Raw genomic sequence first — 57,671 nt, 5'->3', positions numbered from 1 at the left:
TGATGCTGCTAGTTGCCGCCTTCAAACAGCTGAATCTCCTTGACTTTGCTGCCATATCGATAATAAAAAAGTGCAGCAGCAGCCGGAGCCTCTATTTTGCAATGACCGCGATAACATTCATGAGCTCCATGCTAGTCACCAATGACGTCGCGCTCATCACATTCGTACCGCTTACGCTGATAATCGCTCAGAAGGTGCGAATAAACGCGCTTAACCTCATAGTCATCCAGACCCTTGCCGCAAATCTTGGGAGCAGCCTTACGCCTGTGGGAAACCCGCAAAATCTTTTCATATATTCATTCTATGACATGGACATCGTGAACTTCTTTGAGATAACCCTGCCTCTCGTGCTTGTATCTACGCTCCTTCTGCTGATCCTCATCCTTAGAGAAAAAAATCATCCTCTCGAGCTTGAGATAAAGCAGGTAAAGATAGAAAGCATTCCGAAATCAGCGGTTTATGCGGCGCTTTTCGTGACAGTGCTTATGTCTGTATTTCATGTGATACCTTATATGACAGCGGCCGCAGCGGTATGGGTATGCGTTCTCTTTCTTGACAGGGAGCTGTTTGCAAAGGTGGATTACAGCCTGCTGCTTACATTCGTGGCCTTTTTCATATTCATAGGAAACATCTCAAACATGCAAGGAATAAGCGGCCTAATGAAATCATTCCTTGATACAGGAAAAAACACCTTCTGGGCCGGGCTCATATCGAGCCAGTTCATAAGCAATGTCCCCGCAGCCATCCTTATTTCAAACTTCACGCCATACTACAGAGAGCTGATCATGGGAGTGAACATAGGAGGCATGGGAACCCTCATAGCCTCGCTTGCAAGCGTCATATCCTACAAGCTCTACGTACAGCAGTATCCGGCAAAGCATTATATGAGGATATTCTCCCTCTACAACACTGCAGGCCTTCTCCTGATGGTGCCTTTTGCCATGTGGCTGATCGGCTCCTGATGAATATGTCAGCAAAAATCATCAAATATTTCCTTTATATCCATTTTACTATATATTCTTAATTTTTCAAATGATATAATGAACATATATAACTGACAAAGGAGAGCAGCAATGAACAGAATACAGAAAAGAAAGCAGGCAATCAAATGCCTTTATGCAAGCATGGCACTCATAACCATCTCAATAGCTACCTTCATGATGAAACTCGTTATGATAGTATCCGCAGTTACAGGAATAATGTTTTTCCTAATCTATCTCCACCTTAGCTTCAAATACTGGAGATGTCCTTCATGCGGCGAGCAGTTTCCCGTAGTATATTCAAGGATGGACCAGAGAACCGAGTGCTGGTACTGCCTCGAATCAATTATAGAAGACTAATGCGTTAAATCTGTGATATAATGGGTAAGAATATGCTGAGGTGAACATGTCATGATTTGTGAAATCAGGAGGCATAGCCATGGATAAAAACAGTAATGGTTTAGTTTCAAACAGCATAGTCGCTCTCATAGTAGCGCTGGGCCTTATAGCCTCAAGCGCCATAGTTTCAAACAGCCTCATAGAAATAAAAGGGGCAAAGAACAGCATAATAGTGACAGGATCGGCAAAGCAGCAGATAACCTCTGACATGATAGTCTGGAGCGGATATTTCTCAGTGAAATCTCCGGTACTTGTAGATGCCTATAAACATCTCGAATCAGACAGAAGCGTCGTAAAGAGCTATCTGCTTGAAAAAGGCGTGCCTGAGGATCAGATAGTTTTCTCAGCCATCAGTACCTTCACGACCAACAAGACCCTTCCAAATGGTCAGTGGACAAATGAGATAGACTATTACAATCTCAGCCAGACCGTCACAATAAGCTCAAAGGACATAGAAAAGGTGACCGACATCTCAAGGCAGATTACAGAGCTGATAAACGAAGGAATAGAATTCCAGTCAAATCCACCTCAGTATCTCTATACTCAGATAGCCGACCTCAAGGTCACAATGCTGGCTGAGGCTACAAAGGATGCTGCAAAAAGAGCTGAAATGATTGCAGAAAATGCAAACAGCAGGATTGGAAGCCTTCGCTATGCAGATATGGGAGTTATCCAGATAACACCGCTTTACTCTACTGAAATCTCCGACATGGGAATGAATGATACTTCCTCAATCGAAAAAGAGATAACCGCGGTCGTGCACTGCGAATTTGAAGTAAAGCAGTCCTGATACAGGGACTACTGTTTTAATTTTTTGAAAGGAAGAAAAACATGAAATCAAAATCGCTGATAATACTTCAGCTCATTGTAGTGCTTCTGCTGTTTCCTCTAAGCAGTGCATTTGCCGATGAAGCTGCCAGAGGCTTCACCGTATCAATGGGCGAAACCGAAATCTCCATAGGTGACAGTGCAAGTGAGGTAACCGACCAGCTCGGAAGCCCCAAAAGGATTGACCCAAGCCCGTTCGGCTTTGACTGGCACGTATACAGCTCCGACTACACCCGCTTCATAATGGTCGGAATAAGCGACGGCAAAGTAAAGGGAATCTACACAAACTCCAGATACTTCAAGACAGACATAGCATCTTATGGAGACGTAAACAGAAAATCCACAAACCCATATATCAGGATTTACACAGATGTAAATAACGGCAACCGCGTACATGCAATCCTTGTGACCATCTCAGAAGAAAAAAAGCCGTCCACTTACACCGAAGCCTTTATCAGGGCTCAGGAGCTGGAGGCGTATGACCTTACCAATGCCTTCAGGGCAAACAACGGACTCACAGCGCTCAAGTACAACTACATCGCTGCATCAGCGGCAAAAGCACACAGCTCAGACATGGCAAAGAAAAGCTATTTCTCTCACATCGGCCTCAATGGCTCCACGCCAGCTGACAGATATCTCAAGGCTTCCGGCAAGTCCAAGAACTACGGTAGCTTCTCAGGAGAAAACCTTTCAGGAGGAAGAATGATCGCAATAGAATCATTCAATGACTGGGTGAATTCCAAAAGGCACAGGGACAATATGCTCGGCAAGCACACAACTGTTGGAAGCGGCTATGTTCAGAATTCATCATCACAATACAAATTCTACATAACGCAGGTGTTTACGCGATAAAATTGTAGATAAAAAGGATTATAACTCAAAAGCCTCAATTAATACAAAAACTGTATTAGTTGAGACTTTTTTTGTTTATTAATCCACATCAGAAAAATGAATTTTTCGATTTACCCTTCTTGCCATATTAATGACATGAAGTGCATCATTTTTTGTAAATATCAATCTCTTGCTCATGCTTCCTCTTAAAAAATGCAATGCAACATGATCAGATATTTTTGATGTTTCTCTGTGAAGCTCTGAGATTTCATCAAATTTCCACACTTCACGGTATTTATAAAAAATGGCATCGTATATTACTGTTATACCATGCTCGTCTATCAATGTATTTTTCTGAAGTATCAATGCCCCTATTATGAGGATTCCAGATACAATTCCATACATTGACAAGCTGTATATTGAAGTTGCCAGTATGATTGTTCCTAAAAAGAATCCAATCAACTTGACAGTACGATTAATTTGCCTCTGATTCAGTACTTTTATGTCATCCATATTATTCTTCACTCTCCGCTGTTCGTTCTTCATCTGTTTCCTACACTCTATCTGCATCATCTACATACTTAATACCTATCCCCATGTATGATATTACTATTGCATAAACAGGATTTATTAGATTCATAAACGCATATGGCAGGAAATCAAAATTAGCTACTCCAAGGGTTGCTGCTTGATACGCACCACATCCATTCCACGGAACCAGAGGAGACCAAAGAGTTCCTCCATCTTCAAGCGTCCTGGAAAGGAAGCTTCTCTTAAGGCCTTTTTCATCATAAGCTTTTGCGAATAATCTACCTGGTACAAGAATAGCAAGATACTGATCAGTAAGAACAAAGTCACAGATTATACCTGTAGCTATAGTTGCTGCCACCAGGCTTCCTACTGATTTACATCTTCTTACCAGTCCACCAAGAAGAACCTCAATAAATCCGCACTTTTCAAGTATTCCTCCAAAAGCAAGCGCGAACATTATTAGCGATATGGTCCATAGCATTGAATCAAGTCCGCCTCTGTTTAAGAGCTTGTCCGCTATCTCGTTTCCAGTTTCAGCTTCGAATCCATAATGAAGCGCACTTAAAAAATCAGGAAACGTAGCTCCCTGAGCCGTCATCGCAATAATTCCTGCAACTCCAGAAGCCAGCAGAAGTGATGGTATAGCAGGTATCCTCAATATTGCGCTTCCGATTACAAATAATACTGGAAGCATTATCCAAGGTGATATGTAGAAAATGTCGGAAATTGCTGTCTGTATTTCAACTATTGCAGTGGAATCAAACTCCCCATTTATTGTTGTGAATCCCATGATCCCGTATAATACAAGTGCTATACAGAAGCTTGGAAGGGTTGTAGTCACCATAGATCTGACATGCTCGTATAAAGGTGTTTCCGCTGCTGCAGCTGCAATATTTGTCGAATCTGAAAGTGGAGACCACTTGTCTCCCATATACGCTCCAGATATTACCATTCCGGCAGCAAGTGCAGGATTAATACCCAGCCCCATTGCAATTCCCATCAGAGCCACTCCTACGGTACCAGAAGCAGTCCATGAGCTTCCTGTAGCTATTCCAACTATTGCACACAAAATAGCTCCAACAACAAGGAATACTGAAGGTGCAATCAATTCCAGCCCATAATAGACCATAGCAGGCATCGTACCTGCAAGTACCCATGAGCCAATAAGCATCCCCACAACCATTACAATAATCAAAGCTTCTGTAGCTCTTCCAATGCTGTCGAGAATTCCAGATATTATAGCTTCCCAGCTGTACCCACACCTTGCTGCCATAGCTGCAGCAACAATACATGACAGAACAATTGGAATATGAGGTTCAATTCCCCATGCTACTGTGCAGATTATGATTGTCACCATCATAAAAACTGCTGGTACAAGTGCTTCCCAGAATTTTGGTAGTCTTTCTTCTCTTCTCATCATTACCTCCCATGATCAATAATAGAATTTTAGGATTTTTTAATGATTAAATAAATTATGCGAATTAGTACTCATATACCACAGTTTCATATATCTTAATCAATTAAAAGACATTCTTACTAAAATAGCTTTTGTAAATAAAAAAACTGACCTCCCTATCTAAAAATAGAATTCTGAAGGTCAAGCATTTCTGCAAGCTTTATTCTGCTGCTTTCTGTTATCTCATATACAAGATACTCCGGATCTATCATTTTTATAAAATCCAAAGTCCCCGGGAATGTCATAGGAGAGTGCGTATCGATCTGAAGCACATGATCATAGAGCTTTTCAAATTTATCATAATAGTTCATCTGGTGTATTTCATCAGGGAATGAGTTAAGCGAATCAAGCACATAGCTTCCCGTCAGTGACTGATGAAGATGTATTCCCTTTATATGACGTCTTATATCAAATACCCCCTCATATCTGTCAATAACTTCATGAAGATATTCTATGGCCTCATGTTCATCAGTAATATACGGATTTGAATTGAGAAGATGCCCTGCGTCGAGCATGAACCCTTTCTTCTCATAATTTATCAGCTCAAAAAGATAAGCTGTATCCTCAGGATTAAGAAAATTCAGTCCACTCCACCAAAGATTCTCAAGCAGGAATTCAAAGCTGTAGGAGCTTCCCTCTACTATCCTGTTTATAATCTCAGCTGCCGCCTCGATTACGGTGCGGTCTTCATTCTCCATTTTGTAGCTGAAGGTCTCTGCCGTGTTTACATTGGATACATGAAACACAACATATGAAGCTCCTAGCTGCTCTGCATGATCGCAGTCATTGCTGAACTTTCTCACCATTTCATTTCTTATATATGCCTGCCTGTCGCCGGAATGCTCAAACTCTCTGTAATCAATACCATAAAATTCCATGCAGGTCTCAAGATTTCCATATTCTGCTTTGAGCCTGTCAGGATTGTAGTTCCACATATCAATCCAGTATGAATAAAAGCTCATGTGATATCCAATTATTCTGTTTTCTGGAATCTTGTTGCTGTTTTCCTCTCCACAGCAGATTATCTCAAAGCCATCCATGTCGTATCTATTAAGCATAGAAATCAAATCTTCTTCTGAGTCATACTGATTCAGTGTATGTTCATGTTTTAATATATGCATCAGTTTTTTCATTTTATGTCCTTTTATATTCTGTCATCAGCAGCTGCATTTTGCATAGGCAATGCTCTGCGAAGTTTTGAGAAAATGATGGCCTGTAAAGCCTTTTTCTATCATCTTCTGCTGTCCAGTAATATCAAGTATAGGCATCATAGTGAAATCAGGCCAGCACTCTGCGCATGAGACGCTCAGGTCCCTGAAAAGCACATATCTGAGATAGCCCGGATGCTCGTCATTTCCATATTTCATCTTGAGAGCCTTTATCTTCAGACCCCCTGACATTATATTGTACAAACTGACAGGATTGTATGGCGAAACCGTGCAGAACAGATACCTGTATCCATTTGCTATGGTCCATTTTATGGCATAGTCAAGCGTAAGCCTCTGAAGCCCCATCCCCCTGAAATCAGGATGGACTACAGTAGTTTCCAGATGGACTACCTTGTGAAATTCCGAGTGAGGAAGATACAGGTCGTTTCCCATGTTTTTGGAGCTTTCTCCGGGAACTGTTATGAATCTATAGGCGATGAGCCTTCCTTCGTTTGTATATATCCCGAATATCCTTCCGTTGTTCTCAAAAGCCTCAAGAAAATCCTCCACAGTATCCTTGACGAAAATCTCTTTGTTTGGAATCCTCTCATAGATATATTCCTGAAGTGCCAGTACGATTTCAAGCTCTGACGCCTCAACATACTTTGCATAAAAATCCATGCTTTTCTTTGTATTCGAATGTCGGTTTACCAAAGATATGTTTTCTGCAATCATAAAACTTTTACCTCTCTTTCAAAAATCCCAAGCAAAATCCGGTTGCATAATTACCCCTATCATATGAGTGTACTACATTTTTTCATTTTTTGGAAGATTTTGTGAAAAATCTGAATATTTTATCACTGCTGCAGGACATTTTTCTGCAGATTTTTTAACCGCCGCTCTCTGGTCCGATTGTATTTCTCCGTCAGTCACATGTGCCTTCCTGTCAGCTATTGCAAAATTTTCCGGAGCTGTCCTGGCGCACAGTCCACATCCTATGCAGTAATCGGTGTCAATCGACAGTTCCACATGCATATTGTCACTAATTAGTTCCAAATAAGGAAGATCTTTATCTTTTACTATAAGTGAGGTTATATATCCGATTGCAAAAATCGAAATAGTAGTCAGTATCCATCTGAGCACCATGAATCTGGGACTAAGGAATTTCGCCTCATTGATGAGCATGGGAATCTTTACTACTGCCCAGGTACTCAGTATGATTACTATGTTCGAAATGCTGGCACCCTTTCCAAGCAGCATCTTGCATACTGGAAACGCCGCATATACCGGTCCTGCCGAAAAGCTTCCAAGCAGGAATGAGAAGACCGCTCCCCGGGCTCCCGAGTTCTTTCCAAAGCTGTTCTCTATGGTCTTTCTTGGTACCCAGGCATTTATAAGAGAAGTCAGCAGCAGTATTACAGGCATTATCATCAGCATTTCCCTTACGTAGTAAATGCTGTTTCCAAAAGATTCAGCTGCTTTTTCCGGCATTAGCATGAACAGCAGCGCATACGACGCAAAAACTAATGCAAGCATCTTATTTTCTACAATCTTACGTTTTATTTCCATCATATCAGAACCCCCATGACAAGTGAAATAGCTATCGCAAAAACGAAGCTGAGAATATTCCTCGTGATAGTGAACTTTAATCCAAACTCTTTTTTCTCAAGAGGAAAAGTAACTATGCCTACCATCGTAAGAGTCGTGATGAAAGCCACCACCGGCACTATGCTTGCCCCCGCGTCCATCAGAGAGCCTGCAAGAGGAAATGCCACAAATGCTGGAATCAGCGTTATGCAGCCAACAAGAGCAAATACCACTGTCGACAGAAATACATTGCTGCCTCCCATGAATTCTCTGATGGTTTCGGGCGGTATGAATGTAAGTATAAGCCCTATTAAGAAAAGTATCGCGATTATGTCGCTGCCCATTCCCCTCATCATTCCTGTAGACATCTTTACAGAATCCAGCGTCTTTTTCCTGTCCTTTATTATCGACCCCAAAAACCATATCAGGGTGATGGCCCAGAATACAAGCGTGAAAATATCCATTTTGAAACTCCTTTCATTTACCATTTTCTTATAGTATACTTGAAGAACAAAAATAAAATAAAAGAGTTACCGGGGTAACTAATAAGGAGTGAATTTAAATCGAAATAGAAAAATATGTACCTCAGCTGCTTCGCCTTGGTCTGTTCAGGGACATAAAAAAAGAACAGATGCTGGACCTGTTCAAATATCCGAAATACCGTATAAAGAGCTACTCAAAAGGCCAGGTCATAAATCTTAACGGAGATCAGTGCTCGACCATGGACATAATACTTGAAGGAAAGGCTTCGGTCCAAAAAATAGACTCAGAAGGCAATGCTTTCAAGATAGCCCTATTTTCCAGCGGCAACATATTTGGCGTAAACCTGATGTTTTCGAGCAGGAACACATATCCGATGACGGTCCTCGCAGAGACTGATGCCATAGTTCTTCACATAAAGAAAGAGCTCGTGCTTGAGCTGAGCAAGCTGGACACCCACTTCATAAATGAGCTCCTGACAGTTATATCGGACAAGACTTTAGTCCTGACAGACAAGCTGGACACAATTTCCATGAAGACTGTAAGAGAAATGATAACCGACTACCTCACTCATCAGGCAGAGCTGCAGAAGAGCCGAAGGATAGTCCTTGGAATATCCAAAAAAGAGCTCGCTGAAAACTTTGGGATACAGCGTACATCCCTGAGCCGCGAGCTTAACAAGATGAGAAAAGAAAACCTCATAGAATTTGATTCAACAAGCATAACCATACTTGATGACTCTCTTATCTGAAGCTACACCAGATGGTATGATCATTAATTATTCCAACGGCCTGAAGATATGAATATATTATTGTAGAGCCAGTGAACTTGAAGCCCCGTTTTTTGAGGTCCCGGCTTACAGCATCTGAAATCTCTGATGTAACGGGCACCTGTGATATGTCCTGCCAGCTGTTTATTATCTGCTTGCCGTCCGTAAAGCTCCATATGTATCTGTCAAAGCTTCCGAATTCCTTCTGGATTTCAATGAAGAGCCTTGCGTTGTTCACCGAAGATCTTACCTTGAGCTTGTTTCTTACTATATCTGGATTTAAAAGAAGCTCTTCGATCTTTGACTCATCATATGATGCTACCTTCTGGACATCGAAGTCATCATATGCCTTTCTGTATCCTTCTCTTTTTCTGAGTATGGTTATCCAACTGAGGCCTGCCTGAGCGCCTTCTAACACCAGGAATTCAAACAGAGTCCTGTCATCATGAACAGGTACTCCCCATTCTTCATCATGATATTTAACATAAAGCGGGTCTTCCCCGCACCATTCACATCGTTTCATTTTTTCACCTCTGAAAACTAATATACAATATCATACCAAATTGCTTTAAACAAACTGAAAGAGTCAATATGACTCTTTCAGTTTATCAGGCAAAATACTAATCATTTAATTCAACTCCCATGAAGGGATCAGCAGAACAGATACATCCGAATGTCTCGCAATGTTATGACTTAAGCTTCCAAGGAAAATTTCTTGAACCCGGCCCCTTCCCTGGCTTCCCATGATTACTAATGACACATCTTCTGTATTAATTGTATTTATTAGCGCCTTTGTAGGATTTCCTTCTAATAACCTGTAAGTTACTTCTTTTACACCTGCATCCTCCAATTTCAATCTTAAAGAAATCAGATTATTATCTGCCTCCTGTATCTGATCTTCACTTTCAAAGACATGAGCAAGAGTTATTTTTTTAATATCAAAACTTGCCATCTTTAGTAGTATTTCATATGCCATATCAGCATTTTCTGAAAAATCCGTTGGGAAAAGAACATGTCTGAAAAGATTTTCTTCTGGTGCAGCCTCACCTTCCGCACCCTTATTATGGATTCTTATTTGAAGGACCGGCTTGCTTGGACGATGAATTACTTCATGCGCAGCGCCTCCCCAGATTGGGTCACCAAATTTATTGGTTTTTCGAGATCCTACAACTATAAGGCCACAGTTCTCTTCAGTTGCCAGCCTGTTGATTACATATTTCAGTTCACCTTCAATAAGCTGTCCTGATGCTTCAAATCCCATCTCTTTGAGTATTTCTATTTCGCGGTCAAGGTTTCCCTGATAAGCTTCTTTCAGTATCTGTGTTAGCTGACCGAGCATATCGTCAGGTTCAATACACTGCAAAACAATGCATTCTTTTGTACCAATTTTTTTGAGGTCACCTAAAGATCTGATAAAAACCTCCATATCCTTTGGCAGTTCAGATGCAATTATAATTTTTTCAAACATTTGCAAACCTCCTCCTTTCAAATATATATTTATTCTATACCCATAATCCTTTCGTGAAATTGGGTATAAATAAAATAATATCGATTATTTAAGAAAAGAGGAGATAAGGATGAAAAAGATAATTATAACGATTTCAATAGCCTTGCTGTCCCTGTTCATGCTGTCAGGATGCGGCTCTACTGAAAGCAAACCTGAAACGCCAGAATCGCAGGAGCAGACTCCGGAGGAAACTGAAGCTGCAGAGTATATAAAGCTCACGCCTGAAGAAGCCAAGGAGATAATGGACAGCGAGGAAGACATCATCATACTCGACGTAAGGACCCAGGATGAATATGACACCGGGCACATAGAAGGCGCCGTGCTCCTTCCCAACACTGAAATAAGAGACAGAGCAGAGGACGTCCTCAAAGACAAGGACCAGAAGATCCTCGTATACTGCCGAAGCGGAAACCGCAGCCAGATGGCTGCAGCCGAGCTTATAAGCATGGGGTACACTCAGGTCTATGACTTTGGCGGAATCATTGACTGGCCGTATTAAACATATATCCATTTTTTCAAAAACACCTTAGGCTGTTCTATTTTACGTATTTGTAAAAATCCCTGTCCTCATTCACGAGGTGACCAAATACGACATCATTTACCACATATGCCACGAGCTCCCCTTCGTTTATGGTTTTTGACCTTACCTTATTTCTGAGCTCATCAGTACGTTCGATGAGCTCAGAATGCATTCTGCTGTGCTCTGCAAGCATAGGGTATCCAATATCCCCGAGCAGGTTTTCCTCATCACTGAAATGCTGCTCTATAAAGTCCATAGACTCGTTGAACAGTTTTTCAAACCCCATATCCATGCCATGCTCAAAATAATATATAAGGAGATCGTTCATCAGAAAATGCATCTTCTCGTGCTGCATGTCAATGAGTTCATTTCCGCATTCAAGCTCGTCACTCCACGCGAGCGCAATAGGAATCCTCTTTTCAGATACTCCCCTTGAGCTTATAACAGTGTTTCTTCCATGCTCCTTGGCTGAATAGAGCGCGGTGTCCGCCCTCTTGTAAAGCGACTCAAAGCTCTCGCCCTTCTGCTTCTGAGCCACTCCAATGCTCACTGTCAGCCTGTTTACGGTGCTGAAGGTATTGGCCTGGACCTTCCTGTTTATCTTATTGGCTATGGTTATGGCATCAAAAAGCCTTACCTCCGGAAGAAGTATCGCAAATTCCTCTCCTCCCCATCTCATTACCACATCCGTGCTCCTCACAGATGATGCGAGGATTTCAGACACCTCAGACAGAATTTTGTCTCCAATATCATGTCCGTATGTGTCGTTTACATTCTTGAAATGATCTATGTCGATGATGAGCATAGAGATAATGCGGTCAGTCGCTTCACTTCCGAAGAATTCATTCTTTACATGCACGTCACAGTAATATCTGTTCTTCAGCCCGGTCAGGACATCCGTCACAACCCGATCCTCAAGCTCTTCATGAACCTGCTTCTGCGTTTTTACCGTCTCTATGATACCCATCGTGAAAAGCAGACCCTCAAGTCCAATTGAAAGATAGAAGAAAACCCTGATGATTATGGTCCTGTCAATCCATCCAATGCTCGATGCACTGTTTATTATAGATCCGAATTCGAGCAGAAGCGTTCCTGCGAGATAATATATTGATACGTGATCATACTTGTAATAAAATACTACCGCACTAATTATTATAAGAAGATAAGCAAGCATAAGATACATTTCAAATGTCGCTGATACCTCCCTGTCCATTGATACGAACGTCACTATCGAAAATATCACGAAAAAAAACGCAATAAAGGTATACACCTTTTCCATTATGATCGATTTTTGTCCAAAAGTCAGGTATCTGTATGTGAAATTAAGCGACAAAAGCGCCGTAAGCAGCATCATGAACTGCATCAGCATGCTGTTTATATTTACCCCGGTTAGGAAGAACCTCATCCCCGAATAGCAGTAAAGCGTAGTCATCATGACCGATACATATATCGCATGCCACACATATATACTGTCTCCTGTGGATGCGTAGAGCACAAGATTTATAAGAGCAAATGCGAGCACAAAACCCAGCACTACCGCAATGAATATTATCTCCAGATTCTGTATCCTGAAAAAATCATCATAGTCCGAAAAATTGATCTCCAGCCCATCCTCTGGGTCTTCGATATATATGAATATACTTCTCGATGAATCAAAATCATGCGAAAGCTGATAATAGGTCTTCAGTATATTTCTTGACGGCAGAATCTCTCTATGGAGATCCTCTCCCTCTACCGGCTGATACACCCTTATCCCATCAACATGTGGAAAATCAAGATAGATAACGCTATGCTCCCATTCTTCCTTGTTAAGATAATCCAGATCAAAGCTTCGCCATCCCCGGCCAACCTTTTTACCGGAAATCTCCATCATATTGATGTGACTGCTTCCTAGCAGGTATGTCTCAATTCTCTCAACAAAATCAGGCGGAAAAGCCACCAGGGCACTTATCAGTATTATAAGAATAATTGATGCTGTTCCGGTTGTCTTTCTAATTTTATTCTTGCCTTCTTTATTATCTATCATCTATCTGGACTCCGGATTGTTAAACCATTCAATAGTTGCTTTTGCATGTTCTTCCGGTATTTTGCCATTTAATTCATCACGCAGCCATCTAAGTGTTTTGTTTCTTAAATAATTCTTCATCTGCTCCTCTGCTTCTATCATTACAACTTTTATAAGGCAGGGACATTTTGTATGTGTTTCTGGTAAATTTTTTTTGTCCAAAAGTATTTCATTTTGCCTGATTTCAGCACACTGGAATAGAGGCGCAGTGCCTTCAATTGCTTCAACTATATCCCAGAAACTTATATCCTCTGCCGGACGAGCTAATTCATATCCACCCTTGACACCGGGCGTGGACTTTGTTATGCCGGATTTTCTTAATTTTGTAAATATCTTCGACAAATAGGTTTCCGAAACTCCCTGATATTTCGCCAGTTCCTTAACTCCTACAGACTTACCTGATGGAATATCAACCATATATAGCAAGCAATGCATTGCATATTCAACCCCTATGGAAAACTGCACAATAGCCTCCTTATAACAAAAATCTGACAATTAAAGATATACATTATCTATAATATGATTATTATAGCTTGACTTTTGCAAAAAGTCCATATACAATACAATTACAGATATATGTTATCTATAATATCTATTTTCAAATAAATACATTTATATTTTAGGAGGAAAATTATGCTAAGCGAGAAATTTTATGACGTATTAAAAGAAGAAGGTGTTGTTTCAATAGTATCTTGGGCTACTGATGAGCCCCATATTGTTAACACCTGGAACTCATATTTAGTTGTAACATCTGACGAAAGAATATTAATTCCGGCATATGCAATGAGGAAAACAGAGAAGAATATAAATCAGAACAACAAAGTAAAAATAGCTTTAGGCAGCAGAGAAGTCCTCGGTTATAACGATTATCAGGGAACTGGTTTTATTGTAGAAGGAACTGCTAAATATATTGAATCCGGCTCAGAATTCGACATGATGAAAGAAAAATTCTCATTTTTGACCAGAGTGCTTGAGATAACCGTAAGCTCAGCTAAGCAAATGCTTTAATTCAAATTCAATAAAATTACAAAAAAATGAACCGATCTCTATAAATCAGACTAATAATCTAACTTATGGAAACCGGTTCATTATATTATTATAACGCATTTAATCTTTACACCTACTTATTTATAAAAATCTCCATTCTCCTGTCCACCCTGTAAGAAAAACTCACAGCCTCTTCAAATCCTGCAGGAATTTTTATGGCAAACTGAATCTGTGATGCAGATATCTTCGTGAATTTGTGCGATGATGCAATCATCTCCCACATCCCATAAAGGAAGGGCTCAAACCGTATCTCGGCTTCTTCATTTTTGTGATTTCTGATGATGCATTCACAGACATAGTGCTCAAACCCGCCCACCTTTTGCCTGTCAATTACGTTATATTCAAATACTATGTCAAAAGCCTTGCCCAGAGAAAGAACTACTGTTTCATCCTTTGCCGTATGATTGATCTCGTCCTCGCCAATAAATTCAAGACTGTAGTCTTCTTCATTGTGCTTGTAGAATTTCACCTTTCCCGCAGGCACAGGATATCCAAAATTGGCTTCCTCTGAATTTTCAAATTCTATTATTATGTCAGTGTACCCATTTTCAAGATTCAGATGATAGTACCTGATGTATGGAATCTCAGCTCTTTCTATTATTTTTATCTGCTTTGACTGTTTATCCTTTAATGTGATATTTTCCCCGGCAGTATACATATGATAGTCAAAAAAAGACTTCTCCTTTATTGGCTCTGGAGCAGAAGAATGAACTGTCATATATCTGACATCATCATCAAAATCTTCCTCTTTGTCCACACGCTTGACATCTCCTGCGATAAGCTTTATCTTTGCATTCTCATATGTCATCCCGCTTGTGTTTTCAATCTCTGCCCAGCCAGTAATATTCAGTTCAAGTGGCATAAGCTCTATTACATAGTTGGCCTTCCAGCTGAACCCCCTGCTCAGATACGAAACATTTACGAAATCATTCCATTCCCCATCAGTTTTCCATACAAGCGCCGGCTTTACTATAAGTCCTGAAGGCAGCGACGGAAGTATTATCTCCGATTTTGTATCCAGATATATCTCACCTGTATCATTATCTTCAAGTACACACCCTGCTCCTTCTTCTACAGAAAGCAGCCTGCAGAACTTTTCTTTTCCAGTTTCGCGATCCTTCAGTATGACGTCTCTGTCTATGTACTTCATGAGCAGTCTGTCTCTTCCCACAAGATCAAAGTCATAGTTGAACTCACACACATTAAGCCCTGTCACAAGAAGCGAGTCTATCTCTATCTTCTTTGCAACATCAGCATAAATTATCTCCGTCTGGCCCTGCTTGATATCAATAGTGCGGTGTTCATTTACAGACCCAAATCCTCCGTTATAGATAGTCAGTGATATATGTCTCGTGTCCCTTGCTGTTATTGAATTTCTCATTTTTTAACACCTCCATGATTACATATTAACACATAAGGTGTCCATTAAAACGGACAGTGCGCGTTTAATTAAACTTTTTTCTACATAATTCCTCTATATATTCCCTTTTCGCAATCTGGCGCAACCACTCTTCAGGAATATTCTCATATCCGTAATAGAGTCCGGCAAGACCTCCTGCAACAGCGGCAACCGTATCCGTGTCTTCGCCCAGGTTGACCGACTTTAGTACACAGTCTCTGTAGCTGTCAGTGTTCAGAAAGCACCATAGCGCGGCTTCAAGCGTGTGGACTACATAGCCGCTGCTTCTTATCTTGTTCTCCGGAGTTTTTTCAAATCCAGCTTCCAGAATCCTTCTGTATGAAAAAAGCTCTTCTTCGTATCCCTGCCTGCATATATAATGCTCTGCTGCGCGCCTTATACCCGCTGATACAGCCTGATTTCTGTCCATTCCTGCAGCAATCTTATTTGCAACGCAAAGGTACAATCCGCAGGCAATCTTGCTTCGCTTGTGTGCATGAGTAAGCGAAGACACATCATGGATTACGTCAAAGGCCTTATCTTTCTCATAAAAATCCAGTCCATATTCAGACTGAATATAAAACAGCAGAGGAAGTATCCTCATAAGGGAGCCGTTGCCGTTGTCGTGCTCTCCTTCTCCGCCGCATCTGAGTGGCTCTGTTCCTTCAATGAATCGGCATATTGCCTGCCTCGTTGAAACTCCTACATCAAAGACTTCTCCGTGAGGCGTATAATCTGCCCTTGTCATCCACTTTTGGAATTTTGACATTATGTCGTGATAGTCAAGACCTTCTGAGAGACTGTCAAGCATGCAGAGCGTCATGCTTGTGTCATCTGACCATGTCCCCGGGGGCATATTGTACGTTCCGTATCCACGCATTTCCGTAACCGGATTTATCATTATATCTTCTCTTGTCATAAACTCTACCGGAACGCCGAGCGCGTCAGCAACGCAAAGTCCCATCACTGCATCAAGGATTCTGTTTTTCTTTTCCATAAAGATCTCCTCCTGATAAGTTATTTGCAAGAATTCAAAAATCTATGTTCTTACACTACATCTTCAAGTTCTTCATAATCTTCATCATTATCATAATATGTTTCCTGATCCAATTCATATGAAACAGGAATAATACCATTTTCAATTATATCCAAGCTCTGCCTGAATTCTTCCGCTAACATAGTCTTTTTGAATTCTGCGCTTATGTCTATTTCATTCACTAATTCTTCAAGCTCATCAATAGAAGCCTTAAAGAATTCTTTTCTTAGATTGACCATATTTACACGTTTACTGTTTAATCTCTGATGTAATTCCTGTTCAAGTTTGACTGCATCATTTGAAAAAATCATGCTGTGAATATCAAATGAAAACGGCACGCTTGCGCTGCTAAGCTCTTTTATTCTATCCGTAGGTTCTAATCTTCTTGTCATACCTATCTTAAATACGTCCTCACCAAATGAACCCAGATTTGAAATAATATACACACTTCCTGCTTTTCCATTTTGCAGATTAACTATTTCAGATTTTTTATTTTCAATATCCTGGATTTGCTTCTCCAGTTCATTTATTCTTTCACTTAGCTGTTTCCTTCTTTCTTCATCTGCAGATTCTAATTGTTCTTTTATCTTGTCTATTTCACTGATAAATTTTGATTCCTCTTTATCCAGCTGTTCCTGCTGTCTCTTTAGTTCTTTTCTTTCTTCGGCCTCCTGTCTAAGCTGTTCTCTTATAGCCTGCTGTTCCAGACGTGCCTGTTCTTTCTTAATGTAATATTCATATTCAATCTTTACCGCATTGCTGAAAAGATGCTCTATCTCTCCAATGAATTTGACCATAGTAGGTGCTATACTCTGATTCCCGTCTGTAGCGAGCTTAAGATATTTTCTTGATATTTCAGAAACGTGATTAAGAGCAATCGATAATTTATCGTACTTCAAATTATAAAGTACATTCTGTAATTCCGCTCTAAGGGCAATTACCATTAGCTTAAATATTGTAGCATTGGATTTTGTAGTATACCTGTCTGAATATTTCTTTAAAACTTCATCTATGAGCTTGTTGTTTTCATTAAAGGCTTTTCTCAGAGACTTTAAGTCCATACAGTTTAATTTTAGTATGACAGTAGGAGAAAGTTCCTCCGCCTCATCAGATATATGATCAGGTAAAATAAGGCTTTCAAATTGAAATTCTTTGACCGTATAATTATTTATAGTGTTTTCCATGCCTCTATATATCTCTTTTATCTTCCTTAATTTATTTTCCTGAGTGGCACATGATTTATTATACTTCTCGTATGCATCTTTTAACCGGATAACTTCATCGGAATAATAACCTCTGTTCTTAGAAATCTCCTGTATTTCTCTGTCAGCATGAGCCTTCGCATCATCAACAATTTTCTGCCATTCAGATTGCCTGTTTAATATAAGTTTGTCCAAGTTTGATATTTCATCTTTTTTCTTTTTGTCGAGACTTTCCCATTCTTCAATTTTCTTTTTTTCATAAGCTTCAATTTCAGCTTTTTTTGTGGTTATAAGTTTTACAAGACCATTTTCTTTTTTCATGTATCCATATAAGTTGTATGATAAAATAGCAATTATTATAATCCATATTATATCCATTGAGTTTCTCCTTTAATAAAAACATTCAATAAAGCAGTTAACAGTTTAATTATTCTCATTTGAAGTTATTTGAAAATCTTCTTCAAAAGCGAAAAAATATCAAACGACGTCCTGGTGTAAACCTTGTTATATGCATACTTTTTAGGATCACGTACCCATCCGTATCCCCTGGGCATTTTTATTCCGGCTCTGTGAACTATCTGCCTTTTAATACTCGTTCTCGCTTTTACCCTGCCTCTAAGGCTCGGTTTTCTCATTCCAAACTTCATGTTCTTCCCCTCTCTCAAACTTTCATAACTGCAATCAAATCCATCTCATGATATAATGATAACATATCTTGTGTACAATAAAACGGACAGTGACAGAGACAGGAGAAGAGAATGGAGCTTATTATCGCAGATTCCAAAAAACTGAAAAAAGAGCTACTTGGATTTTACAGATCTCAGTACCATGGAAACGAGCTTAGAAGAGACTCTCTGTCAGGGCTTCTTGAGGGAATACTCTATGATAAATCGGTCATGTGCCGCTCAGTGGATACTCTTCCTCTCATGGTCAAAGACGAGGGAAATATAATAATGTGCTGCGTGCTTGCAAGAGCCTCAAGAATGAAGGAATATCTGCAGATAAGCTTTTTTGAATCCAACACATACAGCAATGAGGCATTCGAGCTGATATACGCACAGGCTCTTAATACAGCTCAAAAGTGGAGCACGAAGAAAATCTGTGCCTCGCTCAACATACACGTAAACTACGGCCTCGGGTTTCTCTCTGATTCATACGACAGGCCTCAGAGCTTTGGGATGGCGCATAACGATGAATTCATACACAGGTATTTCAGGGAGCATGGCTTTGATGAGATTCCCATGGTCACGTTCTTCAAGGATATGAAGAATGATTTTTCACTGCTCGATGACAGCATGAGAAAAAGGCTCTCCGGAAGGTACACGGTAAGGACTGCCGATCTCAAAAATATTGAGCGCGAAGCCCTGATATATACCCGGCTAAACAACGATGCATTCAGCGACCATCTCTTTTACTACAGCAGGGACGAAAAGGAAGACCTCGAGCTTTTCAGGGACCTGAGCTTTCTGATCAGAAACGAGAATCTACTTTTCGTTCTGAAGGACGGGATCGAAGTCGGCTTCATGCTCTGGTATCCTGATTTTCACGAGCTCATGGGCCAGCGAGAAACAGTCGGCCTCAGGACGGTAATAAAGACCGCAATGAAAAGAAACAGCCTGAGAAAATTCAAGATCGTGGAGATGGGCGTCATAAAGGAAGAACAGAAAAAAGGCGCGATCCTTGCACTTTTTGACTTCTGCCTTAGCCTTACAAAAGGAAGATACGATTCCTTTGAATCCGGATGGGTGCTGAAGGAAAACTACCTCTCAGGCAATTTTGGATACAGATGGGCGGACGGAGTTTCAAAAACCTACTCGGCATATGTAAAGGAGCTTTAGGGTGAAATCATACAAAAGCATTGCAGATATAAAGTATTCAGACACAGAAAATTTCAACATGGAGCGTTTCGGCTTGGAAGACGACGTCAGGGACCTCCTGCTTCTTCTGGAAGAAGTCAATCCCTGCAGCCAGAGATACTACATAAAAAATAACACACTTCTCGTCACCTACATGCACAGGCTGAATCTATTAAACTTTACAAAAAAATTCAGGCTGACCCTGCCTGTAAGGATTGCCGCCATGCCGGTCTCTATCGAACTGCCAGGCGTATTCGGGAGCATGGATGATGCCCTTGGGGTTATAAGGGAACTCAAAGGCCTTACCCTCATACTAAACAGCGATACAGAGCTGCCCGGCGGAGGATGCACTCTCTCTAGCTTCGTTTTCCAAAATGAGTTCACGGATTTTGAAGACTACATGAATTCTCTGAGAAGCAGCTACAGAAGGAGAATAAGGACTGCGCTTGAAAAAGGAAGTGACCTGCATATATCGAGGATTGAAGTCTCTGATTTCAGTGAGACTCACTATGACCTCTACCGCAGTGTTTATGAGCGCTCAGGAAACAAGCTGGAGCTTTTGCCAATCGAGTTCTTCAGAAAGTGCGGCGCTGAGATTTATGAATTCAGAGATCCCCGCAATGACCTTCTGGCCTTCGTGCATCTCCTCGAGAGTAAAAATGAGCTCATGTTCCTGTTCTGCGGCTTCAGGGAAGAGGACGTGAAAAGCTGCGACATCTACATGAACATGCTCCTCTTCATACTGAGAGAAGGCATCAGGAGAAGCTCAAATGCCATAAATTTCGGGCAGACATCTGAGGAAACCAAATCAAAGCTCGGCTGCGAGGAGGTTAAAAAATACCTCCATATTCATCACAGCAATCCGATCATAAACTGGATACTCCAGAAGATGACCCCGAATTTTTCATATAAAGGATATCCCTGCAGACACAGGGTATACAAGGAGAAGTCATGACCGTATTTCTTGAAAAAGTAAGGCAGAAGACCCTGTTTTCAGCCTTCGAGCCCATAATAACGGAGCCGCTTGAGCTCATATACCTGCAGACCGTGCTTTCACAGGAAGAGGTACCTTCATACATAATAGATCCGCTCTTTGATGTGAAGGCCCCTGAAGCAGTAATCCCTGATCTCATAATACTGACCGGATACAACGTCGCAGAGGATCTCATAATAAAGATGGCACGGCGGTGGAGAAAGACATTTCCATCTGCAAGCATAATGGTCTCAGGAATCCACGCCCAGCTCAACCGCGAAGCATTTCAGGATGAAGCGGTCGACTACATTTTCTTTTCTCAGAGCCTGGAGACCTTCAGAGGGTTCATCAGGAGCTTCATGAGAGGAGAGGCTTTTCACAAGGGAGTTGATGTTTTTTATATTGAGTCCGATGTATCAGGCAGAGAAAAAGGCATCTGGATAAATGGAGAGCAGGACATCCTCGAAAAGGCAGAAGGCATAGTTCCTGACAGGGAGTTTTTCGAATCCGTAAAAAACAGGACCAGGTACATAGACAAAAAATCACTGGCCCTCGTGAAGGGAGGCTCGGGATGTCCATACAGCTGCAGCTTCTGCTACTGCAGGCTTCTAAACAGTGGAAGGTATCTGCGGCCGGATTATGAAAAGCTGATGGAAGAAATAAATGCTATCGATGCAGAGCACATATGGATAATAGATGACAGCTTTCTCATAACGAGAGAAGATGCCCTTGATTTCATCCGCGCCTCAAGAAAATACAGCCATAATTACGGCGCCGGCAATGCTTGCACGACCGGCAGCGTAAGTACTTCCGGCAGTGCTAAAAGCCTGATTGCATATCTGCGGGCAGATTTTGTCGTAGAAAACGAGGACCTAATTCCAGAGCTGAAGAAGTGCGGCCTGAGCGAGATAATAACAGGATTCGAGTCTCCATCTGAAGATACCCTGAAGAGCTACAACAAGGGTCAGAGCTCCGGCATCTACCAGAAGCTCACAGAAATACTGAAAAGAGAGGATATAGAGCTCACAGCCCTCTTCATAGTCGACCCTCAGTACAGCGTAAGCGACTTCATCAGGCTCTTCAGATACATAAAAAAACTCGGCATAAGCCTCTATACCCTGTCCATCATGACTCCGCTGAGGGGCACACCTGACTACGAGCACAAAAAGCATATGCTGACTGATTCAGATCCGAAGAAATTCGACTTCCTTCATCTGGTGCTGCCGTCAAGGCTTCCGAAGTGGCTCTTCTATGCCCTTTTCTACGCAGGGCACCTGAGGCTGCTCAAATCAAAGAGAATAAGAAAGATGATAAGAGGATTGTTATGGAAAGGCAAGAGAGGATTGATATGAAAAAGAAAATATGGGATTTCTGGTCCAGAAGATACAGCTCGCTCTGGGTACAGAAATACTCGCTAGGACCTACGAGAGAAAAAGTAAAATATATTGTAACGGATTTTGCAAGCCTGCCGGAATCGCTGGGCCATGAGGACTCCGAGCCCGCTCAAGCTGGATTCAGCCTTCTGGATATCGGCTGCGGCACCGGAGAGCTCCTCTATGACCTGAGAGATGTACCCGGAATCAAAAGATCCGGCCTCGACTTTTCAGAAGGCATGATAAGAGAATCTGAAAAAAAGAATCCGGATGTAACGCACTACATAATGGACGTGAGAGAGCTGGAGGCAATTGAAGAGAGATTTGACATCATAACCTGCACCCACTCTCTTCCGTACTATCCTTCAAAAAGAGAGACTCTTGCCAAAATATCCAATCTGCTGGAAAAAGACGGACGCGCCGTATTTGCCTTTGCCAGCGGAAACAGCCTTCTGGACAGAATCATCCTGATGTTCGTAAAGCTGACAACAGGCCCCGCATCATACCCCGGCGACAGAGAGTTCAGGGAGCTTACTCAGGGAATATTTCACATAGAAAAAAGAGAGGTAATAAAGCTACGGCCATATATGCCGACAATAGCTGTTTACTCTCTAAGAAAGGCAGGATTATGAAGGTACTACTGATAAGGCCAAAGCCGGACAGCGAAACTATCGGGCTTCAGCATGTAATGATATGCGAGCCTCTCGAGCTCGAATACCTGGTCTCAAATGTCCCCGAGGACCTGAGGAACCGAACCGATGTAAAGATATATGACTTCATTCTTGAAAAAAAGAGCTTTGAGCAGGTGCTAGAGCTTGAAAAGCCTGACCTCGTGGCGTTCACAGCCTACATAACCCATGTCGGCACCGTAAAGAATCTGGCAGCAATGGCAAAGCGATTTGACCCCAATATATTCACGGCAGTAGGAGGAGTACATGCGGAGGTCGTCGGAGATGATTTTGAAGATGAACACATAGATTTCGTGTACAGGAAAAACGGCATAGACGGATTTAATGAGACCCTGTCCGGAATCCTGAGTGGCCATGACAGAGACCAGATAAAAAGCGCTATTGAGATGATAGAACAAAAGCCCTTCAGATGCGACTACAGATACCCTGACAGGCAGGCTGTAAACCGTTACCGGAGCAGCTACTACTACATGTTCCACAACCCCTGCTCCCTCATCAAGACATCGTACGGATGCCCCTATGACTGCAGCTTCTGCTTCTGCAGGGAGATCACTGAGGGGAAATACTTCGCAAGAGACATGGAGGATGTAGTCTCAGAGATTTCGGGAATAAAGGAGAAGGAGATATACATAGTGGACGACGACTTCCTGTTAGGGGAAGAAAGGCTCAGAAAATTCATCTCCCTGATAAAGGAAAAGAGGATAGATAAAAACTACCTCGTGTACGGCAGGGCTGATTTTATAGCAGCAAACAAAGAGCTGATGAGAGAGCTGAGACATGCCGGCCTGAGATCGGTAATCGTAGGCATTGAATCCATCAGGAAAAAGGACCTTCAGAGCTACAACAAGAGGACCACGGTCGAGATGAACGAGCGCTGCATAGAGATCCTCAGAGAGCTTGACATAGAGCTCTATGCCACGATGATCCTTCCGCTGGATTTCACGAAAAGCGACTTCAGGGACCTTGCAAACTGGCTCACAAAAATGAAGGTGGCCTTTGTCAATCTTCAGCCGCTCACCCCGCTTCCCGGCACGGATATATTCAGCGAATATGAGGACAGGCTTCTCGTTTCAAGGACCGAGTACGAAAAATTTGATATGGCCCATGTGATCCTTGAGCCAGAACACATGAGCGTCAGACAGTTCTATATACAGATACTGCTGAGCTACTACAGAGTCGTCATGAGACCGGCGAGCACCTTAAAGATGCTCAGGAAATATGGCCTTAAAGAAAACATAAAGATGCTGATCGGCAGCCAGAGAGTGAGCCTTCAGTATATGAAGAAGATAATAAGAGGTTGATATGAAAAAAATGCTGCTTATACAGCCAAGCCCCTACGAAAAAGAAGGAAAGGTCATAAAAAAGAAGAAGCTCTACTTCACAGGACTTGCCCTGCCGCTCCTCGCCGCCCTGACTCCGGATGACTGGGAAACAGAGCTCATTTACGAGGTCATCGAGGACGTTCCCTTTGACACGGACGCAGACCTCATAGGAGTAAGCACCATGGGCCATGGCGTGATAAGGTCCATAGACATCGCAAAGGAATTCATGAAAAAAGGAAAGACCGTCATACTCGGAGGCTACATGGCAAGCATAATGCCGGAGGAGGCCGTGAAATACTGCGATTCTCTCATCATAGGAGATGCAGAGCTCGTATGGCAGCAGATGCTGTCTGACTTTGAAAACGGTGAGCTGAAGAAGACCTACGAAAAACCACTCGAAGGCAGCTGGTACTCCACCCCTTCCCCACGGTTCGACCTGCTTGAGGGCAAAAATCTCGGAGACTTTCTTCCCGTCCAGGCAGGAAGAGGCTGCCCCAACTCCTGCAGCTTCTGCTCCGTATCATGCCTCTACAGCGGAAGATACGTAAAGAGGCCGCTCCCCGAGGTCATAAGAGACATAGAGCAGATCAAGTCCCTCGGATACAAAAAGATACTCCTTCTTGATGACAATATATTCTCAGACAGAAAGTACCTGGACAGCCTGCTCGATACCCTGATAAAGCTCGACATAAGCTGGATGAGCCAGTGTGAGATAACGATCGGAAAAGATGACGAGCTTCTCGAAAAACTGCAAAGGAGCGGCTGCACGACGCTGAGCTTCGGCCTTGAGAGCATTTCAAGAGAAAGCCTCATATCCATGGACAAGGGCTGGGCAGTGCCGGCAGAATATGACTTTCTGATCCAGAACATAAGAAATCACGGGATTGACGTATCCACAGAGATGGTGGTAGGAGGAGAGGGCGATACATTTGAGTCGATAAGGATGACAAAGGACTTCATCGAGAGAAACAAGATCTCGGTGCCCCGTTTCTATATCCTCACTCCATTTCCCGGGACCAGGTTTTTTGACCAGATAAAGGAAGAAGGCCGCCTGGTGAATCATGATATATATTCATACGACGGCACATCCGCAGTCTACAGGCCAAGGAACATGACTCCTGATGAGCTCACTCAGGCATACTGGGAGCTCTACAGCGAGCTGTTCACTATAAAGTCTATAATAAAGAGAAATATCTTAAGAAAAGAGATGCTGAAGACTCCAGCGAGATGCATCTTCAACATGGGCGTTAACCTCTATTACAGAGATCAGATAAAAAGAAGTATAACGCCGAACATATTCTAGATGCGCGCAAGGCATTTTTTGCGTGACTTATATATTTTGATTCTAAGGGAGGTATCCATGAGAATACTTTTAGTAAGGCCGCCAAGGATAAAGCAGGCCATCACCGTGAGCAACTTCATGTTCTCAGAGCCTCTCGGACTAGAGATGATTTACGGCGTTTTCAGTAGAGAGCATACCGTCGAGATATTTGACATGATGGTCGAGGAAATTTCAATTGAAGAGAAAATAGACAGCTTCAGGCCGGACATGATAGGCCTCACGAGCCTCTGCATAGACGTGCTCAAGGTGAAGGATCTCTGCAGGAGAATCAAAGAACATGACAGCAAAATCCTGACATTCGTCGGAGGAACCCAGGCACTTCTCTGCCCGGAAAGTTTTTTCGACCCAGACATAGATTATGTATTCAATTATACGACAGAAGAAAACCTGCTCAAATTCGTGAATGGAAATCATATGAACGACTGCGGGGATTACGCAGCTGGCTGTGCTTGCATAGAGGGTGTTTACCAGAAGAGGAACTCCTTTAAGGATAAATTTCCAGAATGCCGGAATCAGTACCTGCTACCGGATCGTACCAGCACTGAGAAATACAGGATGCACTACTCGTATTTCGGATACCGCCCCGCCGCCATAATGGAGTACGGAGTCGGGTGCGAAAGCAGATGCAGCTTCTGCCTGAGATGGAGGATTGAAGGCTATAAGGAAACTGAAATAGACAAAGATATCACTATAGAAGATCTGAAAAGCATAAAGGAAGACACTATAATGTTCATAGACAACGACTTCCTCGCAAACAGGAAGAAGCTCGAAGGTTTTTTAAATCTCGTTAAGGAACTGGACCTCAGAAAGAACTACATAGTCTACGGATCCGTAAAAGGCGTGCTCAAAAACAGAGACCTGCTGAGTGAATTCAGGGACCTCGGGCTAAAGGCAGTGCTGATCGGCTATGAGACCTTCAGAGATGACGAGCTGCAAAGCTACAACAAGGACATAAGCGCAAATGCAAATCTTGAGGCCGCCGAGCTTCTTCGAGAGCTGAAGATTGACGTCTGGGCATCCTTCATGGCGCATCCTGACTGGACTTCAGATGACTTCAGGAAATTCAGGAAATATATAAAAAAGCTCAGACCTCAGATAACCACCATAAACCCGCTGACCCCCTTCCCCGGGCTTCCTATGTATGAACAGTACCGAGACAGGCTTCTCTTCAAAAAGGAAGATTACGAAAAGTGGAGCTTCGGGCAGCTCATAATAAGGCCGTCAAACATGAGCATAAGGAGATATTACTACGAGCTCATGATAACGTATCTGTACGTAAACCTGTTCATAAACGGCAACACCGACATGCTGAGAAAATACGGAGCCTCAAATATGCTGAGGATCGCAGTCGGAGCCGTAAAGGCTTCGAGAAACTATATACGACTTATGTTTAAGGGATAAGAAGATAATCTTCTTGTTTTCTATCACTCGTTGTGTTAGAAAGTGTTAGAAAAATCCACCATTTCGCAAAAATACGCTCTTTGGGCGTAAGCCTTTTCAGGCCTGCAAATATGGTGGATTCTTTATTATATTTCCTGTGTCCGAAGAAGAGCATTCACTACCTGAGGATCAAATCTTGTCCCCGAGGCGGCTCTAATAATTTCAAGTGCCTCAGCTTTTCTTTCTTTAATCGATAAATGCATAACCTCATCTCTGTTAACAATCCTGTCATAGGCCTCTGCGACTGACAGTATGCGTGAAAGAAGCGGAATCTGCTCTCCTGTCAGGCCTCTCGGATATCCAGTTCCATCCCATCTCTCATGATGGCTGTAGACATACTCTGCAATATCCATAGTATCTTCGAACAGATTGAGTATCCTGTATCCGACCACGGCGTGCTGCCTTACGGCCTCAAGCTCATCCTCATTGAGCGATTCTGTCGCAAGCAGTTCATCATCAAGCACTATCTTTCCGATGTCATGAAGATATCCGGCTCTTTTCAGCTTGATTGTCTCATTTTGCGAAAGCCCAAGAGCTTCTCCCATTTTAACGCTAAGCATCGCAGTATCAGCCGAATGCTTCTTCTCTTCCGGATTTTTTGAGTGAATGGTATCTATTATTGTATCAATAGTTTCCCTGCTTATAGATTTCCGGTTGGCCATCTTGTCCTTGTACATCTTATTTTCCGCATTGGCCATTATCTCATCAAGCGACTGGTCAGGAGCCCGCTTTATATCAAGCCCGAGAGCTATACTGCATTTTATAGCCTTTACTCTGGCATCCATAAAATCATCTCTTATCCTGTCAATGACCTTCTGCGCATTATCCTGAGTTGTCGAAGGCAGAAGTATAATGAATTCATCTCCGCCCACTCTCGCAACCACGTCATTATGCCTGCAGGCCATCTGGAGGATCTCAGCTGACTTCATTATAAGCTCGTCACCGGCGGCATGGCCGAATATGTCGTTTGTCATCTTAAGACCGTTGATGTCCGCAAATATAACGGCCAGCGGTAGATTGTCCTCATTGTCGACAAGCACTTTGTTGTCTTCAAAGCACCTTCTGTTGTGAAGTCCTGTAAGCGTATCATGACAGCTCAGGTATTTCACTTCAGCTTCACTTCGCTTTCTCTCCGTGATATCCATAAAGGTTACCACGGCTCCTATGATCTCTCCGTCTCGAATCTGAGGATATGAAAAATATTCCGCATCGAAGCACGTTCCATCTGCGCGCCAGAATACCTCGTCATTAATATGTGCGCCTTCGCCCTGTATATATGCTTTGAAAATCCTGCACTCATCAGAAGGTATGGCAGTTCCGTCCTTCTTTGAATGGTGGATTAGCTCGTGCATGTCTTTTCCAAGAAGATCAGACTGATCGCTGTAGCCAAGCATCTTTATGCAGCTCGCATTGCAGAAAGTGCAGTTGCCCTCTGTATCGATTCCATATATAGCCTCAGCAGCAGAGTCAAGCACAAGTCGAAGCTGATTCTTGTTTTCTTCAAGACTCTGATTTGCCGACTCAAGCTCCTGCGTACGATTTCTTACCGTAGATTCCAGATGGTTAATTAAAAACTGAGTTTTGTCAGCCATATTGTTAAATGACTCAGAAATCCTTCCTATCTCGTCATTTCTCAAAATCTCCACACGCCTGTCCATATCGCCTGAAGAAAACTCTTCAGAGGCTGAAAGCAGCTCCTGTACCGGTCTCATGACCTTTGCCATTAGAGAGTTGTAGAAAATAAATGAAACAATGAGCGAGATGACTGCAAGCATTATCGTAAGACGTATGCTGTTTTCAACAGGCGCAATCAGATAGTCCTCCGGCATTGCGGATACAACCACCCAGTCAAGGCCCGGAAGATTTATCTCATCTACATTTATATACAGCCCATCTTCTGTCCCTTTGTAAAAGAACTCGGGTTCAGGCTTTTCTTTGTACTGCAGCCAGGCGCGCTGCATGTCACTGCCTTCAAAACTGATATCTGCCAGCGAATTGCCAACAAGCTCACCAGAGCTTTTTTCAATAATAACGGCATATCCTTTATACTGGCTTACTATGTCCTCCAGATAGGAATCGATATTTCCAAGCAGGACATGAGTGCCAAGAATGCCCTCAAGCTTTCCTTGTTCGTCATATACCGGGCAGGCATAGGATACTGTCATGTCATCCATGATAAAATGCTTGTAGATCGGTGAAAATGTCGGATTTCCAGACTCAGCGGCCGCTTTATACCAGTTTCGGGTCCTCGGGTCAAAAAGTCCGGCCTTAAGAATCAGCTCCCCTGCGGTAAGGTCTTCTTTTGCCGTATAATACCACGAGTTTCCACCTGTAGATGCATCGTTTCTCATTATCTCTATTTCCCAGTCTTCATTTCTCCTGGCTCCGTAGTATTCACCGTCTGACGTTCCATAACTGAAGCTGTATATTTCATCCTCATATGAGCTCAGAACCCCGGCAAAAAACCTGTCTCTGATTCTTCCATCTCTAATGTCGATTATATCATTTGCAATTAGCTTGTGATTAGATTCGTTTATCTGTTCAGGTAAATGAAGCAGTGAATATATCTGATTATATATATGCACATTCATTTCTGAGGCCATGCTCTCAGTGGTATTTTTTGCAGAAGAATACCATCCCGAAAAAACAAGATATCCGATTCCGCCAACAGTCATTAGCATCGCCGCCATAAAAACCGTTATCAGAAGCCTTCTTATCGATATACTTTTTCTGTGTTCTTTCATAGAATCTTACCTCTCAGAATATCAATAGCTGCATCTTCATCAAGTGGCCTGCTGACAAGATATCCCTGTATCTTATCGCAGCCGTGTTCCTTAAGGTACTGCTTCTGCTCTTCATATTCGACTCCCTCAGCTATGGCGCAGTGCCCCAGCTTGTGAGCCATAGATATTATATCCCCTGTTATAGCTCTCTCGTTTCCAACCTCAAGCAGCCTGTCTATGAAATACTTGTCTATCTTGAGGCAGTTCACTTCAAGCTCCTTTTCTCGGGCCAGAGAAGAATAGCCTGTCCCAAAGTCATCTATCGCAACATGCACCCCTCTGGACTGAAGCCTTCTTATTATAGCGTTTATGTCATCATAATCTGCAGAAAATACAGACTCCGTGATTTCTATGCCCACCTTGTCAGAATCTACGCCCATCTCATCGATGAGTCCAAACAGTCTGTCTGCAAATTCCGGTCTGAGAAGCTGTATGGCCGATACATTTATCGAGACGCTGAGCGAATCAAAACCTTCAGCCTTAAGTCTGTTAAGGAAATTAAAGGCATCGATCATGACTCTCTCGCCAATCGGAATTATAAGCTTTGTCTTTTCTGCAACAGGAATGAATTTCAAAGGCGAAACAAACCCAAGCTTTTCCGTTTTCATTCTTGCAAGAGCTTCAAACCCGCATATCGAATCCGTCTTTACATCCAGAATAGGCTGGTACTGAAGATACAGCTCCTTCGAACTTTCATCAGCTGCAATCCTTGACAGTTCCTGCCTTATATCACCCTCTCGATTTATCGCGGCCTCGAGCTCATCATCATAAAAACAGAAGCTAAAGTCCCTTCCATATCTATCCACAGGCTTTTCTGAAGCGATGAGAAGCCTTTTCAGAATGACATCTATATCCTGTTCATTCTGGTCTGCCATCTCGAGTATTCCTATGCCGCCGCCCACTCTGTCAGTCACGAAAAGAGCCTCAAGCTCGTCTGCTATAGCCTCGCTCAGATCGATAAGCTCCTTCTTATCCTTATATTTCTTGATATATAATACAAATCTGTTTTCAAAGGTATTGAACAGCATACAGTCATCAGAACTGAATTTATAAAGGGTTTCAGCGGCTTTTTTTATCAGAATCTGCGTATAATGAAATCCATAGTTTGCTGTAAGCAGCTGGACTGTACTCAGATTTATGCTTATCAGCGCCCTGTTTTTCATATCCTGCTCAGCCACGTCTTTTTCAAGCAGCTTTTCCAGATAACCACGGTTGAAGAGACCCGTCCACCTGTCGTGCTCGTTAAGATATATCAGGTTTTCCTCTATATCTTTCTTGTCTGAAATATCAAGTATGATCCCTTCAATCGCCTCAACTTCTCCATTGTCACTGTATATTCCCTGCCCCATCTCGAGAACCCACTTGCGCTCCCCTGAGGCAGTCGTTATTTCATATTCATATCTGAAAGGCTCATTGTTTTTCAGAAGGCGGTTCCATTCATTCCATAAAAGCTCTCTGTACTGAGGTGAGATAATGTCGTTAAACGAAATTTCACTGTTATGAATCAGGCTATCGCTGCTATATCCTGTAAGATTGTAGCAACCGTCAGAAACAAACTGCATCGTCCAGTCCCGGTCAAAATTGCATCTGTAAGCCAAACCAGGCAGATGAGACAGCAGTACCGATTGCCTTCGCTCGACCTCGCTGAGCATTGCCTCAGCTTCTTTGCGCGATGTAATATCATCGATAAGGCAAAGATGCATGGAATTTCTGTCAGATATGCCATAAAGAGGAGATATTTTCATGTTGACCCATGCGGTAGAACCGTCCGGTCTTATGTAGCGCTTTTCCATTGTGTAGCCGTTTATATCTCCATTTACAAACTGCTTGAATTTTTTCAGATCTTCCTCAAGATCGTCAGGATGCGTGATGTCGGTCCAGCTGAGCTGTTCAATCTCGCTGCTGGTCCTTCCTACGATCTTCTCAAACATTGGATTTATATTGAAGTGAGCAAAATCCGACTGATCAGCAAAGCTCTTGTCCTTCATGATTGCCACTCCTACGGGAGCCTGATCAAACACGCTGCTGTAGAGCATCTCTCCGTATGCCAGTTTTTTGCTCAGTTCATTATTTCTCAAATGCTGAAACCTGACATAAAAAAGCGCCGAAGAAAGAATGAATATGAAAGCCACTATAAGAAAATCAGAAGCCATCCTGTCCCAGATATCAGCATACCACTGAGAAACATCATAATCCGTACCAAAAACGGCTATAACTTTGCCACTCACAGCATCCTTTACAGGGACCAGAGCACTTATCCATGTACCCCACCGGTCTGCCTCAGGCTTTGTAATGACAGTCTGACCCGACTCGAAGGTCTCAGCGAATATATCTGCTGCCTCTTCATAAAGCTGGCCGGGATGAGAATAACCCGCAGAGCCAAAAGCTTCTGAGTCAGCAAGTATTACTATGTTGCCATCTTTTTTCGTCATAAGATATGCAAATCTTATCGAATTGGCCGTTTCAACAAGCTCAGAAAGATTCTGCTTTATCATCTCGTATTCAGGAGTTCCTAAATCTTCACTGCTGCCTGAAAGCTCTTTTATATGCTCATAAGGTATAAATGTCTCTACTGATTCAGCCAGAGAAAGCGCCCTGGCAGAAGCTTCATTATTATATTTATTCCATGAATAAATTAGATATGTACTGCTCAAAAGTATAATTATTACAGCAAAAATAACTGACTCTCTTATAAGTCTCGTCATAAATAACCTCTTTCTAATTATGTTATTTTTCTGATATGTATAATATACCATATCTGTTATTTATGAGAAGATATTTTTTGCAGTTCAGGTAAACTTTTTTAATTATGAGCTTGACTGTGTTAACTTGTTTTATCAGAATATTGAATAGTTTTCCTTGAGCACGCAAACCCCAGGAAAATCCACAGCAGATATGCAAACATGAGAACTGTATTATTAAAAAATCCAACCGTGTAAAAACCGATTATAGAAACTGTTATTGGAAGATATATCCCCGATTCACTTATTCTTCCTGCAGACTTTTTTAATATAACAAAAACAAAGCTAATATAGACTAACAGGGAAGGTATCCCGCTGCTTACCGCAATATGAAGATATTCATTATGAGCCTTGCTGAAATATGCAGCATCGCTCAACTTGAACTTTGCAACAGTATCATGCTCAAAAAACATCATGAACACATCACCCAGATTATCTATACCTACCCCAAAAAGCGGATGCATTCCAATCAGCTCAATCACCCTCATCCATATATAAATCCTGTTTGAGCCTCCCATATATGAGTCTTCCGATCCGCTGAGAAGCTTAGACAAATCCACAAATATCGATAAGAATCTGAAGATAATGCCATTTTCAAATGACATTGAGTAAATAAGTATAAGAACCGCAGACACGGCAGTCAGGCGAACCATCTTCTTTTTAACAGATGCATTTTCTCTGTCAGTCCTCAGCTTCAGATATCCGTATGCGCAGAATCCCGCAAAAAAACCTATCCAGCTTCCTCTAGTGTTGCTGCACAACAGTGCAAAAAATAGAATGCAGTAAATCAAAAATCCAGATTTCATGTCCTTGTCAATATACAGGTAAGCCGCAAATGGAATAAGAAGGACCATATAAGTGCCCAGATGATTAGGGTTTCCCATCGAAGAAAATGCCTGAAGGGAAAGATTTTCCGGATACATATGCTTAGGCACAGGATCAAGTCCATACTTCTGCATTATTGCATGCAACGCAATAAGTACTGCAGAAGAAAGAATAAGCAGAATAAAGCTCCTGCTCAGCGAATTTGTCCTTCTGGCACACAGGAATATAACAAAATATACAGTCAAAGTAAGAAGTCCTTCAAATCTGTAAAATGATCCAAAAAGAGCTGTAACTCTGTCATAAGCGAAAATTACAGATGCGACCAGCAGCAGATAATATACAGCCAGCAATTTGTTTTCCGTATCAAACACCGCCGAATCAAAGATCTGCCTCCAGCACAGTATACCCGTCATGATAAGTATAATAAATACCACAATAAGAAAAACAAGCTTTGGAAAATACGGATTTAATATTCCGCCTATCGGCAGATATATCAGCGGAGTCACAGAAGCTGTAACAAGAACCCAGAATTTCAATATTTTGTTTAAATCCAATGGTGCATTTTTTTCTCTCATGCTGTACTCCTTAATAACTGTTAGATTTCGCCTTCAATGAACATCTTGTATGTTTATATCACCCTTTTCGCCCATTTCCGTGAACAGTCTGAAGCCCACTTTCTGGTTGATCTTTGTCAGAACAGCTCCAGGAATCTTTTTAATCACATTTTTATCTGCTATTTCCATAAAAACTCCCTGTTCTAATATATAAATTATTCTACAAAATTGAAATTGAATATATGACTTAATTATATCATACGAGATGTACATAAAAACGGACAATGATGAATTTTATGAACAAAAATCCCTGACACAGAATCGAAATTCTGATGACAGAGATTAATTAATCTTATGTTAGGATTTTATACTTAGCTGAAAGTGAAGTTATTCAATAAATACATTATCCATGTTTTATGCATAAAGCTCTTAATAGTGCTTGTTTTCGCTCTGTTTTCCCACTACTTTCTATGAGCATATAAGGTATAGTGGAATACCGTATGTATCCATCAGATAAGCTGATGAGCTACACAAAACTTGGTGCATCGGCGATGTAATGTTCTTACTATCCACACCTGGTTGAACTATAAATACTTTGTACTCCACCGAGTACAATTTGAGTTTATTTTTGATCGTAAATAGAGCTTGATTATCTCCCAACTCAAATCTTGAAGGATCATTTTTACGAATTCTATCACTTTCACGCTTCATCAAACGGTCAACTAACAATTTGGGATCGTTTATCCATTTAATACATTTTTCAGCTTGTCCGCAAACTACATATAGATCATTTACCCTTGACCCAGCTTGCTTTGCACCTGAGAATTTACAATGATAAAATTCAAGAAATAATCTTGCATTCGAATCATCTTCTTGTATTGCAATGACATCCGCCACTTCGCCTGAACCATCATCGTCAAATATAAGATTATACTTATTGCTACTTTTAAGTTCAGATATCAGCCTATATTGAATACTATCCTTTTTTTTGTTAAATCCTTGAGATTCTTTGCAAATGTCAACTTTACTCCAATCCCAGCTCATAATATTATGTTCTGAAAATATTGCAAGCGGACTATTCTTGAGTTTAACAAGCAAATTCCCTTCGATCGAAGACCCATCGACAAACCATATAATCGGCGGATTTTCACGAAAAAACTCTGTAAGATACATTTCTCTGCTTCGACTCAAGACTATTTTAATATTGGAGCCTCTCTTGTGTGAAATTGAAAAGTCATCTTTATTTATCTCTATGGTGAATTCTTCTATGAAATCTTCATTCCCAACATAGAAGGTAATTGGTGAAGTTTCATCAAAAGCTGTTAATCCAATATCTACAAGAAAGGGCCTCGCATCGTGGAGGCTTGTTTTTAACAGGATAGAAGCTCTCAATTCCGCTTCAATTTCAAGCGGAAAATCAATTCGATAAGGCACAACAGGCGGACGATTATGTATAACTTCTGGAACGAGAGCTCCGCTAAGAACAGCCTTTGTATCAATGATAGAATCCAAGATTTTAACTGCTTGTTTATCACACCAATTTTTCCAATAGTTTATTGTTTCAACCCATTTTGCCCAAATAGTACCCTTATATGAACAGCCGATACTTATATTGCTTCCATTTTCAAATCCTACGCCAAATAAATTTGACTTTGTAGCAGTACTTTTCGTTGCACTTGTAATGCCCTCTGCTACATCAACTCCAGCAAACATTCTGTACCTAATATGATGATTAGATACCGCAGTTTTTAGTCCTACAGTTGAGAGCATAAGGCGATTTATTCCTGACAGGCAGCGAAAAACATCTTCACCCACTATCCGCTTATAACTATAAAAAACAGCTTCTGCTAAACGGTCCGCTATACCTTTGTCTGTTGTATTTATAAAAAATACATTTTTTCTTTCGTCCCAATAAAGTATATGCAAATTCCAGTTTTCATCTGTAATATCTCTACAAGTAGTCCAATCCACATTACTTTTATTAAGTTCAGTTATTATCAGTATTTTCTCTTGCTCGTTTACAAAATGGTTACTACGTTCTTCATTGAAGACTTGGCTCCATCTTTGCCAATGCCAACTTTTTTCTGTCGTTGTGTACATAAACATACTGACTTTGGGTCTAATCTGATTAAGTGGTATTACTTCGGTCCCTGTAAACCCACGAGCCAGTTTTTGCAGTTCAATCTCACGTCCGATTTTTTCTTCGGAAGTAACTTTCAGTACCTTATTCCAATCTGCATCCTGAGAATATAACTCTTCCAGGGAATCATTTGTATCATCATCAACAATGTTCGCAACTACGGAAGCCTCGCCAAGGTTCTTCATTGTTCTAGCAAATCGTCCAATAAACTGCATCGTAATCGGCAGTGATTTATACTTATCATGAATCGCACAGATTTTCAATTGCGGAATATCTATCCCTTCGCTAAACATATCAACACAAATAATAACCTTCGCAATTCCATCAGTGACCTTTTTAAGAGCCATTTTGTTTTCTTTGGAAGAATTGCCGCTGATAATAAGAACCGGATTGTGCCTTACATAATGAGTTGAATATACTTTATCATACAATTCTTTAGCACGTTTCTGTGTTGATGCTCGCACTAACAGCAAATGAGGAAATCCCTTTGCAATATCTGACTCAAGAATTTCAACTGCTTTCTCAGCAACAGAGAAATCCTTCTTTTCACTATCAAACTCGTATACCGGATAAAAGTTTATAGGCTTAAAGTATCTGCGTTCCTGAGCGAGAAGGAGCGGAAAGTTATAAATAATATCTCCATCTATTTTTTTGCCGTCTTTACGAAAAGGCGTAGCGGTAAATTGTAGGCACTTCTTCTTATCAAATGATTTTTTTACGCGACTCCACGAACTTGCAGGAACATGATGTGCCTCATCAATTATAAGAACATCACAATTAGCTGATAATATTCTAAGATATTCATCACTAAAGTTTCCCGAATTCAGCAAAGACATAGTAGTGACAATAATATTACTTTTGTTAACCAACTCTTCCAATTCAGCTACATCTTTCGGTGAAGACATCAGACAGCCAAGTATTGGGTTACAAAAAGAATCATTAATTGCCCCTATTTCGCGCAGTTTTGTAAGAGTGCAAAAACGGTTTATTGTCTGTTTGCGTAATAGGTCACTTGGAACTATAACACAAGTCTTCCCAATGCATTCTGATACTACAGTTGCAATCATAACTTCGGTTTTTCCTGTACCCGTGGGCATAACAACTGTCGCTGAGGAAGCAGATACCGTCCAGTGTGATTTAATTGCGAACACTGCTCCCAATTGTGCAGAGCGAAATCCAACTTCATTTTCAGATTTTTCTTCAGGAAAACTGAATCGGTTTGCTGTCCAAGATAAGAGAATATTTTCTACAGTATCCCAATCTGAGGCTTTTGGGACGTGTGCAATGAAGTTTTTATCACCAATTTTTTGTTTGTCAAAAACCATTATTCAGCCCTCCTTGAAAGAAGAATTATTTTATCTATAAATTTTCTATAACCGTAAGCAAGTTCTGATAGGTATCTACATCATGATATTTTACTTCACTCGTTGAAAATTCATTAAACAGTTTCTTTGCACAGGTAATTTTCGCCTGTTCTATCGGCCTTAGCTGCAGACTGTCCATGCTCCCTTTTGTTTCTGCTATAAAGAAAATATGCTTTAATGAACCTTTCTTGAAAGATATTGCCCAGTCAGGTGAATAGTTCCCGACAGGGGTAGGTATATAGAATCCTCTTGGTCCTTTAGGCAGTTTGGCATATACCACCACTTCTTCTGCGGAATCGAGGTCCTCTGCAAATCTTCTCTCGATACTGTCTTTAGCTGTTCCATCAGTAAAAATATAATCCTGTATGGCATTTCTTGCATTAAAAGCTTTTGCATATTCGTCAGAAGAACGACTCATATTGAAAATATCCTGTGAATATGGTTCTTCAGCACTTGGAGCATAAGTTATGTGTTCAACAACAACTGATGCTTTCTGCTGATTTATTATTCCAGCCACTTTTGCAATAAACTCTTCTGGATTATCCTTGAACAGATATAATTTTTCAGTAGAAATCCCACTTAATATTTCTGTAACCGTTTTTCTCGTAAGAACAGTTTCTTTTGCCACTTTACCTATAAGATCATACTCAGCAAAACTTCCATGTGAACGTTTAAGCTGCTTTGTATTGGTATTTGATATCCCAAAATCTTCCCCTGTCTGGATTCCTGTAGTTATCACATAGGTAAGTTTTGCTACTCTCAAGTCAGAATTTATTGCAGAAATAGATTTTTCAACCAGCTCTTTGCTGCTAAAATCAACTGAATATGCATATCTGCGATTAATTTTGTCCCACAGTTCCTTAAAATCCTTCCAATTTTCATTTACCGGATTATCTTTAACTTTGGTATCATGAGCATTACTGGCCATTTCATCAAGAATTCCCGGATCAAATATAGCCTGTACTAGTTTATGGATATCCTCGCCTATCGGTTCAAGCTCTTCTTTAAGCGGTACCAGATTGCCTAGTTCGGCAGCAGTCCGATAAGTCTCTGTAACCATTCCATGGTCATCTACGTAGTCATTACGCACAAGATAATGATATATTGCTTTAGCATCATTCGCTGTTATCGAATACATATCATCTCCGAGCATTATATTTCTTCCAGTAAAATATCCTTCACTGACTTTTGTAGGACGCTCATAAAGATCCGCTCTTATTTCTCTTTGCAGGTCTGACACAAATCCGGAGTAGCTTTCACTTGCAACTACTGTAAGAACATTTAGTCCGTGAACAAGGCTTTCACCGCATGTATCAAGGTCCTGTCTCTCTCCCTGACTGTTCACACATAAACGCAGTCCTCTGCCTACTTCCTGCCTTTTTGCTGTTACATTGTCAGAGTGCTTGAGCGTACATATCTGAAACACATTGGGATTGTCCCATCCTTCTCTAAGGGCTGAGTGTGAGAATATAAATCTTGTCGGTTCTACAAATGACAAAAGACGTTCCTTATTTTTCAATATGAGATCATATGCAGATATATCATCAGAAAACTCACTTCCACGAGCTTTCTTACTGTCTACAGCTCTTCCTTTTTTGTCTATGGAAAAATAGCCGCGGTGTGTGTCTGATGTTTCAATCCCTCTAAGGTAATTCTGATATGCAGTAGGGAAAAGGGTAAGTCTTTCATTCAAAGCTGCAGTATATTCTTCTTCAAAGACTTTCCCATATTCGCTGAGCATTTCGTTGCCGTCTTCATCATACTGACGGTACTTTGCTACCTCATCTATAAAAAACAGAGACAGACATTTTATCCCCTGTTCAAAGAGTTTTTCTTCTTTATCGAAATGTGAAGATATAGTCTCACGAATCTGTATACGGCGTATATCATCTTCATTTACATTTCCGCTTGCCTCACCTGTTGCAAGGCTCTCTCCGTTTGAAAAAGTGACAACTGCACGAATCGGATCTATTTCTGCTATCGAAATCCCCTTGTATTCTTCCAGCTCATTTGAAGCCGCATAAAGGCTGTCTCCTGTTTCAAGAAGTCTTGTCTCTCTTTTTATTCCACTCCCACGCTTCATCTCGAATTCCAGCCGGGCTCTCGGCGGTTTTTTTCTGTCTATGACAATGTCAGCAAGATACATATACCGGTTTGTTCCACTCAGATTCTTAAGGTCAAATCCTTTTACCTCAATCTTCTTAACCAGCTTCTTTTTGAAGGCATCCAGTGCGTCAAGAACATAAATCAGGTTGTGTGACGTTTTGTGTGTTGCCGAAAAATTCAGCGAGAAAAGTGGATTGAAGTTCTTCTTAAGTGCATTCTGAGTTGCTGCTCCAGACATTTTCTGAGGCTCATCCAGAATTATAATCGGACGGTTCGCTTTTATTACATCAATTGGCCTTCGCGACCCAAATTCATCTCGTTTGGTATAAATAATACGTGCAGCCTCGTTTCCGCTTCTTCCTTCAACGTTCTTGTCCTCATTCATTGTAGTATTGAAGGCCTGAGTGTTTATAATCATTACATTTATCCCGGCATTCTGAGAATACTCATCAAGCTGATGAAGATTTGATGAATTGTATATGAAGAAACGTGCTTTAAGACCATAATGTTCCATAAAATGTTCCTGGGTAATCTCAAATGACTTTTTGACACCTTCACGTATAGCTATACTTGGTACAACAACTATAAATTTGCTCCAGCCATATGCCTTGTACAGTTCAAACATCGTCTTAATATAAACGTAAGTTTTTCCCGTACCGGTCTCCATCTCCACATCAAGAGAAACAAGCCCAAGCCCTTCTTCAATCGCTGACGAATCCTTTATGTTGTTTGCCGTCTGTACAGCCCTGATATTTTCAAGAAGCTGTTCTTGTGTCAGCTCGATATCAGCATTTCGATATCCCATTTCAAATTCAGCATCCTGCTCCAGAGCATTTGTCTGTGCATCTCTTTTGCCAATATCTCTTCGGTATTTGAAAACGCTCTGCTTGGGCTGCCCTGAAAAAACCTTCACTATACTTTCTGCAGCCTCAGTCTGAAAGGACTGTACCTTGAACTTGAATTTCATCTACAACACCCTCCTTATAGTACCCGGGCTGTATGATTTGAATACCTGTTCAAAATTTACAAGGTCACTGTCATTTAAAAAGCTGCTGTCTCTGAACACCGCATAGTATGGCTGTTTTCTGGCAATTTCAGTAATAACCGCTGTATCTGCCTTGTCAAAGCAGGCAATAAGGTAATTATCATTTACATAGAAGATCTTTCCCTCCTGCACAATTTTGGCTGAAAGTGGAATACCCAGCTCAAGCATAACCTGGAATAAAAGATCTTCGCCGCTTCTGTCAGGTTTGATGTTGTCCATAAGTCCATTAAGGCTAAAGCCTAACTGAGCATACTCTTCAGGGGTATAATACACCTCTTTCATATTGCTGCTGTCGAGTTTAAGAACGCGAAAACCTGTATCCAGATTCTGAGCAGTAAGTCCCGATTCTTCTTTTATCTTGGCTCCAGCACGGCGTATACGTTCTTTTCCGATTTCGCAGATATTCTTATATCCAGCTTTGTAAGCTTCTGATTTTTCATCGCAAACTTCTGGAATCTGAACCATTATGAATTTACGATTTCCTCCATCTTCGGAATTTTGTTGCATAACTGCATGGGCAGTTGTTGCCGAACCAGAGAAGAAATCTATTATTATGCTGTCTTTGTCTGTGTTAGCAAGTGTTAAGATTCTTCTTAAAAGTCTCACCGGCTTTGGTCCATCAAATGCTCCTGATTCTAAAAGTGCTATCACTTCTTTTGCTCCCTCTTGGCTATGTCCAACATCTTTATAAAACATTATTGATGTAGGAGACATACCTTCGTACTTAAGTTCCGTAAGGAAACGCTTAATTTGTGGCACTGAATCTCCATTAGACCCAAAATAAATTCTATTATCTAAAACTGCTTTTTCATAAGCTTCTTTAGAAAATCTCCAGCATCTTCCCGTAGGTGGTTCTATTTTACGTCCTGACGGTATTATTATCGGATAGTCATAAGATTCACTATACGTTTTCACTGACATATCTCCAGGTTTCCATACTCCACGTGGATCATTATCTGGATTAGAATATCTTGCATTCGCTTTTTCAGTTCTTTCAAGTCTCCCTATGGTGAATTGGCTTAATGACTTTGTATACATTAAAACATAATCGTGACTATTAGAAATGAATTTTGCATCATTCTTAGGAGAATAGGCTCGCTCCCAAATTAATTGTGCAATAAAATTAGCCTCTCCGAACAGCTCATTACAAATTTTCTTTAGATTTTCAACCTCATTATCATCAATGGATATAAATATAACTCCATCGGGTTTTAATAAATCTCTTGCGACTCTGAGTCTCGGATATATCATATTAAGCCAGTCGGTATGAAAACGCCCATTACTTTCAGTATTTTTTACTAATCGGTTTCCCTCTTCATCAAACTGTCCACTGTTTGGTAGATATTCTTCCCTACCTTGAGAAAAATCATCTTCATAAATAAAATCATTTCCAGTGTTATATGGTGGATCTATATAGATCATTTTAACTTTATTTAAATATGTTTCTCTAAGCAGTTTAAGTACATCTAAATTGTCACCTTCTATATACAGGTTTTCTGTGTTATCAAAATCTACGCTTTCTTCTCTGCAGGGTCTCAGCGTTGCGGATACCGGGTCATTTGCAAGAATTACAGCCTTTTTCTTGTCTGGCCATGTAAACTGATACCTCTCTTCTTTTCCTGAAACCACTCTTGTGTTGATTTCCTGGGTCAGTATGTCAGCATCTATTGCACGGACAACCTCTCCATTTTCATTTATCGTTTCTGTAACGGCATTTGGAAACATGGCGGAAAGAGCCGCAAATTTGTCCTCTGCGAGATCAGGCGTGTGCATTTTCAGCTTGTCTATTTTGTCCATTGTTAAACTCCTTCTAATTGTTCTTTCAATTTTTTTATTTCCTGAGCCATATCCCATTTTCGTCTCGGCTGTATCTCATTCATTGCCTTTTTTTCAAGTTCGGCAATCTGCTTCATGAGCTTTTCTCTCATGCTTTCTTTTTCAATCTCGTCTCTGAGGCTGATTTTACTTTCAGATTCTCTATTCTCCCTGTAACTGAGTTTTTCTCCTGCAATCTGGCGTACATAGCTGTCATATATTATGTCCATGTCAAGGCCTTCAATATGAAGATCTATATCTTCTAGCGCAGACCACCCTGTGTTATAGTATTTGCTTATCTTGTATCTATCTGATGAGGCCGCGCTTTGCTCCTTGTATCCAATCCACATCTGATACTCGCCTTCATATTCAAGCAGATATACGATATGATATGGAATTTCTCTGTCTATAAGGCTAAGTACCCTGCTGTCCAGATCCTTCTGATTAAGCTTTATCTCAAATATCTCAATTTCTGTGACTCTCTCCCCTGCTTTTACATTCAGTGTGGATGTCGCAAGTTTGTTTTTCCAATATATGGTTTCAATCTGATCTATAAATATCTTTCTGATTTCCTGTGTCACATTGAGGTTTTCATAAAATTTCTTTTTTGGAATCCTCTTATTAAATTCAGTTGATTTTGGCAGTGCCAGCATCAGAATCCCCCCTTTTATTAAGCTATTTAACAACTATGAAGCATACGAGTTCAAAATCATCCAGTCCTTTGACTTCTGAAAGCAGGGCTGATGTGCCTCCGCTTTTGAACAGACTGTCAATGTCGCTCTCTGTTTTCATATCAATAATTGAGTTTATAGCTTCCCCAAGAAGCTCTGAATATTTGCTCATGTTCTTTCCATCTTTTGTTTCTTTATTGAAAATCCGACAAAGTTCAATATCAGGATTTTCATTATTTCTGCAAAGAAATCTCAGATTGTCCAGCATCTCTTTTGGAGAAAGATGGTCACATACAACCTTACCTTCGTTTGATATATATACCATGTAAAATGGATGCAGCCTGTTCTGGTTATCAATGTTTACCCCACCGTTGATATTTTTCAGAACATAAATTACACCTTCAGGATTTTCATCTGAAGATTTCACAATCGCGTGCATCCCAAGAGGCGTCTTGTCCAGATCCGAATTGTCCTTTATATATTCAAGCAAATCAAGCCTGAATTCATTAAGCCCAAGATCCATTATGGATATCCCGCTGGACATTTCCTCTATGTCTACAACCTCTTCCTGAAGTCTTTTCAGCTGCTGCTTTCTATACTCAAGATCTCCTTTTTCTTCGGCATTTATAAGATCGTCATCTCCAGTGGAAGTAAGTACAGATATTCTCATCCTTGTCTCTACTCTGTTTTTGAGATTGATATATTCATCGAGCGAAAGATCAGGCCAGAAATTAACAAGCTGTATAAATTTATTTCGGCTGCCTATACGGTCTATTCGTCCAAAACGCTGTATAATTCGGACCGGGTTCCAGTGGATGTCATAGTTTACCAGATAATCGCAGTCCTGAAGGTTCTGTCCTTCTGATATGCAGTCTGTTGCAATTAGTACATCTATGTTATCATCTGAGCCTGGCATCAGAAGCTCTTTGTCTTTTGAAATCGGCGAAAAGCATGTAAGCACATTGTTGAGTGTGGCTCTGAATTTTGGTATGGTGGTTTTTCCTTCAACTGTTCCTGTAATCATTGCTGAGTCAATATCATACCTTGATTTTAAATACTTGCTAACATTGCTGTAAAGATACTCTGCAGTATCTGAAAACGCTGTGAATATAAGTACTTTTTTGTTGTTATCATTGATTGGACTTTTGATTTTTTGATCCAGAAGTTCATAAAGGGTCTGCAGTTTTGTGTCATATTGAGGAGTTATGTCTGCAATCATAAGAGAAAGAAGTTCAAGATTGTCTGCATCCTGTGAAAGTTCATGCCTCCAGCTCATATGATCCATGTCTTCAAGATTTATCCTTACTTTTTTACCAACTGCAAACAAGTCAGTATTCTGATCATCAAAATCAAAATCTGACGCTTCACTCAAATCTATAAGCTCTATCCCATCAAGGCCGCTTTTTTCAAAATCATCAATGCTTTTTATAGTTTCTGAAATAAGGTTTTTTATCCGGTCAAGAGTAAGCCTGAATGAGTAAACTGAGCTTTCAAGTCTTTTTAAGAGATTTATGCTCATCAGGCGTCTTATTCCCTGTTCTCTTCCTGCCTGAGTGAGGTTTTTACCTTTTTTCTCAGCAATGTCAATATACTTGTCAATCTTACTTGCGAGTATATAATTGGATGGTGTGTATATTGCAAGATTTAGCTGCATAAGGCATTCATATATCTGATTGTAATTTATTGCTGAGTCCAGGCTTGTAAGTGCCGGGCGCAGAGAAATCGGCTTGAGACGCTCTGGAAATTTTCCTATTTCTTCCATATTGTAATATTTTTCTATATGGCTTCTTGAACGTGCTATCGTTACATTATCCAGTACTTCAAAGAAATCGAAATCAAGCATTTTTAAAAGTGTTTCGGTCTTTCTGTTCTCCGGAGCAAATTTGCTCCACTTGTTGAATGCAGTCTGAGCAATCCTGAAAATCTCATCGATAGATTTTGCAGTATTCAGCTTCTGATTTATGAGCGCTGGGTTTCCCTCATATGCAATTGCGAGCTGATTCTTAAGATCATTGAATCTGTTGTTTACCGGAGTAGCGGAAAGCATAAGGACTTTTGTCTTTACTCCAGCACGTATTACCTTGTTGAGCAATTTTAAATATCTGTTTTCTCTGTCCCCATCCTGCCCTGAAAGCTGACCGCCATTTCGAAAATTGTGGGATTCATCTATAACTACAAGATCATAATTGCCCCAGTTTAATCGGCTCAGATCCAGGCCATTCGAATTTCCTGATTCTCTTGACAGGTCGGTGTGATAGAGTACATCATAATTGAGCCTGTCCGCGGCTACAGGATTGTTAACATAATTGTCCTTGTATGTATTCCAGTTATCCGTAAGTTTTTTTGGACAAAGCACAAGCACGGACTTATTTCTGTTTTCATAATATTTAATTACTGCTATTGCAGTAAATGTCTTTCCAAGTCCTACGCTGTCTGCGAGTATACATCCGTTATATTTTTCAAGCTTGTTTATTATTGCAAGAACTGCATCTTTCTGAAAATCATAAAGCATATTCCATATCTTGCTGTCTTTAAATCCTGTGGCTTCGTTTGGAAGCACGTCTTCCGAAATGTCTTCAAGAAATTCGTTGAATATGTTGTATAAAGTAATAAAATATATAAAACGCGGGGAGTTTTCTTTGTATGCCTCAGTTATGCTGTCAATTACGGTTTCCGTTACTTCCTGAAGCTTTGTATCATCATTCCAGATTGTATTGAATACCCTTATAAAGTCTCTGCTTTCTGGAGTTCCAATTTTAGTAACCATGTTGTAGCTGTTGTTGCCTCTCTCACAACCAATATCTACAGTTGTGAATCCGTTCAAAGGCATGTATGTAACTGTTTCTTCACCTGTTGTTACATTGGTGAAGCCACCCATATTTTCATTTGTGACATTTGATTTGAATATAACTCTGTCCCTTATCCACTGAGCACACTCTTTGGCTATAGCCTTCTGCGTAAGCTCATTGCGCAGTTTAACTTCAAATTCCGTGCCGTACAGACTTCTTTCACGACTTATGCGCGGTATATAGAATTCTCTCTTTGATTTCTGTACCTTTTCTTTTACAAAAGTTGGAGAAGTGAATATAAACCTGAGTTCATCAATTGAATCAAGCTGACTTTTTAAGGCTTCATATGCGTATATGGAAAAGCAAGCCGCTGCAATTGAAAGCCTGCTGCCTTCCTTTATTTCCGATTCCATATCTTCCTTGACTATTTTTGTTACATTGTCAAATATCTCCATACCCAAATATCCCCCCGGACTATTTTTGCGTAACTTTAAGAAACGTCAATACAATTGTAACATTTTTTGGGTTTTTTAACAATTATTGAGTAATAAATATATATTTATTACTGTCTGAAAATATAAACCAGGCTGCCTGCCCTTTTCCCCTGACAGGCAGCCCGATTTATTAGGCTATATTAAATATAATACCCCACTGATTAATTAGTTCTCTTTAATTATATCAGATCAGGTGTCCATTAAAACGGACAGTGCCAACTTTATTCGTACTCGCTGAGCACCTTTTTTATGTATTTCCTGTATTCCTCGGCGGTATCGCACGGCGAAATTATCTTTATGTCGGGGCCGAATCTGAATAGCCATGCAAAAAAATTGGTGCTGACCTGCAGCTTTGCCGATATGCTGAAGTGTTCTTCTCCTTCTCTGTTTATGTCTATTTCTTTCCCGAACCTGTCCAGCACCGCATTGACGAGGCTGTTTCTGCATTTCAGAGTGACGAGCCTTTCGCTTCCTGAATACATGCTGAAGAGCTTGTTTGAGTACTGGGCAAGGTCAAACTGCATGTTTTTCGGCAGGATGTCTCTTTTTTCATACGTGAGCGCTATGTCCGTCATCCGGTCTACCCTGTAATGAACGAAGCTGTCGTATTTATGTCTGTAGGTGACAAGATAGTATTTGTCGTCGTCCCAGAGCATGCCGTACGGGCTTTCGTTGTATGAGTGGTTTCCTTTTCTGTAGACCTTTTCCTTGTTCACGTTGTAGTCAAAATACCTGAACTGCACTTTTCTGTCGTTCGTGATCGCGCTGTGCAGGGCGTCGACGTTGTAGTATATGCTCTCGTTGAATGTCTTTATCCGATTTTCCATATGTACCTGGCGCCTGAGCTCTTTTGCCTGCTCACGGCCAGCGAGCGATTCGAGCTTTTTGATAAGCTCTGCGCTCTTTTTGTGTGTAATGAATCTTGAGCATTGCACCGCATCTACGAGAAGCTTGAGCTCTGCAAGCTCAAAGGTTCTGCTCGCGACAAAGTACTGCGTCGTCCTTGATTTATTAATGGCTATGTCTATGCCTGCCATCTTGAGCAGCTCAAGGTCACTGTATACCGTCTTTCTTTCTGCTGATACCCCGTAGTGTGAAAGCGCTGTCTGTATCTGACTCACTGTCAGAGCGTTCTCTTCATCCGTATTCTCGAGCATTATCTTTGCGAGATAAATGAGCTTGAGCTTCTGGTTTGGTTTTTTTGCCATATTAAGTTACCCCCTTAACATGATTATAGTGCTCAGCGTGTTTTTTTGCAATTGAATATTAAAGAAACTGCTGCAAAAAGCACTCCTGCCACGGGCCAGATGATCCAGGTCCTGTCCCAGGCATTTGTATAGAAGCTCATGAAAAGATAGATGGCTGTAGCAAGCAGCCAGTATATGCCGGCAATGCTTCCAAAGGCTTTGGCTTTCTCCTTGCCTTCCGGAGTAAATTCCTCTTCCTGAAGCAGCATCTTGTAGCCTGACCATATGGTTCCTGAAAGCACCATGTGATACACCCCAACTGCCACCATCAGAAGGGTTATGCTGAGCCCTATAGAGTTATAGAGGTCATTTTCCGTGTTGAGCGATGTCACTATTACAGGAAGCGCCGAAAGGATGCAGAGCGTGATACCTATTATGTTGTTCTTTCCGTGAGTCTCCTTGAAGGCTTCTCTTTTGGCCTTTACCATTCCTGTCACGCCATATTCTGTCTCTATAGGCTCTGTCCTGAGATATTCATAGTCCTGGGTGCGGTTTCCTGTCTTTATGAATATTACTACCGCTGAGGCTATGATAAGAAAGAATATCGTCATCGAAGCGGACACTGCGCTTTTTTCGCTTATCGAGAGAAGTACTGACATATAGCTGTTTGTAATGAGAAACAGCACGGTAGGCGCCATGATGCACATCGCGACTCCAAGGGCTACGGATGGGGCAGTGTTTTTCTTTATCTCCAGAAAACGGTTGGCTTCTTCCATGGATACGTGCCTTGGCTGAGATCCGTCTTCATGGATCTGGTTCTCTGTATATTCTTCATGCTCCATGCTGTCCTTTAGCAGGAAATCTGTGCTAACTCCAAATATATCGCTCATCTGAAGTATCTTGTCCATGGCGGGAACTGACTGGGCTCCTTCCCATTTGGATATGGACTGTCTTGACACATTTAGCTTTTCGGCGAGCTCTTCCTGGGACCAGCCGTTTTTCTTTCTTAATAGTATTATTTTATCTGCGAGTATCATTTTATTTCCTCCCTGGCAATATAGATAATCAATTAACATTTTCTTATACCTATGATACCCTTTTTTGCGGTTGCGCGCTACCACCGCAGCTGTATAATTTGTCAACCGGCGGTTGCAACTTTGAGAATCACGCGCTTTTGAGTGCAGTACTTCGCTTGCTTGACAATGATTTTTCTAAAAGATATACTTAAGCTTGATAATGATATTATCCGGCCTGTGCGCCTACATATAGAAAGGAAGTGTTATCTTGAAAATTTTTCATCTGAGCGATCTTCATCTGGGAAAAATCGTGAACGGGTTTTCGATGATCGATGACCAGGCTCATGTCATTGAGCAGCTCTACGGTCATATCGAAGCGGAAAGACCTGGCGTGCTAATCCTCGCGGGCGATCTCTATGACAGGTCCGTGCCTCCGGTGCAGGCTATAGAGCTGCTTAACGGAATGTTCTACAGGATTATAAAGGAGCTGAAGACTCCTGTGATTGCGATATCCGGAAACCATGACAGCGGCGAGAGGATCGATTTTGCGAGCACCCTGCTCAAGGACAGCGACCTGTACATAAGCGGCACTCTGAAGGACAGGATTTCGAGGATAACTCTCCATGACGAGCTGGGGCCTGTGCATTTTTATCCGATCCCTTTTGCTGATCCTGCTGCAGTGAGGCATGCTCTGGATGACCCGTCTCTAAGAACTCACGACTCTGCCATGAAGGCGCTCATAGGGTCTGTTTCTGATGAGCTCGATTCAGCTGAGAGAAATGTAGCCGTGGCTCACGGCTTTATCACTGCCATGGGCGAGAACGGAGAGGATGAGCTAATCCTTGAGACGAGCGAGTCGGAAAAGCCGCTTTCGATCGGTGGGACTGACCATATCTCGTCTTCGTGTTTTGAAATTTTTGACTATACCGCTCTCGGGCATCTGCACGGTCCTCAGAGGGCAGGAAACGACTGCATAAGATACTCCGGCTCTCTCATAAAATATTCATTTTCCGAGGCGAGGCAGAAGAAGGGCATAACGGTAGTCGAGATGCTTGAAAAAGGAAATGTGAGCACGAGATTCATCCCCTTTTCGCTCAGGAGGGATTTCAGGGTTATAACGGGAGAACTCGATGAACTGATAAGCGCCGCTGATGATGACAGAGACAGCAGGGATGACTATATCAAGGCTGTGCTGACTGATGCAGGCGAGCTGCTCGATCCCATGGCAAAGCTTAGGAGCGTCTATCCAAACGCCATGGAGCTCGTGAGAAAGGACCGCATGAAAGGAAGCTCTTCTTCTGCAGGCTCTTCGGTGAATATACGCCAGAGATCCAGGCTTGAGCTGTTTGAGGCTTTTTATGAGGATGTTACCGGAAACAGATGCCCTGAGGAGGGCGTTGACATAATAGGAAAAGTCATCAGGACGGTTGAGGAGGGCCTTGAGATATGAAGCTGAAAAAACTTGTCATAAGCGCGTTTGGTCCCTATGCCCAGACTCAGGAGCTGGATTTTGAATACCATCTCGGGGACAGAAGCATGTTTGTTATTTCGGGAAACACCGGCGCCGGAAAGACTACCATATTTGACGCTGTAAATTTTGCGCTTTTTGGAAACGCAAGCGGCAGCGAGCGTGACGGAAAATCCCTGAGGAGCGATTTTGCCTCTCCTGACACGGATACATGGGTGGAGCTCGATTTTTCCCTCAGGGAAAAAGAGTATCATATAAGGCGTTCCCCTCAGTATGAGAGGCCCAAGAAGCGCGGTGAGGGAACCACGAAGACGTCTGCCTCTGCAGAGCTGAGGCTGATTACAGATTCTCGAGTGGTGACCGGCTACAGCGATGTCACGTCTGAGGTAGAAAAGATACTCGGGATAAACTCGGGCCAGTTCAAGCAGCTGGTGATGATCCCTCAGGGCGAGTTCAAGCGCCTGCTGAGCGCCGACAGCGGCGAAAAGGAAATGATATTCAGGAAGATATTCGGGACTGAGGCTTTTTCTCAGATCCAGAAAAACATAGTGGAGAGGTCAAACTCTCTTAAGAGAACGATTGAGGATGCTTCGATATATAGAAGGAGCCTTATAAGGAGATTTCGCCCTGTGCAGGATTCCGGAGTGATATACGAACTGATGGCTCAGGAAATGCCCGCCTCTCAGCCTCTACTGAGGAGCTTCAGGGAGGACCTTGAGAAGGATACAGAAAACGCCAAGGTTCTCGATGCCCAGTCTGAGGACCTGCGAAAACAGCAGGAGAAGATACAGGAAGAGATAATAAAGGGCGATGAGATAAACAAAAAGCTGCGTGATCTTGAAAGCAGCAAAAATACGTATCAGGCTCTGGCACTGAAGATCGAGGATAATGAGCTTTTAAAGGCAGGGACAGAGCTCGCTAAAAAAGCCCTTGAGATACAGCCGCTTGAGGAAAAGCTTCTTGATAAGAGGCAGAGTCTGCAGAAAAAGTCAGGTGAGCTCACCCTGCTTGAGGAAAATGCGCGCAAGCTCGGCGAGGCTCTTGATGTCGCCAGAAAAGCAACCGAAGACATGAAGGCAAGGCAGGGCGAAAAGCAGCAGCTTGAAAAAGCTCTGGACAGGCTCTCCCAGCTGAGGGAGAAGACCGCAGGCTATGAGCAGAAAAAAGCTGAATCCAAAGAGCTGGAGGCTATGATAAATGAAACCGACTCAAAAATCAAGGCTACTGAAGCATCAATAATAACCTGCGCCGACAATCTGGCAAGAGCTATGACAATGCTCGAAAAAGCAGCCGAGGCAAAGCTCGAGAACACGAGGCACGAGGCTCTGCTCACAACCTACAGGGAAATCGTGAAAAAATGCAGAGACCTGATAAATGCTGCCGACGAATATGAAAACAAGAAATCCGAGCATACAAAAAAGGCTGCGGAATATGAATTCGCCTATGAGGCTTTTAAATCCGCTCAGAAGGAATATGAACGCATTGAGGATGCCTACAGGCGAAATCAGGCCGGCATACTCGCAGCTATGCTCGAAGACGAAAAGCCCTGCCCGGTATGCGGGTCTGCTCATCATCCTTCCCCTGCCGTGCTCGAGCATGAGGATATAAGTGAGCAGGCGCTCAAGGCCGCAAGGGCTCTCTCGGAGGATCTGAGGTCAAAGAGAGATAAAATCTACGAAAAGGTTACGCAGCTTAATACCGAGCTTGCTTCTCTTCGAAAAAACTCTATAGACCCGCTTGCCGCTGAGCTGTTTGAAGGGGATGTAAAGGATATAAGAGAGCGAGCTGAGAAATACAGGTCGGAAATAGTAGCAAAAGGAATAGATCTCAAAAAGCGCTATGATGAAAATCTCAGCCTTACCAATAAAGAAGACGAAATAAAGAAAGCAAGGATAAATGCTGAGACTGAGGGTAAAAGGCTCGAGTCTGAAAAAACCGAGCTGACCGGCCTTAAATCAGAGCTTGGTATAAAGCTGTCTGCAGCAAATGAAAACATAAGCTCTACCGAAAAGGAATTCGAGGGCAGGATACGCACGGCAGCCGAGCTTGAAGCTGAAGAAAATGAAATGAAAAAACAGATTTCAGAAATTGAGAGGCTCACTGCAGCGGCAGATGAAAGCTATGCAGCTCTAAAGGGGCAGCATGACACTTCAGGCGGTCAGATAATAGCGATAAAGGCTGAAATAAAGGCACTTGAGGAGGATATCGAATCAGCGTCTGACAGTTTTGAAAAGGCTCTCAGATCCGCCGATTTTGAGGATTTGGGCTCATACTCAGCGGCGCTTATGGAAAAAGTCGAGCTCTCGCTTGCTGAAAAGTCGCTGCAGGAGTTCAGAGAAAACCTTAGAGTTGCTGAATCTGCGCTCGAGAAGGCTGAAAAAGAAGCTGAGGACCTTGCTCCGGCAGATCTTGAGCAGGCAAAGGAAAAACTGGAGGGAATAAAGAAGCTTCAGTCTGATGCTGACAAAATGGCAAGAGAAGCCTATTCAAGGATTGAAGGCAACAGGTCTGTCATAAACGAGCTTGAAGACGAAGCGAAAAAGCTGTTAAAGCTTGAGGAAGAATACCGCACAGTCGGAGACCTCGCGAAGGTCATAAAAGGCGAAAATTCTGCAAGAATGAGCTTTGAGAGGTACGTGCTGGCTTCATATTACGAGGACATAATATCAGCCGCAAACATACGATTCGGCCGTATGACGCTTGGAAGATTCGAGCTTTCGAGAAAACAGGAGGTCGGCGACGCAAGAAAAGGCAGCGGACTCGATCTCGAGGTTTTTGACAACTACACCGGCAAGGCCAGAGATGTAAAGACGCTTTCAGGAGGCGAGAGCTTTAAGGCGTCGCTTTCGATGGCGCTCGGGCTGGCAGATGTCGTGCAGTCATACGCGGGCGGCATACAGCTCGATACGATGTTCATTGACGAAGGGTTTGGAACGCTTGATCCGGAGTCTCTCGACAAGGCTATCGAAGCGCTCGTGGAGCTCCAGAGCGATGGCCGCATGGTCGGTATAATATCGCATGTGCCTGAGCTCAGGGAAAGGATCGATGCGAGGCTCGAGGTAAGCACTACCGCAAACGGAAGCCGGGCTGAATTTGTCGTAAGCTGATTTAACTTTATGTGAAATTCTTTGATTATATGGGTAATAAATATAGATAACGTGAATATATTTTTTGTATTTGACGGAGGAGCTGAAACCCGAATGATAGCTGACGTTGCAAGTCTGATATTTGAAAGAAGAGAATTTTTTGTAAAGCTGATTATAGAGCATCTTGGCATATCTTCTATATCCATACTGATCGCCGGGATAACCGGCCTTCTCCTGGGCATCCTGATAAGCGAGAAGAAAAGCCTCTCCCCTTTCGTGCTTGGCATTACCAGCGTAATCTACACCGTGCCCGCCATCTCGATGCTGGGGTTTCTGATTCCTTTTTCGGGCATAGGGAACACGACCGCCATAATAGCGCTGACTATATATGCGCTTCTTCCGATGGTCAGGAACACCTATACCGGGATAAGGAGCATTGACAAGGACATACTCGAGGCGGCAAGGGGCATGGGCAGCACAGATTTTGAGATCCTCTACAAGATAAAGCTGCCTTTGGCGGTGCCTGTTATACTGACCGGACTCAGGAGCATGGTGGTAATGACCATCGCGCTTGCCGGGATAGCTTCGTTCATAGGAGCAGGCGGGCTCGGAGTCGCCATATACAGAGGTATCACCACCAACAATTCTGCCCTCACCATTGCAGGAAGCCTCCTGATCGCACTCATTGCAATAGCGTCAGACGGACTGTTTTCTCTTGCTGAAAAAACGCTCTCGAGAAGGTCTCATATTTAATGATAACCTTACTGTTGTGAGCTATCCCCGCTTAACCACAAAGCGGTATGAAAGGAGAAGATTATAAAAAAATTAAGTTCACTTGCGGTCCTTATGGCTGCTCTTATGACGCTTGCCGGGTGCATGCCATCTTCACAGAGCGATGAGGACAGCGTAATAAAGATAGCTACAAAACCAATGACGGAGCAGTTCATACTTGGAGAGATGCTGAGCATACTCATCGAGGACAAGACTGACCTGAGCGTAGAGCTGACAAAGGGAATCGGAGGCGGAACTGCCAATATCCATCCTGCGATCCTCAGCGGTGAGTTTGACCTGTATCCTGAATATACCGGCACAGGATGGCTCTATGTACTCAAGAAGACGGAAATACCTGATGACGTGACCCTCTACCAGGAGCTCTCCCAACAGTATATGGATGACTTTGAGCTCGAGTGGGTTGGATTATATGGCTTTAACAACACCTATGGCCTCATCGTGAGAAATGATATAGCCGAAAAATACAGCCTTTCTACCTATTCCGATCTTGCTGCAGTATCTAAAGACCTTATCTTCGGCGCCGAGTACGACTTTTTTGAACGAGATGACGGCTATAATGCGCTTGCCGAACAGTACGGCCTTGAATTCAAGAAAACCGTGGATCTTGACATCGGCCTCAAGTATGATGCAATAAATCAGAAGCAGATAGATGCCATGAACATATTCACGACAGACGGACAGCTAAGCATTTCCGATGTTAAGGTGCTAAAAGATGACCGAGGATTCTATGAGAACTACTACTGCGGCACAGTCGTGAGAAGCAGCATTCTTGAAGCTCATCCGGAGCTGAGGGAAGTACTCATGCTCATGGACAGCCTTATTGATGAAGATGAGATGGCAAGGATGAATTATCTTGTTGAGAGTGGAGAGTCAGACGAGAAAACCGTAGCGCAGGAATTTCTGGCTTCCAAGGGGCTGGTAAGCAATGATTAAACTTGAAAATGTAACAAAAAGATATGAGAATAATACGGTGCTGGAGAATTTCAGCCTGGAGATTGATGAGGGAGAATTTGTAACGATCATCGGAAGCTCGGGATGCGGAAAGACAACCCTTCTCAAGCTCGTTAATGGCCTGCTTGCTCCCGATGAAGGCAAGATATACGTGGATAACCAGGATATAAGCCTGCTTGATCAGAACAGGCTGCGAAGGCATATAGGATATGTTATCCAGAGCATAGGGCTTTTTCCTCATATGAGTATATTTGAGAACATAGCTTATGTCCCCAGGCTCCTGAAAACTCCAAAGGCGGAGATATCTGCGAGAGTCGAGGAGCTAATATCCATGGTAGATCTCGAAAAAGAAATCCTCCGCAAATACCCTGACGAACTGAGCGGAGGGCAGAAGCAGAGGATCGGGATTGCAAGAGCGCTCGCTGCCCGTCCCGGCATAATGCTGATGGACGAACCTTTTGGAGCGGTTGATGAAATAACGAGAAAGGTGCTCCAGGAGGAGATCATAAAGATCCAGAAGCAGCTGGGCATAACCATTCTCTTTGTAACTCATGATATCAGGGAGGCTCTAAGGCTTGGCCACAGGGTGCTGGTTATGGACAAGGGCCGCATTGAACAGTTTGACCGTCCTGATATCATAAGAGATTTTCCTGTAAATGATTTTGTTAGAAATCTGGTCAGTTCTTCAGTCTGAACTGGGCTATGAGGTCGTTGAGCATGTCAGTCTGAGTCGAAAGCTCCTCTGATGTGGCAGCGGCCTCTTCGCTTGATGAGGCCATGTTCTGGATAAGGCCTGCGATCTCTTCGATGTCCTTGTTTATCTCGCTGACTGCCTCAGTCTGTTTTGAGGATGCCTTTGCGACCTGATTTATGGTCTCAAGCACAGCGCCGCTTTTTTGTGATATCTCTTCAATGACTTCACTCATGGATCTGGCATAATGATCGCCCTTCTCCGCTGCGGAGGTCGAATTCTCTATCAGGCTGACCGTTATGTTTACCGCCTCTGCCGTTTTTACTGCAAGGTTTCTGACTTCGTCCGCAACTACTGAGAAGCCTTTTCCTGCGGCTCCTGCCCTTGCCGCCTCAATAGCTGCATTGAGCGCGAGTATGTTGGTCTGGAATGCTATTTCCTCTATAGTCTTTACTATCTTCTTTATTTCCTGTGAGGTGTCGTTTATCTCGTCCATTGCGGATGAAAGGTTGGCCATCTCCTGGGTTCCCCTGTCCATGAACTGCACGGTCTCATCAAAAAGCACTGCCGCCTGGCTCAGGCTGCTGTTGTTGTTTTCGGCGTCTGCAGATATTTCAGATGTAAGGCCGAGAAGATCATCCACTAGCTCCGTCTGTGAGCTCGTGCCTGAAGCTACCATCTGAGATGTCATCGAAACCTGGCCTGCCGCCATGTTCACGTTCTCAGATGCCATGCTTACATTGCTGAGGGTCTGGGATATGTTGCCTGCAAAACCGTTTATGGAGCTCTTTATTGCTGCAAAATCTCCCGTGAAGTCCCGGTCAAGCTCTACATCAAAATTGCCCTGCTCCATCTGTGACATGATGCTGTCGATATCTTTTACATAGCTTCCTATATTTTTCACTGCTCGGCTGAGCGAGTTTATCATGTATCCGAATTCATTATCTCTGTCTGAGCTTATGTCGATTGAGAGATTTCCTTTTTCAAGCTCAGATATGGCATTTGTCACGTCAAGCACCGGATCGATGGCTTCTTTTGATATCATGCCTTCATATTCCTGAGATATTATGCTCAGGCTCTCTACTATGCTGTCAACTGTCGGAACCATTTCCTCGACATATATGCTGTATGCGGCTTCCTGGTCAGTCTCTACAAGCGGTATTATGTCCCCTGCTCTGTGATGGATCGTCTCATGCAGTGGTATTATCTTCATCAGCTGAGCCTTTATCTCTTCATTTTCAATCTGATCTATATCCTGAGAATCAAGCCATTCTCCGAACAGGCACGCTGTAGGATCAAGCTTTCCGGTGAACTCTGATCCTGTGTTTATCGATATGTTGAGATTGTCTATCCATTCAAGGTGCCTTGTAGCGCTTTTGAGCGTGGTTACGCTGGATTCCATGAGAACCTTCTGCTCTTTGTTCAGTCTGTATATGTCATATATCCCGTATACGACGATCGATCCTCCCAGTATTATCGCTGCGAGTATAACTGCAAAATATCTTCCAAGCTGTTTTTTCAGTGAATTGTTCATAAAATTCCCAATAAGAAGCTGAGCTTCTTCCCTTTCTGTCAATCTGTTTTGATAAGTATTTTGTATCTGTTAAAAAGAAATCAAAAAAGGAGAGCTTTCGCCCTCCATAAGTCTATACTCTTATACTATCTCAAATTCCTACTCGTCTTTTGCTGTCCACTCTTTCCATACGTTTCCAACAAGACCTGGTCCCGGCTTTAGAGTTTTCTTTCCTGGCTGCCAGCCTGAAGGTGTAACTTCGGTTCCGCCTGCGTTTCTTACGAGCTGGAATGCCTTGATCTGTCTTAATGTCTCATCTACATTACGTCCCACCGGAGGCGTAAGTACTTCATATCCCTGTACGTTTCCATCTGGATCTATGATAAATCTTCCTCTCATCTCAACTCCGGCATCCTCGTCATATACGCCGTACATCTTTCCTACTGCTCCTCCTGAATCTGAAAGCATCGGGAATGTTACTCCCTTGTCTGTCATTTTTGAGATTTCATGATCATTCCACATCTTGTGAACATAGACGCTGTCAACGCTCACTGAAAGAACTTCTACCCCAAGCTCCCTGAATTTTTCTATCTTGTCTGCAACCGCAGATATTTCAGTCGCTCAGACAAATGTAAAGTCCCCTGGATAAAAACACAGTACCACCCATTTTCCTTTGAATTCTGATAGTGTGAATGTCTTGAATACTCCTTCATGATATGCCGGTAATTCGAAATCCGGTGCCGGTGCTCCTACTTTTATCATTCTCTGTTCCTCCCTGACTGGTTCATTTGTGGTTGTGGTTTCAGGTACTGCTTCGGGCTTTATAGCCTTTGGTTTTGGTCTCTGACAACCTGCCTTGA

46 protein-coding genes (2 of these 46 cut by a window edge) are annotated in these 57,671 nt (G+C 42.1%); 19 read left to right on the top strand and 27 right to left on the bottom strand.

All coding sequences use genetic code 11. The annotated features are described in order from the left end of the window. The 4 genes from AC4PGZ_RS03755 to AC4PGZ_RS03740 all read left to right on the top strand — a co-directional run. Positions 1-962, top strand: partial view of an SLC13 family permease gene (locus AC4PGZ_RS03755; protein WP_492159711.1) — the 3' portion only. Its footprint begins 154 nt before the window's first position; the window shows 962 of its 1,116 coding nt (coding positions 155-1,116); the start codon falls outside the window, past its left edge; it ends in the stop codon at positions 960-962. A gap of 111 nt (positions 963-1,073) precedes the next feature. After that, entirely contained in the window at positions 1,074-1,340 is a 267-nt protein-coding gene (locus AC4PGZ_RS03750) for a hypothetical protein (RefSeq protein ID WP_492159710.1), read from the top strand. 79 nt (positions 1,341-1,419) lie between these two features. Continuing rightward, positions 1,420-2,169, top strand: a complete 750-nt coding sequence (locus AC4PGZ_RS03745) for an SIMPL domain-containing protein (protein ID WP_492159709.1) — start codon at positions 1,420-1,422, stop codon at positions 2,167-2,169. 41 nt (positions 2,170-2,210) lie between these two features. After that, positions 2,211-3,059, top strand: a complete 849-nt coding sequence (locus tag AC4PGZ_RS03740) for a CAP domain-containing protein (protein WP_492159708.1) — start codon at positions 2,211-2,213, stop codon at positions 3,057-3,059. Between the two features lie 78 nt (positions 3,060-3,137). Here AC4PGZ_RS03740 and AC4PGZ_RS03735 read toward each other — a convergent pair whose 3' ends face one another. From AC4PGZ_RS03735 to AC4PGZ_RS03710, 6 genes are all read right to left on the bottom strand, one after another. Next, on the bottom strand, positions 3,138-3,551 hold the full coding sequence (locus AC4PGZ_RS03735; protein WP_492159707.1) for a hypothetical protein: 414 nt from the start codon (positions 3,549-3,551) through the stop codon (positions 3,138-3,140). Positions 3,552-3,591: 40 nt separating this feature from the next. After that, positions 3,592-4,986, bottom strand: a complete 1,395-nt coding sequence (gene nhaC, locus AC4PGZ_RS03730) for a Na+/H+ antiporter NhaC (protein WP_492159706.1) — start codon at positions 4,984-4,986, stop codon at positions 3,592-3,594. A 155-nt stretch (positions 4,987-5,141) separates the two neighbouring features. After that, a complete protein-coding gene (locus AC4PGZ_RS03725; RefSeq protein ID WP_492159705.1) occupies positions 5,142-6,158 on the bottom strand; it encodes a TIM barrel protein in 1,017 nt (338 codons plus the stop codon). Positions 6,159-6,182: 24 nt separating this feature from the next. Next, positions 6,183-6,908, bottom strand: coding sequence for a GNAT family N-acetyltransferase (locus AC4PGZ_RS03720; protein ID WP_492159704.1), 726 nt, complete (start codon positions 6,906-6,908; stop codon positions 6,183-6,185). A 72-nt stretch (positions 6,909-6,980) separates the two neighbouring features. Next, positions 6,981-7,745, bottom strand: coding sequence for a ferredoxin (locus AC4PGZ_RS03715; protein WP_492159703.1), 765 nt, complete (start codon positions 7,743-7,745; stop codon positions 6,981-6,983). Further along, entirely contained in the window at positions 7,742-8,224 is a 483-nt protein-coding gene (locus tag AC4PGZ_RS03710) for a permease (RefSeq protein WP_492159702.1), read from the bottom strand. The genes AC4PGZ_RS03715 and AC4PGZ_RS03710 overlap by 4 nt, the downstream gene beginning before the upstream one ends. 167 nt (positions 8,225-8,391) lie before the next feature. Between AC4PGZ_RS03710 and AC4PGZ_RS03705 the strand changes: the two genes are divergently transcribed. Beyond that, positions 8,392-8,991 (top strand): Crp/Fnr family transcriptional regulator, encoded by a 600-nt coding sequence (locus tag AC4PGZ_RS03705; protein WP_492159701.1) that lies wholly within the window; start codon positions 8,392-8,394, stop codon positions 8,989-8,991. On the opposite strand, the gene AC4PGZ_RS03700 is transcribed toward AC4PGZ_RS03705, so the two are convergent. After that, positions 8,984-9,532 carry a DNA-3-methyladenine glycosylase I gene (locus tag AC4PGZ_RS03700; protein ID WP_492159700.1) on the bottom strand — a complete coding sequence of 183 codons (549 nt, stop codon included), beginning with the start codon at positions 9,530-9,532 and terminating at the stop codon, positions 8,984-8,986. The two genes, AC4PGZ_RS03705 and AC4PGZ_RS03700, sit on opposite strands and share 8 nt — an antisense overlap. Positions 9,533-9,637: 105 nt before the next feature. Further along, complete coding sequence (locus AC4PGZ_RS03695; RefSeq protein WP_492159699.1) at positions 9,638-10,477, bottom strand: universal stress protein; 840 nt, start codon at positions 10,475-10,477, stop codon at positions 9,638-9,640. Positions 10,478-10,586: 109 nt separating this feature from the next. Between AC4PGZ_RS03695 and AC4PGZ_RS03690 the strand changes: the two genes are divergently transcribed. Beyond that, the gene (locus AC4PGZ_RS03690) at positions 10,587-11,015 is read left to right on the top strand and encodes a rhodanese-like domain-containing protein (RefSeq protein WP_492159698.1); all 429 of its coding nucleotides are present in this window, start codon (positions 10,587-10,589) and stop codon (positions 11,013-11,015) included. A gap of 37 nt (positions 11,016-11,052) precedes the next feature. Here AC4PGZ_RS03690 and AC4PGZ_RS03685 read toward each other — a convergent pair whose 3' ends face one another. Both AC4PGZ_RS03685 and AC4PGZ_RS03680 read right to left on the bottom strand, forming a co-directional pair. Further along, positions 11,053-13,062, bottom strand: a complete 2,010-nt coding sequence (locus tag AC4PGZ_RS03685) for a diguanylate cyclase (RefSeq protein WP_492159697.1) — start codon at positions 13,060-13,062, stop codon at positions 11,053-11,055. After that, positions 13,063-13,566, bottom strand: coding sequence for an RrF2 family transcriptional regulator (locus AC4PGZ_RS03680; RefSeq protein ID WP_492159696.1), 504 nt, complete (start codon positions 13,564-13,566; stop codon positions 13,063-13,065). Between the two features lie 168 nt (positions 13,567-13,734). On the opposite strand from AC4PGZ_RS03680, the gene AC4PGZ_RS03675 reads away from it, so the two are divergent. Then, positions 13,735-14,109 carry a pyridoxamine 5'-phosphate oxidase family protein gene (locus AC4PGZ_RS03675; protein ID WP_492159695.1) on the top strand — a complete coding sequence of 125 codons (375 nt, stop codon included), beginning with the start codon at positions 13,735-13,737 and terminating at the stop codon, positions 14,107-14,109. A gap of 112 nt (positions 14,110-14,221) precedes the next feature. Here the strand turns inward: AC4PGZ_RS03675 and AC4PGZ_RS03670 are convergent, their stop codons facing one another. The 4 genes from AC4PGZ_RS03670 to AC4PGZ_RS03655 form a co-directional block, all read right to left on the bottom strand. Beyond that, positions 14,222-15,529: a DUF4139 domain-containing protein gene (locus AC4PGZ_RS03670; protein ID WP_492159694.1), complete on the bottom strand. Its 1,308-nt coding sequence runs from the start codon at positions 15,527-15,529 to the stop codon at positions 14,222-14,224. Between the two features lie 64 nt (positions 15,530-15,593). Beyond that, positions 15,594-16,544: an ADP-ribosylglycohydrolase family protein gene (locus tag AC4PGZ_RS03665; protein ID WP_492159693.1), complete on the bottom strand. Its 951-nt coding sequence runs from the start codon at positions 16,542-16,544 to the stop codon at positions 15,594-15,596. A 50-nt stretch (positions 16,545-16,594) separates the two neighbouring features. Next, on the bottom strand, positions 16,595-18,163 hold the full coding sequence (locus tag AC4PGZ_RS03660; protein WP_492159692.1) for a GIY-YIG nuclease family protein: 1,569 nt from the start codon (positions 18,161-18,163) through the stop codon (positions 16,595-16,597). Positions 18,164-18,228: 65 nt separating this feature from the next. Beyond that, positions 18,229-18,432 carry a hypothetical protein gene (locus AC4PGZ_RS03655; RefSeq protein WP_492159691.1) on the bottom strand — a complete coding sequence of 68 codons (204 nt, stop codon included), beginning with the start codon at positions 18,430-18,432 and terminating at the stop codon, positions 18,229-18,231. Between the two features lie 111 nt (positions 18,433-18,543). On the opposite strand from AC4PGZ_RS03655, the gene AC4PGZ_RS03650 reads away from it, so the two are divergent. Genes AC4PGZ_RS03650 through AC4PGZ_RS03620 form a run of 7 tightly spaced genes read left to right on the top strand, consistent with a single transcriptional unit; the run spans position 18,544 to position 26,741 of the window. Continuing rightward, positions 18,544-19,623 carry a hypothetical protein gene (locus AC4PGZ_RS03650; protein ID WP_492159690.1) on the top strand — a complete coding sequence of 360 codons (1,080 nt, stop codon included), beginning with the start codon at positions 18,544-18,546 and terminating at the stop codon, positions 19,621-19,623. Position 19,624: 1 nt separating this feature from the next. Then, the gene (locus AC4PGZ_RS03645; RefSeq protein WP_492159689.1) at positions 19,625-20,596 is read left to right on the top strand and encodes a GNAT family protein; all 972 of its coding nucleotides are present in this window, start codon (positions 19,625-19,627) and stop codon (positions 20,594-20,596) included. After that, the gene (locus AC4PGZ_RS03640; RefSeq protein WP_492159688.1) at positions 20,593-21,966 is read left to right on the top strand and encodes a B12-binding domain-containing radical SAM protein; all 1,374 of its coding nucleotides are present in this window, start codon (positions 20,593-20,595) and stop codon (positions 21,964-21,966) included. Before AC4PGZ_RS03645 ends, AC4PGZ_RS03640 begins: the two co-directional genes overlap by 4 nt. Next, on the top strand, positions 21,963-22,619 hold the full coding sequence (locus AC4PGZ_RS03635; RefSeq protein WP_492159687.1) for a class I SAM-dependent methyltransferase: 657 nt from the start codon (positions 21,963-21,965) through the stop codon (positions 22,617-22,619). Before AC4PGZ_RS03640 ends, AC4PGZ_RS03635 begins: the two co-directional genes overlap by 4 nt. Next, entirely contained in the window at positions 22,616-23,977 is a 1,362-nt protein-coding gene (locus AC4PGZ_RS03630; protein ID WP_492159686.1) for a B12-binding domain-containing radical SAM protein, read from the top strand. The genes AC4PGZ_RS03635 and AC4PGZ_RS03630 overlap by 4 nt, the downstream gene beginning before the upstream one ends. A gap of 1 nt (position 23,978) precedes the next feature. Continuing rightward, positions 23,979-25,301, top strand: coding sequence for a B12-binding domain-containing radical SAM protein (locus tag AC4PGZ_RS03625; RefSeq protein WP_492159685.1), 1,323 nt, complete (start codon positions 23,979-23,981; stop codon positions 25,299-25,301). Positions 25,302-25,358: 57 nt separating this feature from the next. Beyond that, positions 25,359-26,741, top strand: a complete 1,383-nt coding sequence (locus AC4PGZ_RS03620; protein ID WP_492159684.1) for a B12-binding domain-containing radical SAM protein — start codon at positions 25,359-25,361, stop codon at positions 26,739-26,741. A 125-nt stretch (positions 26,742-26,866) separates the two neighbouring features. Here AC4PGZ_RS03620 and AC4PGZ_RS03615 read toward each other — a convergent pair whose 3' ends face one another. The 11 genes from AC4PGZ_RS03615 to AC4PGZ_RS03565 form a co-directional block, all read right to left on the bottom strand. Next, entirely contained in the window at positions 26,867-29,524 is a 2,658-nt protein-coding gene (locus AC4PGZ_RS03615; protein WP_492159683.1) for an HD domain-containing phosphohydrolase, read from the bottom strand. Then, positions 29,521-32,268, bottom strand: coding sequence for an EAL domain-containing protein (locus tag AC4PGZ_RS03610; protein WP_492159682.1), 2,748 nt, complete (start codon positions 32,266-32,268; stop codon positions 29,521-29,523). The genes AC4PGZ_RS03615 and AC4PGZ_RS03610 overlap by 4 nt, the downstream gene beginning before the upstream one ends. A gap of 119 nt (positions 32,269-32,387) precedes the next feature. Further along, positions 32,388-33,704 (bottom strand): O-antigen ligase family protein, encoded by a 1,317-nt coding sequence (locus AC4PGZ_RS03605; RefSeq protein ID WP_492159681.1) that lies wholly within the window; start codon positions 33,702-33,704, stop codon positions 32,388-32,390. A 33-nt stretch (positions 33,705-33,737) separates the two neighbouring features. Further along, the gene (locus AC4PGZ_RS03600) at positions 33,738-33,872 is read right to left on the bottom strand and encodes a hypothetical protein (protein WP_492159680.1); all 135 of its coding nucleotides are present in this window, start codon (positions 33,870-33,872) and stop codon (positions 33,738-33,740) included. A 279-nt stretch (positions 33,873-34,151) separates the two neighbouring features. After that, the gene (locus AC4PGZ_RS03595) at positions 34,152-37,148 is read right to left on the bottom strand and encodes a DEAD/DEAH box helicase (protein ID WP_492159679.1); all 2,997 of its coding nucleotides are present in this window, start codon (positions 37,146-37,148) and stop codon (positions 34,152-34,154) included. A gap of 34 nt (positions 37,149-37,182) precedes the next feature. Beyond that, positions 37,183-40,260, bottom strand: a complete 3,078-nt coding sequence (locus AC4PGZ_RS03590) for a type III restriction-modification system endonuclease (RefSeq protein ID WP_492159678.1) — start codon at positions 40,258-40,260, stop codon at positions 37,183-37,185. Continuing rightward, a complete protein-coding gene (locus AC4PGZ_RS03585) occupies positions 40,261-42,135 on the bottom strand; it encodes a site-specific DNA-methyltransferase (protein ID WP_492159677.1) in 1,875 nt (624 codons plus the stop codon). A gap of 2 nt (positions 42,136-42,137) precedes the next feature. Further along, positions 42,138-42,806 (bottom strand): DUF4391 domain-containing protein, encoded by a 669-nt coding sequence (locus tag AC4PGZ_RS03580; protein WP_492159676.1) that lies wholly within the window; start codon positions 42,804-42,806, stop codon positions 42,138-42,140. Between the two features lie 22 nt (positions 42,807-42,828). Beyond that, positions 42,829-46,068, bottom strand: coding sequence for a helicase-related protein (locus AC4PGZ_RS03575; protein ID WP_492159675.1), 3,240 nt, complete (start codon positions 46,066-46,068; stop codon positions 42,829-42,831). 260 nt (positions 46,069-46,328) lie between these two features. After that, positions 46,329-47,315: a helix-turn-helix transcriptional regulator gene (locus tag AC4PGZ_RS03570; protein WP_492159674.1), complete on the bottom strand. Its 987-nt coding sequence runs from the start codon at positions 47,313-47,315 to the stop codon at positions 46,329-46,331. 32 nt (positions 47,316-47,347) lie between these two features. Continuing rightward, positions 47,348-48,331 carry a helix-turn-helix domain-containing protein gene (locus tag AC4PGZ_RS03565; protein WP_492159673.1) on the bottom strand — a complete coding sequence of 328 codons (984 nt, stop codon included), beginning with the start codon at positions 48,329-48,331 and terminating at the stop codon, positions 47,348-47,350. Between the two features lie 247 nt (positions 48,332-48,578). Here AC4PGZ_RS03565 and AC4PGZ_RS03560 point away from each other — a divergent pair, with 247 nt between their 5' ends. From AC4PGZ_RS03560 to AC4PGZ_RS03540, 5 genes are all read left to right on the top strand, one after another. Further along, complete coding sequence (locus tag AC4PGZ_RS03560; RefSeq protein WP_492159672.1) at positions 48,579-49,760, top strand: exonuclease SbcCD subunit D; 1,182 nt, start codon at positions 48,579-48,581, stop codon at positions 49,758-49,760. Continuing rightward, positions 49,757-52,885, top strand: a complete 3,129-nt coding sequence (locus AC4PGZ_RS03555) for an SbcC/MukB-like Walker B domain-containing protein (RefSeq protein WP_492159671.1) — start codon at positions 49,757-49,759, stop codon at positions 52,883-52,885. Before AC4PGZ_RS03560 ends, AC4PGZ_RS03555 begins: the two co-directional genes overlap by 4 nt. A gap of 93 nt (positions 52,886-52,978) precedes the next feature. After that, positions 52,979-53,617, top strand: coding sequence for an ABC transporter permease (locus tag AC4PGZ_RS03550; protein ID WP_492159670.1), 639 nt, complete (start codon positions 52,979-52,981; stop codon positions 53,615-53,617). Between the two features lie 93 nt (positions 53,618-53,710). Further along, entirely contained in the window at positions 53,711-54,589 is an 879-nt protein-coding gene (locus tag AC4PGZ_RS03545) for a glycine betaine ABC transporter substrate-binding protein (protein WP_492159669.1), read from the top strand. Then, positions 54,582-55,301, top strand: a complete 720-nt coding sequence (locus tag AC4PGZ_RS03540) for an ABC transporter ATP-binding protein (protein ID WP_492159668.1) — start codon at positions 54,582-54,584, stop codon at positions 55,299-55,301. Before AC4PGZ_RS03545 ends, AC4PGZ_RS03540 begins: the two co-directional genes overlap by 8 nt. Here AC4PGZ_RS03540 and AC4PGZ_RS03535 read toward each other — a convergent pair. Together AC4PGZ_RS03535 and prxU are read right to left on the bottom strand one after the other, a co-directional pair. Continuing rightward, the gene (locus AC4PGZ_RS03535; protein ID WP_492159667.1) at positions 55,285-56,832 is read right to left on the bottom strand and encodes a methyl-accepting chemotaxis protein; all 1,548 of its coding nucleotides are present in this window, start codon (positions 56,830-56,832) and stop codon (positions 55,285-55,287) included. The genes AC4PGZ_RS03540 and AC4PGZ_RS03535 overlap by 17 nt on opposite strands. A gap of 138 nt (positions 56,833-56,970) precedes the next feature. Continuing rightward, positions 56,971-57,671: the 3' portion of a thioredoxin-dependent peroxiredoxin gene (gene prxU, locus AC4PGZ_RS03530; protein WP_492159666.1), read on the bottom strand. The gene runs 13 nt beyond the window's last position; 701 of the gene's 714 nt are visible here — the last part of the coding sequence; its start codon lies beyond the right edge, outside the window; it ends in the stop codon at positions 56,971-56,973.

This window comes from Proteocatella sp. QWL-06 (assembly GCF_058684135.1).
The sequence above is the reverse complement of the archived record's forward strand: the minus strand, read 5'-3'. Positions and strand labels throughout refer to the sequence as shown.

Excerpts from the sequence above, each read along its gene's own strand:
- AC4PGZ_RS03750 (WP_492159710.1), top strand. The coding sequence starts at position 1,074 with ATGAACAGAATACAGAAAAGAAAGCAGGCAATCAAATGCCTTTATGCA.
- AC4PGZ_RS03745 (WP_492159709.1), top strand. The coding sequence starts at position 1,420 with ATGGATAAAAACAGTAATGGTTTAGTTTCAAACAGCATAGTCGCTCTC.
- AC4PGZ_RS03740 (WP_492159708.1), top strand. The coding sequence starts at position 2,211 with ATGAAATCAAAATCGCTGATAATACTTCAGCTCATTGTAGTGCTTCTG.
- AC4PGZ_RS03735 (WP_492159707.1), bottom strand. The coding sequence starts at position 3,551 with ATGGATGACATAAAAGTACTGAATCAGAGGCAAATTAATCGTACTGTC.
- nhaC (WP_492159706.1), bottom strand. The coding sequence starts at position 4,986 with ATGAGAAGAGAAGAAAGACTACCAAAATTCTGGGAAGCACTTGTACCA.
- AC4PGZ_RS03725 (WP_492159705.1), bottom strand. The coding sequence starts at position 6,158 with ATGAAAAAACTGATGCATATATTAAAACATGAACATACACTGAATCAG.
- AC4PGZ_RS03720 (WP_492159704.1), bottom strand. The coding sequence starts at position 6,908 with ATGATTGCAGAAAACATATCTTTGGTAAACCGACATTCGAATACAAAG.
- AC4PGZ_RS03715 (WP_492159703.1), bottom strand. The coding sequence starts at position 7,745 with ATGATGGAAATAAAACGTAAGATTGTAGAAAATAAGATGCTTGCATTA.
- AC4PGZ_RS03710 (WP_492159702.1), bottom strand. The coding sequence starts at position 8,224 with ATGGATATTTTCACGCTTGTATTCTGGGCCATCACCCTGATATGGTTT.
- AC4PGZ_RS03705 (WP_492159701.1), top strand. The coding sequence starts at position 8,392 with ATGCTGGACCTGTTCAAATATCCGAAATACCGTATAAAGAGCTACTCA.
- AC4PGZ_RS03700 (WP_492159700.1), bottom strand. The coding sequence starts at position 9,532 with ATGAAACGATGTGAATGGTGCGGGGAAGACCCGCTTTATGTTAAATAT.
- AC4PGZ_RS03695 (WP_492159699.1), bottom strand. The coding sequence starts at position 10,477 with ATGTTTGAAAAAATTATAATTGCATCTGAACTGCCAAAGGATATGGAG.
- AC4PGZ_RS03690 (WP_492159698.1), top strand. The coding sequence starts at position 10,587 with ATGAAAAAGATAATTATAACGATTTCAATAGCCTTGCTGTCCCTGTTC.
- AC4PGZ_RS03685 (WP_492159697.1), bottom strand. The coding sequence starts at position 13,062 with ATGATAGATAATAAAGAAGGCAAGAATAAAATTAGAAAGACAACCGGA.
- AC4PGZ_RS03675 (WP_492159695.1), top strand. The coding sequence starts at position 13,735 with ATGCTAAGCGAGAAATTTTATGACGTATTAAAAGAAGAAGGTGTTGTT.
- AC4PGZ_RS03670 (WP_492159694.1), bottom strand. The coding sequence starts at position 15,529 with ATGAGAAATTCAATAACAGCAAGGGACACGAGACATATATCACTGACT.
- AC4PGZ_RS03665 (WP_492159693.1), bottom strand. The coding sequence starts at position 16,544 with ATGGAAAAGAAAAACAGAATCCTTGATGCAGTGATGGGACTTTGCGTT.
- AC4PGZ_RS03660 (WP_492159692.1), bottom strand. The coding sequence starts at position 18,163 with ATGGATATAATATGGATTATAATAATTGCTATTTTATCATACAACTTA.
- AC4PGZ_RS03655 (WP_492159691.1), bottom strand. The coding sequence starts at position 18,432 with ATGAAGTTTGGAATGAGAAAACCGAGCCTTAGAGGCAGGGTAAAAGCG.
- AC4PGZ_RS03650 (WP_492159690.1), top strand. The coding sequence starts at position 18,544 with ATGGAGCTTATTATCGCAGATTCCAAAAAACTGAAAAAAGAGCTACTT.
- AC4PGZ_RS03640 (WP_492159688.1), top strand. The coding sequence starts at position 20,593 with ATGACCGTATTTCTTGAAAAAGTAAGGCAGAAGACCCTGTTTTCAGCC.
- AC4PGZ_RS03635 (WP_492159687.1), top strand. The coding sequence starts at position 21,963 with ATGAAAAAGAAAATATGGGATTTCTGGTCCAGAAGATACAGCTCGCTC.
- AC4PGZ_RS03630 (WP_492159686.1), top strand. The coding sequence starts at position 22,616 with ATGAAGGTACTACTGATAAGGCCAAAGCCGGACAGCGAAACTATCGGG.
- AC4PGZ_RS03625 (WP_492159685.1), top strand. The coding sequence starts at position 23,979 with ATGAAAAAAATGCTGCTTATACAGCCAAGCCCCTACGAAAAAGAAGGA.
- AC4PGZ_RS03620 (WP_492159684.1), top strand. The coding sequence starts at position 25,359 with ATGAGAATACTTTTAGTAAGGCCGCCAAGGATAAAGCAGGCCATCACC.
- AC4PGZ_RS03615 (WP_492159683.1), bottom strand. The coding sequence starts at position 29,524 with ATGAAAGAACACAGAAAAAGTATATCGATAAGAAGGCTTCTGATAACG.
- AC4PGZ_RS03610 (WP_492159682.1), bottom strand. The coding sequence starts at position 32,268 with ATGACGAGACTTATAAGAGAGTCAGTTATTTTTGCTGTAATAATTATA.
- AC4PGZ_RS03605 (WP_492159681.1), bottom strand. The coding sequence starts at position 33,704 with ATGAGAGAAAAAAATGCACCATTGGATTTAAACAAAATATTGAAATTC.
- AC4PGZ_RS03600 (WP_492159680.1), bottom strand. The coding sequence starts at position 33,872 with ATGGAAATAGCAGATAAAAATGTGATTAAAAAGATTCCTGGAGCTGTT.
- AC4PGZ_RS03595 (WP_492159679.1), bottom strand. The coding sequence starts at position 37,148 with ATGGTTTTTGACAAACAAAAAATTGGTGATAAAAACTTCATTGCACAC.
- AC4PGZ_RS03590 (WP_492159678.1), bottom strand. The coding sequence starts at position 40,260 with ATGAAATTCAAGTTCAAGGTACAGTCCTTTCAGACTGAGGCTGCAGAA.
- AC4PGZ_RS03585 (WP_492159677.1), bottom strand. The coding sequence starts at position 42,135 with ATGGACAAAATAGACAAGCTGAAAATGCACACGCCTGATCTCGCAGAG.
- AC4PGZ_RS03580 (WP_492159676.1), bottom strand. The coding sequence starts at position 42,806 with ATGCTGGCACTGCCAAAATCAACTGAATTTAATAAGAGGATTCCAAAA.
- AC4PGZ_RS03575 (WP_492159675.1), bottom strand. The coding sequence starts at position 46,068 with ATGGAGATATTTGACAATGTAACAAAAATAGTCAAGGAAGATATGGAA.
- AC4PGZ_RS03570 (WP_492159674.1), bottom strand. The coding sequence starts at position 47,315 with ATGGCAAAAAAACCAAACCAGAAGCTCAAGCTCATTTATCTCGCAAAG.
- AC4PGZ_RS03565 (WP_492159673.1), bottom strand. The coding sequence starts at position 48,331 with ATGATACTCGCAGATAAAATAATACTATTAAGAAAGAAAAACGGCTGG.
- AC4PGZ_RS03555 (WP_492159671.1), top strand. The coding sequence starts at position 49,757 with ATGAAGCTGAAAAAACTTGTCATAAGCGCGTTTGGTCCCTATGCCCAG.
- AC4PGZ_RS03550 (WP_492159670.1), top strand. The coding sequence starts at position 52,979 with ATGATAGCTGACGTTGCAAGTCTGATATTTGAAAGAAGAGAATTTTTT.
- AC4PGZ_RS03545 (WP_492159669.1), top strand. The coding sequence starts at position 53,711 with ATGGCTGCTCTTATGACGCTTGCCGGGTGCATGCCATCTTCACAGAGC.
- AC4PGZ_RS03540 (WP_492159668.1), top strand. The coding sequence starts at position 54,582 with ATGATTAAACTTGAAAATGTAACAAAAAGATATGAGAATAATACGGTG.
- AC4PGZ_RS03535 (WP_492159667.1), bottom strand. The coding sequence starts at position 56,832 with ATGAACAATTCACTGAAAAAACAGCTTGGAAGATATTTTGCAGTTATA.